A 55,914-nucleotide genomic window follows, 5' to 3' on the forward strand; every position below is an offset into this window, starting at 1 on the left:
AGCAGGGGGCAGAGCGGGGGGAACAGCAGCCTACGGCCATTGACGGCAGCTCTGATGGAAGCCATCCCCGCTCCGCCTGCACACCCGGAGCCAACACCAGCTCCGGCCGCACCTCTGAAGGTAGGGCCTGATGTCGTCGATCGAGAAGCGGCTTCGCGACGGCAACACCACGTGGGTCGCGAGGTGGCGTGATCCGTCGAGAAAGCAGCGGAAGCGCTCGTTCCCGCGCAAACTCGACGCTCAGCGCTTCCTCGCGACGGTGGAGGCCGATCTCGTCCGGGGCAACTACGTCGACCCGAACGACAAGACGGTCTTCCGGGACTACGCGGAATCGTGGCGGCTGGCGCAGGTCCACCGCCCGACCACTCAGGCGCACGTGGAGACCAACCTTCGCCGGAACGTCTACCCGTACTTCGGTGACCGCCGGCTCGCCTCGATCCGCCCGAGTGAGGTGCAGGCGTGGGTGAGCCGGCTGTCCTCGGAGCCCGGTGCACTCTCCGCCTCCACGGTGCAGGTCGTGCACGGGATCGTCGCGTCGATCTACAAGGCGGCGATCCGCGACCGGCTGGTCTCGTCCTCGCCGTGCGAGGGGACGCGGTTGCCCAAGAAGCTCCCGCGCGAGGTCGTCCCGCTGGCGACGGAGACGGTGGAGGCGCTGATCTCGGCCGCTCCCCCGCGTCTGCGGGCCCTTGTCGTCCTCGGGGCCGGAACGGGGATGCGGCAGGGCGAGTGCTTCGGGCTCGCGCTCGACCGGATCGACTTCTTGCGCCGGACGCTACGGGTGGACCAACAGCTCGTGCTCATGCCCGGGAAGGCCACGTTCCTCGCGCCGCCGAAGACGTCGGCGTCGCATCGGACGATCCCGCTCCCCCAGGTCGTCGTCGAGGAGCTGGCCGAGCACGTGCGTCGGTTCCCGTCATCGCACCCGGACGGGCTGATCTTCACCGTCGCGAACGGGAGCGGACTGCGCAGAACGGCGTTCTCCCGCGTGTGGCGCCCGATGGTGTCCGTGGCCGGCGCTCCGGCTGGGACCGGCTTCCACGATCTCCGGCACTACTTCGCGTCGCTGCTGATCCGCCACGGCGAGTCGGTGAAGACCGTGCAGAGCCGGCTGGGTCACGCGACGGCGGCCGAGACCCTGGACACCTACTCGCACCTGTGGCCGGATTCGGACGACCGCACACGCGAGGCCGTCGATTCCGTATTGAAGTCGCCGAGCCAGACGCGCGTGTGCAACCAACTGAATGCTAGTCGATCTTCTCGACACCGAACTCGCTGAAACGTGGAACGGCCGTATCGCCTGCCACCTCAACGAAGGCGAAGGCTCCTATTCCCTGCTCTCCCGGACCGAGTAGCAGCTCCTTTTCGAGATAGTCCAGTCGAGTGTCGTTGATAAGCAGAACGAGGGAAATTCCCGAGGGGGTGTCTCTGCACTCTGCAGTCATCGTATTCTCTTGGTAGGCATCGAACCCAGGGACTTGCGATGGTTCTGTCCCGCCCGTAGGCGTCTTAATATAAGCGGCACCGGTGTGCGTGACGCTGAATTCGTATCGTTCATCCTGACTTGTACCGCGACACCACAGACTCCAACCTCCTTGGCCACGTAGAAGTTGCGAGGTTGCGGTTACACGTACATTCGTAGCAGTGGGAGCCCCGACTGGGCGCGACCAGATGGCATACCCCTCCCTTGGAAGCATAAGATACCCCGACGAGTCATATCGTGCCTCGTTGGTGGAAAGGCCAGATAGAGTCCACACTGGCCCATCGCGCTCAGAAAAGTCGTCCGAAATCAGGACAGTCGGCGCTCCGAGGGAGCTGGCAGCGAACGACGCCACTAAGAGCGCGACACCTAGCACGATCGCGACAGCACTCCACCTTGACCCTCGGAGCAACTTGATCCAAGCAACTCGTTGAACGAACCGCCTACGCGAAAGCATGTAGACGCCAGCAGCTAGAAAAGCTACTCCAAAGGTCTGCCATAGGTCGAGATCGAGTGGACCGAGGAGCTGAAGAACATTGGCCGCAATGCCGATCAAGACTACTGAAACAAGATCAACTCGATCTGGTTTTTCAACCCCGCCAACTCTGATCGGAACTGTGGGATCGGAGTTACCAGGGAATCCGCTATCACCTGATCCAGTTGACTCTGATGCGTCTCCAGGCTGAAGTGGACCGGAACCGTCTCCGTTCAACTTGGCAACTTCCAGTGTCTAGTAGTCTCGGCCGTAAAGCCGATGAAGAAGAGTAAGGGTGCGCATTCCCGGGTGAAGACTTCTTGGTCACGTGGGTGTCCGCTTGATCGTCGCAAGCCATGGCGAACTCGTTACACGCGAGGCGGGAGATGTGTGCGCTTGGCCTGCCGTGTGCCCCTGGTGTGCCCCGGGACGGGCGCCGAGGACGGGTCCGGGTAGGAACATGCAGGTCACAGGGTGTGGGGCGGACGAGTCGGCCTGTAAGCCGGATCCTGTGCCCACGTCCCTCGCGGGAGCGTGGGTGGCGACCATCCATCTCGGCCCGCCGTTGCCGGCGGGCTCCAGCGGTCTACCCGCAGGTCTCGGGCGGGCAGCCCTCGGACGACCTGCGCGGTGCTCCGCGAGCGGGGCACCTTCTTGACCTTGCTCCGGGTGGGGTTTACCGAGCCGTCCTGGTCGCCCAGGACGCTGGTGGTCTCTTACACCACCGTTTCACCCTCACCACCGGGCGAACCCGATGGCGGTCTGTTCTCTGTGGCACTGTCCCGCGGGTCACCCCGGGTTGCTGTTGGCAACCACCCTGCCCTGTGGAGTCCGGACTTTCCTCGACGGGGATCACCCGCCGCGGTCGCCCGGCCGACTCGTCCGCAGGACCAGGCTACGACACACACCTCGTATGCTGTCGGCGGTGTACGAAGGACGGCCCCTCGGGGCCACGGAAGGGGACTCCGCATGACGCCGCCGGCCACGCCGCAGCGCATCGAGCGGCCGGTGCCGCTGCGCGAGAGCGCCTACAACGCGATCCTCGACATGATCGTCACACGCGCGCTGCAGCCCGGGCAGCACCTGGGTGAGGCCGAGCTGGCCTCGACCCTCGGTGTGTCCCGCCAGCCCGTCCGCGAAGCCCTGCAGTGGCTGAAGAACGACGGCTGGGTCGAGCTGCGCCCTGGCTTCGGGGCGTTCGTGCACAACCCGACCGAACGCGAGGCCGAGCAGCTCCTCGACGTGCGCGCCCTCCTCGAGACCGAGGCGGCACGCCTCGCCGCGCTCCACGCCGACGAGGACGACGTGAAGCAGCTGCGCAAGCTCCACCGGGTGGGCGTCGGCGCGGTCGAGGGCGGCGACCGCGCCGAGATGGTCGAGGCCAACGCGAGCTTCCACGCCGCGGTCGCGCGCGCGTCGCGCAACGACGTGCTCGTCGAGCTCGCCGCGCAGGTCGACCGCCGGGTCCGCTGGTACTACACGCCGGTCGCCCAGCAGCGCGGCGAGCAGTCGTGGAGGGAGCACGCGGAACTCATCGAGGCGATCGTCGCCGGCGACGCCGACCGCGCGGCGGCGGTGATGCGCGCCCACACCGAGGAGACCCGCCGGTCCTACCTCGCGGCGGCCGAGGACGACGCGCTCGCCGCGGACGGCGCCGCTGCGGGGCGCTGAGCCCCCGGGATCGTGTGCGGGAGCCCGGGCCGCGTCAGCGTGCGCACCGCCAGCGCGGCGACCACCGAGACGGGCACGGCCAGCGCGAACGTCGCGCCGAACCCCCAGTGCGCGACGACGCTCGCCGCGACGCCGACGCCGAGCAGCCCGCCGACGGCCTTGGCGCTGTAGACGACGGCGTGCACGTCGACGGCGTTGCGGTACCCGAAGAACTCGCGCGTCAGGCCCGCGAACAGCGGGTAGAACGCGCCGCCGCCTGCGCCGGCCAGCGCCGCGCCCGCGATCAGCAGCGACACCGACGTCGAGGCGGCCGCTGCGGCGAGCACGGCCTGCGCGATCGCCTGCACGACGAGCACCGCGCTGATCGTCCGCGCGGCGCCGACGCGGTCGGCGACGGTGACCGCCACCGAGCGGCCGACCCCCGCGAGCACGACGAGCGCGCCGGCCGCGAGCACGGTCACGCCTTGACCGGCACCGATGTCGAGGGCGAGGACGACCAGGAACGCCGCGTCGAGCAGCGACACCGCGACCGCGGCGGCCAGGACGAGCCCGATCAGGGGCAGCACGCGCGTCCGCACGGCCTGGCGCGTGGTGAACGCCCGCGCCGCGGCCGGGTTCTCCAGGCGGACGGGCGAGCGGCGCAGCGCCCAGCGCCGCGGGTCGACGTGGGCCGGCCACCAGTCCGCCGGCGGGTCCGCGAGGAGCAGCCCGGCGCCGACGACGAGCACGAGTACCACGACGCCGGCCCCGACCAGCGCGGACGACAGCCCCGCGGGCGAGACGGTCAGCAGGGTCGCCGCGACCACGGGCAGCGACCCGAGGGCGAAGGCGCCCGTGACGACGCTGACCTGCCGGGCGGCGCGCTCCGGGTACCAGGCGGCGGCGACCGAGCTGCACGTCGCGTAGACGATCCCGGCGCCACTGCCGGCGAGCACCGCGTAGCCGACGACGGCGAGCAGGGCGCCCGCCGTCCCGAGCGCGACCAGCCCGAGCGCGCACAGGACACCGCCGACCGCCATCAGCGCCTGCGGCCGGATCGCACGGCGCCCACGCAGGGCCGCGACCGGGAACCCGATGCCGCCCTGGAACACCGTCCACGCGGCGAGGAGCCAGAACACCTCCTCGAGCCCCCAGCCCCGGGCCGCCATGAGGGTCGGCGCGACGGCGCCGAAGGCGTACTGCATGACGCCGACGGCCGCCATGGCGAGGGCCGCGGCGCCCAGCACGGAGGACCGCGGCCGCCCGAGGATCTGGCGGGGATCCTCCCCGACGCGGTAGCGGCGACCGTCGCAGTCGCGCACCTCGGTCCCGGCCGACTCGTTCATGGCGGCTCCTTCCATACTGTATACGAAGACTCTCAAACTGGTGACCTGGGACACAACCCCCACTCGTCCTGAGAGACCGCGGCCGGCGGGCTAGCGTCTCCGGGGTGTCAGGGTGGGAGGTCCTCCTCCTGGGGGTGCTGGGCCTGCTCGCCGGGGCCGTCAACGCCGTCGCGGGTGGCGGGTCCCTGATCGTGTTCCCGGCGCTGCTCGCCGTGGGGATGCCGCCGTTACCGGCGAACGTCACGAACTCGGTGTCGCAGTGGCCCGGCTACGCGGGCTCCGTCGTCAGCGCCCGGGACGATCTGCGCGAGCAGCACCGGCGGCTGGTCACCACCTCGATCGTCGCCGCCGCGGGTGCGGCGATCGGCTGCACGCTGCTGCTGGTCCTGCCGCAGTCGGTGTTCGACGCGGTCGTACCCGTGCTCGTCCTGCTGGCGAGCCTCACGCTGGGCGCGCAGCCGTGGATCAAGGTGTGGACCGGCCGGTCCGAGCGCACCACCGACAACCCCCGCGTGCTCATCCCGGCGATCTTCCTGGCGGCGCTCTACGGCGGCTACTTCGGCGGGGCGCTGGGCGTGGTGCTCATCGCCGTGCTCTCCCTGCTCGCCCACGACACCCTGCGGCGGCTCAACGCGCTGAAGGTCCTGCTCTCGCTGGTGACGAGCACGGTGACGGTGGCGCTGTTCGCGTTCCTCGCCCCGGTCGACTGGCTCGCCGTGCTCCTGCTCGCGCCGACCACGCTGGTCGGCGGCTTCCTCGGCATGGCGGTCGCCAAGACGATGCCCGACGGGGTGCTGCGCTGGAGCGTGGTGGTGCTGGGCGTCGCGGTGGCGATCTACCTCTTCGTGACGTGACCGTCCTCGCCGTCGGCCTGCTCGCCGCCGTCCTCACCGTCGCGGTCACCCGCCCGCGCGGGCTGCCCGAGGCGTCAGTCGCCGTACCCGCCGCGGCCGTGGTGCTGCTGGCCGGACTGATCGCCCCCGGCCGCGCCGGGGAGGAGGTCGTCGAGCTCGGGCCGACGGTCGGCTTCCTCGCCGCCGTGCTGGTTCTCGCCCACCTCGCCGACGCCGAGGGCGTGTTCCGCTGGGCCGGCGGCCACCTCGCCGCACACTCCCGGGGCCGGTCACGCCGCCTGTTCGCGCTGGTCGTGCTCGCCGCGACGCTGACGACCGCGGTCCTGAGCCTCGACGCGACCGTGGTGCTGCTGACCCCGGTCGTGCTCGACACCGCCCGGCGCCTCGGCGCGCGCCCGGCGCCGCACGCGTTCGCCTGCGCGCACCTGGCGAACAGCGGCTCGCTGCTGCTGCCCGTCGCGAACCTCACCAACCTGCTGGCGCTGCAGGCCAGCGGGCTGACGTTCCTCGGCTTCGCGGGGCTGATGCTGCTGCCGCAGCTCGCCGTGCTCCTCGTCGAGTACGCCGGGCTGCGGCTGACGTTCCGCCGCGACCTCGCCGAGCCCGCCGACCCGCGCGGGCCGGACGAGGAGGTGCCGGTCCCCCGGGTCGCGCTCGCCGTCCTGGCCGCGACGCTCCTCGGTTTCGCGGTGTCGTCCCCACTGGGGGTCGAGCCGGTGTGGGTCGCGGTGGCGGGCGCGCTGGTCCTGGCCACGAGGACGGTCGCCGCCGGTCGGACACGCCTCCGCGACGTCGTGCGCGCCGCGGCGCCGCTGTTCTGCCTGTTCGTCCTGGCCCTCGGCGTCGTCGTCGCGGCGGTGACCGACCGGGGCCTCGGCGCGCTCGTCGCCGACCTGCTCCCGGCCGGTACCTCGTTCGCGTCGCTGCTCGGGTCGGCGGCGGTCGCGGCCGTGCTCGCGAACGTCGTCAACAACCTCCCCGCGACGCTGATCCTGCTGGCCGCGCTCGGGCCGACGCCGGCGGTCGGCGCCGTGCTCGCCGTGCTGATCGGCGTGAACGTCGCGCCGAACCTCACCCCGGTCGGCTCGCTCGCGACGCTGCTCTGGCGCCGCGTGCTCGCCGCCCGCGGCGTGCCCGCCCCGCTGGGGACGTTCACGGTCGCGGGGCTCGCGACGGTCCCGCTCGGCGTGGTCGCGGGAACCGCCGCGTTGTGGATCACGCTCACCGTGACGGGCTGACCTCCAGGGGCGGCGCGGCGATCGTCCGCCAGTACGGCTCCGACCCCGGGGGGTACGGCCGGTACCAGGACGAGCGGTCGCTCCCCGGCAGCCGCGAGCGGGTGAATCCTGGGTCCATGACCACATCGGAGCTGACCGACCGCCTCGCCCTCGCGGACGACCTCGTCCTGACGCGCATGGGGTACGGCACCATGCAACTCGCCGGGCCGGGCGTCATGGGGCCGCCCCGTGACCGCGACGAGGCCGTCGCCGTGCTGCGCGAGGCCGTCGACCGCGGCGTCACGCACATCGACACGAGCGACTACTACGGCCCGTTCATCGTCAACGAGATCCTCCGCGAGGCCCTGCACCCCTACCCCGCCGACCTGCGGATCGTCACCAAGGTCGGGTGCCGGCGGGGCGAGGACGGGTCGTGGAACCTCGACACGTCGCCCGACGAGCTGGTCCGCGAGGTGCACGAGAACCTCGAGCGGCTCGGCCTCGAGGCGATCGACGTCGTCAACCTGCGCGTATCCGACGACCACTCGGAGTCCCTCACCGAGGCCTTCCGCACGCTCGCCGACCTGCGCGAGCACGGGCTGATCCGCCACCTCGGGGTCAGCAACGTCTCCCCCGAGCAGCTCGCCGAGGCCCGGGAGATCGCGCCGGTGGTGTGCGTGCAGAACCACTACAACCTCGTGCACCGCGCCGACGACGACCTCGTCGACCACTGCGCCGCCGAAGGCATCGCGTACACCTCGTTCTTCCCGCTGGGCGGCTTCTCGCCGCTGCAGTCGGACACGCTCGCGCGCGTCGCCGAGCGCGTCGGGGCGACGCCGCAGCGGACCGCGCTGGCGTGGCTGCTGCAGCGCTCGCCGACGATGCTGCTCATCCCCGGCACGTCCTCGCGGGCGCACCTGCGGGAGAACCTGGCCGCCGCGGATCTCACCCTGCCGGCGGACGCGGTCGCGGAGCTCGACAGCATCGCGTGACGGCGGCCTCGTGCTCGGCGCGTGATGTCCGTCGACGTGGAGACGCGGGCCGGAAGCGGGCGCCCGAGGCGACGCAGGCCGGCGTCACGGGCGTCATCGGGCACCTGTCGGTGCGTCGGGACGGGTCGTCGTCCGGAGAAGGGCGGGGTCCGGCCCCTCCGGGTGGGGCGTGGCCGGCGGCGCTGGAGCGGCGTCCAGCTCCCGGAACGCCGGGGCGAGCAGCGCGAGCACCGCCGCCACGCCCACGAGCGCGGCGAGCACGAGCCCGGCGACGGGCAGCCCGGCGCCGGCGGCGACGGCCGCGAGCGGGGCGTTGGTGAGCGCCGGGGCGGCGAGCGTGACCGTGTTCTGCGCCCCGAGCACCCGACCGCGCATGGCGTCCGGGGTGGCCTCGACGATGATCACGCCGAGCAGGGCGGACGCCGGAGCGAAGGTGAGGCCGACCAGCACGGCACCGCCGAGCACGACCCACGGCGAGGCCATGCTGCCGACCGCGCCGAAGCCCACGAGCGTGCCGAGCATCCCGACGACGAACCACGTCCGCCGCGCCAGCCGCTCGGCGACGGCGGCGTAGACCGCGGAGCCGGCGATGCTGCCGCCCGCGATCGCCGAGAGCGTCAGACCGGTGAGGCTCGCGAGGCCCTCGCCCGTGAAGTAGGCGGGCATCAGCGTGCTCTGCAGCGCGCCGAGGACGGCGGCGAGCACGGACGTGAGCAGCGTGGCGCCGAGCACGAGGCGCCGGTGGGCGAGGAAGCGCCAGGCGTCGACCAGATCGGTCACGGCGCGGCCGAGCGATCCGCCGGGCGCCGAGCCCCGCTCCCGCGCCGGGGCGACACCGGCGCGCGGGTCGATGACCAGCGCGGTCAGCGCGGCGAGCAGGCTCGTCGCGGCGGTGGCCAGCATCACGACCGGCGAGAGCCCGACGAGGGCGACGAGCAGCCCGCCGAGCCCGGGGCCCGCGAGGATGAGGACGTTGCCGACCGTCTCGCGGGTCGCGACGAGCTTGTCGAGTGATCCCGGGCCGCCGCGGCCGAGGCGGGCGAGCGCCGGCAGCAGCGTCTCGCGCGCCGTCATGCCGGGCACGCGGATCACCGCCCCGATCACGCCGAGCAGTAGGAACCAGCTCACGTCGAGCCCGAACGACGGCGTCGACCACGGGCAGCGCGGCGACCGCCGCGGCGGCGAGCAGGTCGCAGGCGATGGAGACCCGGCGCCGGTCGATCCGGTCGACGAGCAGCCCGGACACCAGTCCGGCCACCGCGGAGGCCGTCGTCGTCGCGGTCGCGAGGACGCCGGCGGCGAGGACGTCGCCGGTCCGGGCGAGAACGATCAGCGGCAGCACGACCGACGCGATGCCCTGGCCGAGCAGCGACAGCCCGTACGAGACGAAGAAGATCGCGCTGCGGGCCCGGGTCCGGTCGCCGGCCATCTCGTTCCCTCCCTCGAGCGGTGACGAGGGACAGGACGCACCCGGCCGTCGGGGCACACTCAAGGAACCGGGGCGTGATCCGGAGCACGCTTGACCATGACGCAGCGGCACGGTTTCCACTGAGGTGGACGCCCACGCGACCAGGAGGACCGACCGATGGGGTGGAGCACCCGCCAGCTCGCCGAGCTCACCGGGACGACGCTGCGGGCCGTGCGGCACTACCACGAGGTGGGGCTGCTGGAGGAGCCCGAGCGGCGGGCCAACGGCTACAAGCAGTACGGCGTCGCGCACCTCGTGCGGGTGCTGCGGATCAAGCGGCTGACCGATCTCGGGTTCTCGCTGGCCCAGATCGAGGAGATGGGTGACGCCGACGACCATCCCGAGCAGGCGCTGCGCACGCTCGACGCCGAGCTCGCCGAGACGATCGAGCGGCTGCAGCGCGCGCGGGTCGAGCTCGGGCTGATCCTCACCCAGGCGGTGCCCACCGACCTGCCGCCCGAGCTCGCCGCGGCCGCGAAGAACGTCAAGCTCTCCGACGCCGACCGGTCCTTCTCGGTGGTCATGAGCCGAGTGCTCGGGTCGCGGGGCCTCGAGGCGTACGCGGAGCTGCTCCGGGACACACCCGAGGACCCGTCGTTCCAGGAGTTCGACGACCTGCCCGCCGACGCCGACGAAACCGCGCGCCAGGACCTCGCCGAGCGGATGGCCGAGCCCACCCGCGCGGTCCGCGCCGCCCACCCCGTGCCCGACATCGCGACCGACGGCCCGCTCGGCCGCAAGCGGGCCGGCGAGACCATCGGCACGGCGATGCGCGAGCTCTACTCCCCCGCACAGATCGACGTCCTGATCCGCCTGGAGGCCGAGATCACGAAGCTGGAGGAGTCGGAACCGGAGTCAGGCCAGGTATGACGTGTCGTTCACGAGGCGCACCGAGGCGCCCCCGTCGGGCCAGAACTCGACCACCGACAGGCACGCCAGGTCGAGGTGCAGCCGGTAGAGCATCTGCGGGCCCCCGTCGAGGGCCCGACGCAGGATCAGCTTGATCGGCGTGACGTGGCTGACGATCACGACGGTCTGGCCGGGGTGGCGGCGCAGCACGTCGTCGAGTGCGCCGTACACCCGGCCGGCGACGAGGTCGAAGCTCTCGCCCCGAGGCGGGCTGACCGCGCTGTCGCCGAGCCATGCGCGGTGGACCTCGGGGTCCTGCGCGGCGGCCTCGGAGAACGTCAGCCCTTCCCAGGTGCCGAAGTCGGTCTCGGTGAGGCGGTCGTCGACGGTGACGCCGAGGCCGAGGACGCCCGCGACCGGCTCGGCGGTCTGCCGCGCGCGCAGGAGTGGCGAGCTGATCACCGTGCGGATGTGGCTGTCGGCGGCGACGTGCCGGGCGGCCAGCGCCGTCGCCGCGGCGGCCGCCTGCTCGAGGCCCTCGCGGGTGAGCTCGGGGTCGCCGCGCCCGGAGTAGCGGCGCTCCACCGACAGCGGGCTCTGCCCGTGACGCAGCAGCAGGACCCGGGTCGGCGAGATGTCGCCGCGCCCCGTCCACGAGCCCGCCGTGCTCATCGGCTCTTCTCCGTGCGCACCACGATCGCCCCGCACTGCTCGCAGCGCACGACGTCGTCGGGGGCGGCCGCGGCGACGTCGCGCAGCTCGCTGCGGTCCATCTCCAGGCGACAGGCGCCGCACCGGTTGCCGACCAGCTCGCCCGCGCCCGTGCCCGACCGGGCGCGGAGCTGGTCGTAGAGGCCGACGAGGTCCGCGGGCAGATCCTTGGCGACCTCGGTCCGCTCGGCGCCGCGGCGCTCCTCGAGGACGTCGAGGTCGCCGAGCACGCCGTCGCGGCGCTCGACGGCGTCGGCGAGGGCCGACTCCGCGGCGTCGAGCTCGGACTGCTCGTGGGCGAGGTCGGTCTCGGCGGCGTCGAGGCGCTCCATGACCTCGAGCTGCTCGTCCTCGAGGACGCCGCGGCGGCGCGCGAGGGTGTCGAGCTCGTGGGAGAGGTCGGTCATCTGCTTGGCGGACACGCTGCCCGAGTCCATGAGCCCGCGGTCACGCTCCTCGCGGGTACGGACCTGCGTGACCTCCTGCTCGAGCTTGGCCACCTCCCGGCCGAGGTCGCTCACCGACGTCCGGGCGCGCACGACCGCGTCGCGGTGGCCCTGCACCGTCGTCTCGGCCTCCTCCACCGCCGCCTGCTCGGGCAGCGTGCGCCGGCGGTACTGGGCCCGGCCGAGCTCGGCGTCGAGGGCGGCCAGGTCGAGCAGGCGGCGCTGGGCGGTCGGGTCGGCCTTCATGCGTTCACGGCTCCTGACGGCTGGCCGACGGTCCACGCGTCGGTGCGGGTGGTCGACACGGTGATCTCGAGGTCGGGGGCGGCCCGGGCGAGCACGGCCGCGGCCTGCGCGCACCAGGGGTGCTCGGAGGCCCAGTGGGCCACGTCGACCAGGGCGGGGGCACCGGGCTCGGCGAGGTGGTCGGTGGCGGGGTGGTGGCGCAGGTCGGCGGTGACGTAGACGTCGACCCCGGCGGCGCGGACGAGGTGCAGCATCGAGTCGCCGGCCCCGCCGGAGAGGGCGACCCTCTCGACGGTCCGCGTGGGGTCGCCCGCCGACCGCACGCCCCAGGCGGTGGCGGGGAGGGCGTCGGCGACCCTCTCCGTGAACCTTGCGAGGGTCTCCGGTGCGGGCAGCGCGCCGACGCGGCCGATCCCGACCGTCTCGTCGTCCTCCGGGGCCAGCGGGCGCTCCACGGCGACGCCGAGCGCGTCGGCCAGCGCGTCGGAGACGCCGGGGTTCGCGGCGTCGGCGTTGGTGTGGGCGGTGAACAGGGCGACGCCGCCGCGGATGAGCCGGTGGATCGCGTCGCCCTTCGGCGCGGTGGTCGCGACGGCGTGCACGCCGCGCAGGAGCAGGGGGTGGTGGGTGAGGAGCAGGTCCGCGCTCTCCGTGATCGCTTCGTCGATCACCTCCGGCAGCGGGTCGACGGCGACCAGCACCCGGCGCACCGGCGCGGCCGGGTCGCCGACCGTCAGCCCCACCGCGTCCCAGTCCTGCGCCAGCGCCGGCGGGTACGCGGAGTCGAGCGCGGCGACGGCGTCGGCGACGGTGGTCATGGCCGTCCATTCTGCCCACCGCGGCGGTGGCGTCCCGGTGCGGGCGCGCGGGGGTTCCGCAGCGAACGCGCGGTTCGCTGCTTCTACGCGCACGAACTCCCCGTTCGCGGCGTCGCCGGGGCGCCCCTCGGCCGCGCCGCGGGCCGCACCGGGATCATGGCCGACGTGCACGTCGTCTTCATCTGTTCGGGAAACATCTGCCGGTCGCCGGTGGCGGAGAAGGTGTTCCGCGCGCGCCTGGCCGACGCCGGCCTGACCGACGCGGTGCAGGTCAGCAGCGCCGGTATCGGGCCGTGGCACGTCGGTGAGCCGATGGATCGCCGGGCGGCCGACACCCTGCGCGAGCGCGGTTACGACACCCGGCACACCGCGCGGCAGGTCGACCGTGAGCTGCTCGCCGCCGACCTGCTCGTGGCGGCGACCGAGGACCACGTGCGGGACCTCGTCGCCGGCGGCGTCGATCCCGAACGCGTCGTGCTGCTGCGCGCCTTCGACCCGGACGCGCCCGAGGGCGCCGAGGTGCCCGACCCGTACTACGGCGGCCCCGGCGGGTTCGACGAGGTGATGGACATGGTCGAGGCGGCGATGCCGGGGCTCGTGGCGCGGGTCGCGCCGTGACGTCCGTGGACGCGCTCCTGGCCGGGGGCGGTCGTGGGGTGCGGATGGCCACGCTCGACGACGGCACCGAGGTCGTCGTCAAGTCCGGGGAGCCGTCCGCCGTCGCCGCCGAGGCCGCCGGGCTGCGCTGGCTGGCGGAGCCCGACGTCGTCGGCGTGCCCGCGGTGCTCGGGGAGGCCGAGGGCGCGATGGTCTCGACTCGTGTGCCGGCCGGCCGGCCGGACGCGGCGTCCGCCGAGACGTTCGGCCGGGGGCTCGCCGCGCTGCACGCCGCCGGCGCCCCCGCGTTCGGGGCCCCACCGCCGGGCGGCCCGGTGCACGCGTGGATCGGCGAGGCGCGCATGGTCAACGAGGCCGGCGAGCACTGGCCGTCCTGGTACGCCGAGCACCGCGTCCTGCCCCACGCCCGGCGCGCCCTCGACGGCGGCGACCTCGCGCTCGTCGAGCGGGCCTGCGCGCGGTTCGAGGACGTCGCCGGACCGCCCGAGCCGCCCGCGCGCCTGCACGGCGACCTGTGGACCGGCAACGTGCTGTGGTCCGGCGGGCAGGGCTGGGTGATCGACCCCGCCGCGCACGGCGGGCACCGCGAGACCGATCTCGCGATGCTCGCGCTGTTCGGGACGCCGCAGCTGGAGACGATCCTCGCCGCCTACGACGAGGCCGCGCCGCTCGCCGAGGGTTGGCGCGACCGCGTCGGGCTGCACCAGCTCTTCCCCCTGCTCGTGCACGCCGAGCTGTTCGGTGGCGGGTACGGCAGGCAGGCTCTCGCGGTGTGCGAGCGGATAATCTGAGTCCGTGCGGTTCCTGCTGAAGCCCGGGTGGATCGCTCTGACGCTCGCCGTGGCCGCCTTCGCGTTCGCCTGCTACTACCTGCTCGCCCCGTGGCAGTTCCACCGCGGCGACGAGCGCTCCGGCGACAACGCCGCGCTCGTCCGGGCGGTGTCGACCGCGCCGGTGCCGCGCGCCGAGCTCGTCGCCCCCGGCGCGGCCCCCGGCGAGGACGTGGCGTGGCGGCAGGTCACCGTCACCGGCACGTACCGCCCGGAGGGGCAGGTGCTCGTGCGCCTGCGCAGCATCGAGGGGCATCCGGCCAGCGAGGTCATGACCCCGCTCGTCAGCACCACCGGCGAGACCGTGCTCGTCGACCGCGGCTACGTGCGCACCGACTCCCACGGCGCGTTGCCGACGATCCCGGCGCCGCCCGGCGGGGCGGTGACGGTGACCGGCTACCAGCGCCTCGACGAGGGCGCGCCCACCCGGCCCGCGGTCGTCGCCGACGGGCAGCGTCAGGTCTACTCCGCGGACGCCGCCACGGTCGCCGCGGCCGGCGGGGTGGCGACGAGCCCGGGGTACGTGCAGCTGCTGCCCGGCCAGCCCGGTGTGCTCACCCCCGTCCCGCTGCCTCCGCCCGACCCGAACCCCTCGTACTCCTACGCCTGGCAGTGGCTGATCTTCGGGTTGATGGCGATCGGGGCGTGGATCTACTTCGCGCGCCTGGAGTACCGGCGCGAGCGGGGGCTCGAACCGCGGCCGCGGGATCGCCAGGACCCCCGCGACGCCGCCGACGGGACGCACTGGGACGCGCAGGCACCGTCGCCGACCGAGGACGAGCTCGCGGACCGGTACGGGCGTCGCTGAGCGATCGTGTCGGCGTTCTGACACCGGACGTCAGCCGTCCGCCTCCGGCGCGGCACCTCCGTCGTGCTTCGTGCCGCAGGGTGCAGCACCCGTCACGGCGACGGCCAGGGCGGCCGCCGCGAGGCCGACGGCGCGGGAGAGGCGGACGGCGCGCGGGAGGTCGGCGACCTCGGGGGTGCGGCCGCCGCCGAGCACCGGGCGGTCCTGGACGCCGTAGGGGTAGACGGTCCGCCCGCCCAGGCGCAGGCCGAGCGCGCCCGCGAACGACGCCTCGACCGGGCCGGCGTTCGGGCTCGGGTGCGCGGGGGCGTCACGGCGCCACGCCCGCCAGGCGTCGCCCGGCCGCCCGCCGACCAGCGGCGCGCACGCCGCCGTGACCAGCGCCGACACACGGGCCGGGACGACGCCGACGACGTCGTCGGCGCGCGCCGAGGCCCAGCCGAACCGCTCGTACCGCGCCGACCGGTGCCCGACCATCGCGTCGAGCGTGTTCACCGCCCGGTGCCCGAGCAGGCCGGGCACCCCGGCCACGGCGCCCCAGACCAGCGGGGCGACGACGGCGTCGGCGGTGTTCTCGGCGATCGACTCGAGCGCCGCGCGCGCCAGGCCGTCGGGGTCGAGCGCCGAGGGGTCGCGCCCGCAGAGGTGCGGCAGCCGCGCGCGGGCGGCGTCGAGGTCGCCGGCCTGGAGGGACGCCGCCATCGCCGTGCCCTCGGCCGCCAGGGACGTGCCGCCGAGGACCGTCCAGGTCGCGGCGGCGGTCAGCAGGGTGCGGGCCGCGGGGGTCCGGACACGCTCGGCGAGCACCCCCACGCCCACGGCCCCGCCGACGAGCACCGCGGCGTACGCCACCCCCGGACCGCGCCGGTCGGCCCACCAGCGCCGCTCGAGCGCACCCGCCACGGCGCCGAACGCGGCGACGGGGTGACCGCGGCGCGGATCGCCGAGCACCGCGTCGGCGAGCACCCCGAGCGCGAGCCCGGAGGCCCGCGCGAGCGGCACCTTCGGCGGCCGCGGGGCCCTGTCGATCATGCGAACCGAGCCTCTCGCCGCGTGACGCCGGTGCCGGCGTTCCGGCGAAGGGCGCCCCGCACCCGTCTACGCGAGCGGAGGGGCCCTTCGGTCGGAACCTCACTCACCACGTGATGATCTCACCCCGGCCGTGACAGGGTGCTCGCCGTGGCTTTCAGCGACGAGCTCTGGGACGCGGGCTCCGGGATCTACGACCGGGTCCGCGCGCACCCGTTCCTCACCGGCCTGTCCGACGGCACGCTGCCGCACGCGGCGTTCCGGCACTTCGTCGTGCAGGACTCCCACTACCTGCGCGGGTACGCGCGGGCGTTGGCGGTGCTCGCCGCGCGGGCGCCCACAGAAGCGGACACGGTGATGTTCAGCCAACACGCCGCCGGCGCGATCGCGGCCGAGCAGGACATGCACGCCGAGCTCGCCGACGCGCTCGGGACGTCGAGCGACGGCGACGTGCCCGTCGCACCGACCACCACCGCCTACACGAGCTATCTGCTCGCGACGTGCCACGGCGGGTCGTTCGCCGAGGGGCTCGGCGCGGTCCTGCCGTGCTACTGGATCTACGCGCGGGTCGGCGAGGCGCTGCTCGAGGGCTCCTCCCCCGACCCGCTCTACGCCCGCTGGATCGCCATGTACGGCGGCGACGAGTTCCAGGCGGTCGTCGACGCGGTGCTGGCCCTGACCGACCGCGTCGGGCCGACCCTCGGCGACGTCGAGCGCGAGCGCGTCCGGGAGCACTACGTGACCACGTGCCGCTACGAGTGGATGTTCTGGGACGCCGCGTGGCGGCAGGAGGAGTGGCCGGTCTAGTCGACGCGGCACCGCAGCACGAACCGCGTCTCGACGACGTGCGGCGCCGTCCCCGGCGCGCGGCCCGGTGCGCTCGGGACGAGGGCACCCTGCGGGCCCGCGAGCGGGACCAGCTCCCAGCCCTGCCGCCCCAGCCGGTTGAGCTGCTCGGCGTACACGCGCGCCCAGGCCACGCGGTAGGGCCGGTACTTCTCGAGGATCAGCCCGTCCGACGGGCCGATGGCGTAGATCTCCCACTCGGCGATCTCCCACTCGGCGATCTCCCACTCGGCGATCTCCCACTCGGCGATCTGCCACTCGGCGATCTGCCACTCGGCGATCTGCCACTCGGCGCCCGCGTCGCCCGCCGCATCCTCGGACAGTCCGACCGCCGAGATCTCCAGCGTCGCGTACTCCCAGGCGCCGGCCACCCGCCGACCCTCACGGCGGGTCGGGACGCCGGGCACCCACGCGCCGGGGCACCCGAGCGCGATGACGGCGATGCCGGCCCCGATCAGGACCAGGCCGCCGAGGAGGAGAGCGGGGCCGCCCGAGGAACTACGTTACGTGGTCGTCACGGCCCGGACGGTCGGCTGATCGGGGCAATCGGCATCGCGCGGTGTCGGTGACGATCGCGCCGCGGGGTCGTAAGGTGTGCCGATCTCGTCTGGGAGGGCACATGGAGTTCGCTGTCCGGTACGTCAACGGCCCCTTGCAGGGCGTCGGGTCGATCACGCAGCCCGACAGCGCCGGCGAGGAGCCGCCGCTGCTCCAGCGCATCCCGCTGCCCAGCGGTGAGCACGGCCTGCGGCGCACGGTCTCCGACATGGCCGGCGGCGGACAGACCGCCATCTACGAGCGCACCGGGTACAACCAGCCCGCCGGCGAGTGGGAGTTCACGCTGGTCCGCGTGGAGTAGGTCCGGCCGCCCGGAGGTCGTGGCGGACCGGGGTCATGGTCCAGAATCGGGGCGTGACCACGGAACCCGACACCACGACCGGTGTGCTGCGTCCCGCCGCGCCGCAGGACGCGGAGAGGGTCGCGGCGATCTTCGCCGGCTACGTCCTGCAGTCGATCGCGACCTTCGTCGAGGAGCCCCCCACCGACGAGTACTGGCGTGATCGCATCACCGCCGCGGGGGCGAGGCTGCCGTTCCTCGTGGCCGAGGTGGACGGCGAAGTCGAGGGCTTCGCCTACGTCACGGCGTTCCGCCCCCACGCCGCCTACCGCTACACGGTCGAGGACTCGATCTACATCGCGCCGGAGGCCGCCGGGCGCGGGCTGGGCTCCCGCCTGCTGGCGGGTCTGCTCGACGCGCTGCGCGGCACCGAGATCCGCCAGGTCGTCGCCGTGATCGCCGCCCTCGCCGGATCCCGCCACGACACGCCGTCGATCGTGCTGCACCGCCGCCTGGGGTTCGTCGAGGTCGGACGGATGCCGTCGGTGGGCTACAAGAACGGGCAGTGGGCCGACACCGTGCTCATGCAGGCCGACCTCCGACCCGACGGCTGACCACCCGGAACGACGGCGGGCCGCCCCGCAGGACGCGGGACGGCCCGGGCGTGAGCTCCGGGGTCTCAGGCCTCGACGGCCGCGGGCGCCGGCCGGCTGACCCAATGGCGCTGCGCGTGCCGGGCGAGGGCACCGGCCACACCGAGGCCCGCTCCCGCACTCACGATCATGCCGATGAACACTGCCGCCATGACGGCTCCTCCTCACCACCTGCACGCGCCGCGTCCGGCGACCGGGTCCGGATGACCCGACCGGTGCGCGAGCGCTTGCGAACCGCGGGCGCTACCTGCACCCACAAGAACAGACGCGTCGGCCCCTCAGTGTGTTCCGCCGGGCCGTGACCTCATCGCATGACCCCACTCACAACAACCAGCCGCGTTCATCCTGTATCCCACGTTCGTATTCAGTAATGTCCGACGGGCAAGGCGAAGTATGCGGGCGTTAACGACTTCCGGGTCGTTTCCGTCAAATCGGACGAACCGCGATCCCGTCGGGGGCGAGGGGAGAACGACATGACGCAGACGGAAGCGGGTGACGGAGGCGGAGTGCCCGACGGCGTCACCGTCACCGACACCGGCACCATGAGGCGCGCCGTCGGCGCGGCGGCGGTCGGCAACATCACCGAGTGGTTCGACTTCGGGGTCTACGCCTACCTGGCGACCACCATCGAGGAGCAGTTCTTCCCGCCCGACAACCAGACGCTCGCCCAGATCGGCGTCTTCGCCGGCTTCGCGGTGTCGTTCCTGGTCAGGCCGCTCGGCGGGCTCTTCTTCGGCCCGCTCGGCGACCGGATCGGCCGGACGAAGGTCCTGTCGATCACGGTCATCATGATGGCCGTCGGGACGTTCCTGCTCGGCTTCATCCCGCCGTACTCGGCGATCGGCCTCTGGGCACCGATCCTTCTCGTGCTCTGCCGCGTCGTGCAGGGCTTCTCCACCGGAGGCGAGTACGCGGGCGCGATGACGTTCATCGCCGAGTACTCCCCCGACCGCCGGCGCGGTTTCTTCGGCAGTTTCCTCGAATGCGGGACGTTCATCGGCTACGCGCTCGGCGCGACGGTCGCGACCATCATCCCGTTGGTCTCCACCGAGGAGTTCGCGTCCACCTGGGCGTGGCGCATCCCGTTCTTCATCGCCCTGCCCCTGGGCATCGTCGGCGTCTACCTTCGCGTCAAGCTCGAGGAGACCCCGGCATTCCAGACATTGCTCTCGGAATCCGAGGAGCGCGAAGGCAACCAGGCCACGGCCGGCATCAAGAAGCTGTTCGTGGACTACTGGCCCGCCATGCTCGCCGCGGGCGGTCTCGTGGTCGCCTGGAACGTGCCGAACTACATGCTGACCAGCTACATGCCGACCTACCTCGAGGACAACGTCACCCTCGTCGGCGGCACCGCCATCGACTCGACGACGTCGCAGTGGCTGCAGATCATCGTGCTCTGGGCGGCGGTCCTCGCCATCCCGTTCCTGGGCCGGCTGTCCGACCGCGTGGGCCGCAAGCCGATGCTGTGGACCGGCGCGATCAGCACGATCGTGCTCGCCGCGCCGATGATCCTCCTGCTCAGCAGCGGGTCGGTGGCGCTGGTCGGCCTCGGTCTCGCCGTGATGGCACTGCTGCTCATCCTGTTCTCGTCGACCTGCCCCTCGACGCTGCCGGCGCTGTTCCCGACCGAGATCCGCTACGGCGGCCTCTCGATCTCGTTCAACATCTTCGTGTCGGCGTTCGCCGGGACGACGTCGCTGATCATGACGGCGCTCGTGCCCACCACCGGGTGGGGCGGATGGCCCGCGGTCTACCTGATCCTCGCCGGGCTGGCGGGCGTCGCGGTGCTGCTGAAGCTCCGCGAGACGGCCGGCAGGCCCCTCCCGGGCTCGCATCCCGCGGTCTCGACCGAGCAGGAGGCTCGCGAGCTCGTCGCCTCGCGTCGCTGAGCCACGACGGTGGGTCGCCGGGTGTCGGGTCCCCCTGATCGCGGGCACGATGCTCCCGTGACTTCGTCCGCGTCAGGGTCGCCAGAGGCCGCACCCGGCCCCACCGTCTTCGTCCTGTTCGGCGCCACCGGCGATCTCGCCAAGCGCCTGGTGCTGCCGTCGTTCTTCCGGCTGGCGCAGGAGAAGCTGCTGCCCGACGAGTGGCGCCTGATCGGCAACGGTCGCCACCACAAGAGCGACGACGAGTTCCGCGACGACGTGCACGCGGTGCTCGAGGAGTTCGGGGGCACGAGGCCCGCCGACGGTCCGTGGGACGAGTTCTCGGCCCGGCTGCGCTTCGCCGGCGGCGGGTTCACCGCCGACGACCCCGGCGAGCTGCTGGACCGGGTGGCCGAGGCCCGCGGCGAGATCGGGGAGGACGCGCAGCTCGTCCACTACCTGGGCCTGCCGCCGTCGACGTTCGGCGAGTACACGCGTGCCCTCGGGGCGCAGGGCCTGGCCGAGGGCTCGCGCGTGGTGTACGAGAAGCCCTTCGGTACGTCGCTCCAGAGCTTCCGCGAGCTCGACCGGGTCGTGCACGAGGTCCTCGACGAGTCGCAGGTCTTCCGCATCGACCACTTCCTCGGCAAGGAGGCCACCCAGGAGCTCCGGGCCCTGCGCTTCGCCAACGGGCTCTTCGGCAGCTCCTGGGATCGCCACCACGTCGCCGCCGTGGAGATCGACGTTCCGGAGACCCTCGACGTCGCCGACCGCGCCTCGTTCTACGACGCGACGGGTGCGGTGCTCGACATGCTCGTGACGCACCTGTTCCAGGTGGCCGCCGAGGTGGCGATGGACCCGCCGGCGACGTTCCGCGCCGACGACGTCGCCGCCGCGCGTGACGAGGCGGTCCGGCACTTCCGCCCGCTGCGGCGCGACGAGGTGGTCCGCGGGCAGTTCGAGGGCTACCACGACCTCGACCACATCGGCGACGACTCCACCACCGAGACCTTCGTGGCCGCGCGGCTGTGGATCGACACCGACCGCTGGCGCGGCGTGCCGTTCCTGCTGCGCACCGGCAAGCGGATGGCCGAGAGCCACCAGAAGGTGAACCTGATCTTCCGGGACCCGGGGAACGGCCCGGTCGACGAGCGCGACCTGCCGATCCGCGGCAACGTGCTGTGCTTCGACCTCGCCGGTGACGGCGCGCTCGCCCTGTCGATGAACGTCAAGACGCCCGGGGCGTCGTCCGAGCTCGGTACCGCGTGGACCCAGATCCCGCTCGACACGCTCTCCGGTGGCGACCCGCTGCCGCCGTACGTGCGGCTGATCCACGACGTGCTCACCGGCGACCGCGCGCTGTTCACCCGCCCCGACGGCCTCGAGGACGTCTGGATCGCCGCGGCCGAGGTGCTCGACGACCACAGCGCGCCCGAGCCCTACGCGCCGGGCTCCTGGGGCCCGGAATCGGCCCTCCGCCTCGCCGACCCCGTCGGCTGGGTCCTCCCCGGCTGACCCATGTGAATACTTTCCGGGCCCATAGCACCGGAAAGTGCTCACATGGGTCAGGGGCGGACCTGGAGCAGGAGGTCCGGGATGATCGCAAGTAGCCGGCGAAAGGGGCCGCCTGGGCGCACAGCAGCGTCAGGGCCAGCGCCATGGCCGAGGCCAGCAGGAACAGGGCGACCGTGGCACGACGCAGACGGTCGGCCGGCACGAGCGCCGTGGCCGCCAGGGTCACGACGGCGACCAGGACCAGCGCGCCGAGCCGAGGTCACACCCGTGAAGACTATGTGAGCGGAATTCCCGGCCATAGCCGGGAACTCCGCTCATGGGTCAGTGCTGCGCGCCCGGCTCGCCCGCGTACTCGGGCCCGGCGGCGGGACGGTTGCCCGGGTCGTCGCCGGAGGCGCCCTGGATCGCGCGCCACACCGTCTCCGGGGTCAGCGGCATGTCGACGTGCCGCACCCCGAGGTGCGAGAGCGCGTCGACGACCGCGTTGTGCACCGCAGGCGTCGAGCCGATCGTCCCCGACTCGCCGATGCCCTTGGCGCCCAGCGGGTTCAGCGGGGTCGGCGTCTCGGTGTTGGTGGCCTCGTAGGTGATGAGGTCCGCCGCCGACGGGATGATGTACGACGTCAGGTTGCCCGCGGTGGGATTGCCGTCCTCGTCGTAGGTGACGTGCTCGAACAGGGCCTGCGCGATGCCCTGCGCGATGCCGCCGTGCTGCTGCCCGGTGACGAGCATCGGGTTGAGGATGCGCCCGCAGTCGTCGACGGCGATGTGGCGGCGCAGCTTGACCATGCCGGTGTCGAGGTCGACGTCCACGACCGAGATGTGCGAGCCGAACGGGAAGCTCGACTGGCCCTGGGTGAAGTCGAGCTCCTCGAGCAGCGGCTTGCCGCCGACGCCCATGTCGTAGCCCGAGCCGTCCTCGGACGCCGTCGCCACCTGCGCCCAGCTGACCTGGGTATCGGCGATGCCCTTGACCCCGAATCCGCCGTCGACGTGCTCGATGTCGTCGGGCGAGGCCTCCAGCATGTGCGCGGCGATCTCGCGCGCCCGCGACACCAGCTGCTCGGACGCGGTCCAGATCGCGCTGCCGCCGGTCTGCAGCGAGCGCGAGCCCGCCGTGCCGCTGCCGCTGCGCACGAGCGCCGTGTCGGACTGGACGAGCCGGACCTTCTCCATCGGCACGCCGAGGACCTGGGACGCCAGGTGGGTGAACGCGGTCTCGTGGCCCTGGCCATGGGCGCTGGTGCCGGCCATGACCGTGAACGTGCCGTCCGGGTGGGCCTGCGCGGAGCCGAACTCGACGTCGAGGCCCAGCGGGGCGGTGACCTCGACGTAGGACGCGACCCCGATGCCCATCGCGATCCGGCTGCCCTCGGCGCGCTGGCGCTCCTGCTCGGCGAGCAGGGCGTCGTAGCCCGCCGCCTCCTTGGCCGCGTCGAGCGCCTTGGCGTGCTCGGCGTTGTCGTACTGAGCCCCGGTGATGCTGGTCATCGGGAACTTGTCGGGCGTGAGGAAGTTCTTCCGCCGCATCTCCAGCGGGTCGACACCGATCTCGTCGGCGGCGATGTCGATGATCCGCTCGAGCATCTGCGTCGCCTCGGGCCGTCCGGCGCCGCGATACGCCCCGGTCTGCGTCGTGTTGGTGGCGACGGCCTTCCAGGTGAAGTCGATGGCCGGGATGTCGTAGACGCCCTGGGCCATGAGCTGGGTGAGGCTGGGCAGGATCGTGCCGAGCACCGGGTAGGCCCCGGCGTCGCCGATCGCGGTGGCGCGCAGGCCGACGATCGTCCCGTCCTTCGTGACGCCCATCTCGACGTACTGGACCTGGGCGCGCCCGTGGACCATCGAGAGCATGTTCTCGGAGCGGGTCTCGGTCCAGCGGACCGGTCGGCCGATCGTCCGCGCGGCGGCGCCGACGATCCCCCACTCCTGGTAGGCGTGCATCTTCGGGCCGAAGCCGCCGCCGACGCGCGGGGCGATGACGTGGACCTTGTCGCCCTCGAGCCCGAGGTCGCCCGCCATGGCGTCGCGCGCCCCGTGCGGGCCCTGGGACGAGAGATACATCTTGATCTTGCCCTCGTCGCCGGGGATCGCCACGCAGGCGTTCGGCTCCATCGGCACGCCGGCGAGCCTCTGGTTGTAGAAGGTGTGCTGCACGACCACGTCGGCCGAGTCGAAGATGCCCTCGACGGGGCCGGTGCCATCGCCCGCGACCAGGTTGGACCCGTGGTCCTCGAACAGGAGCGGGGCGCCGTCGGCGAGCGCGGCCTCGATGTCGGTCACCGCGGGCAGCGGCTCGATGTCGGCGAAGACCGTCTCGGAGGCGTCGAGGGCCTGGCCGGCGGTCTCGGCGATCACGACCGCGACGACGTCGCCGACGAATCGCACCTTGCCGCGCGCGAGCGCGGGGCGTGTCATCGCGTCGGGCACGACGCCGGGCAGGCCGGGGCGGTCGTTGACGTCGAGCTCACCATCGACGTACACCGCGACGACCCCCGGCATCGAGCGCGCCTCGGAGGCGTCGACGCTCGTGATCGTGCCGTGGGCGATGGGCGAGCGGACGAAGACCGCGTGGAGGGCACCCTCCACCGGCAGGTCTCCGGTGTAGTCCTCGGCGCCCCGGATCAGGCCCTTGTCCTCGGTGCGCTTGACCGAGTTGCCGAAGATCGACGTGGAACGGGTGGGGGTGATGGTCCTCGCGGGGGTCCTCCAGTGGTGCCCGTGCCGAGGAAATCAGAAGATCAGACGGACGCCCGCGCGTCGAGTCGGCATTCGGCCCACTGGAAGGACGCAACCGGTCAGTGGGACGACCACGACCCGTCGGCCGCCGCCACCCCGGCGCGGTGCCTGCGGGACGCGATCGAGCCGCGGGGACTCCCACGTCGCCGACCTCGCCCAGCGCCCGCTCGTCGACGCCCTGGGCACCCGCTCGGAGGCGGTCGTGGCCCGTGGCTGGTTCCCACCCGACCCCGACAAGCGCGCCGCGGGCTAGCTCACGGGCACCTCCTTCTCGATCTCCTCCAGCCAGATCGTCGCCGAGGAGTCCGAGGGCGCGCGCCAGTCGCCGCGCGGCGAGAGCGACCCGCCGGCGACGACCTTGGGCCCGTTCGGCATCGCCGAGCGCTTGAACTGCGCGAACCCGAAGAACCGCTGGGCGAAGACCTGCAGCCAGCGCCGGACCTCGGCGAGGTCGTAGGCGGTGCGGTCGTCCTCGGGGTAGCCGGGCGGCCAGGCGCCCGCGTCGGCGTCGTGCCACGCGTGCCAGGACAGGAACGCGATCCGCGACGGCCGGAACCCGTGGCGCAGCACGTAGTAGAGGGTGAAGTCCTGCAGGTCGTACGGCCCGATCTTCTGCTCGCTCGACTGGATCTCCTCGTCGGAGTCGGCCGGCACGAGCTCGGGGCTGATCTCGGTGTCGAGGACGTCGGCCAGCACGGTCGCGACGTCGTCGTCGAACTGCTGCGAGCTGATCACCCAGCGGATGAGGTGCTGGATCAGGGTCTTCGGGACGCCGGTGTTCACCGTGTAGTGCGACATCTGGTCGCCGACGCCGTAGGTCGACCAGCCCAGCGCCGCCTCGGAGAGGTCGCCGGTGCCCAGCACGATGCCGCCGCGCTGGTTGGCGGCGCGGAAGAGGTAGTCGGTGCGCAGGCCGGCCTGGACGTTCTCGAACGTGACGTCGTACTGCGGCTCGCCCTGGGAGAACGGGTGCCCGAGGTTCGCCAGCATCAGCCGGGCGGTCTCGGTGATGTCGATCGTCTCGAAGGTGCACCCCAGCGCCTCGGCGAGGCGCTGCGCGTTCGACTTGGTCCGCTCGCCGGTGGCGAAGCCGGGCAGGGTGAACGCGAGGATGTCGGAGCGCGGGCGCCCGGCCCGGTCCATCGCCCGGGCCGCGACGATCAGTGCGTGGGTGGAGTCGAGCCCGCCGGAGACGCCGATGACGACCTTCGGCCCGCCGATCGCCCGCAGGCGCTGCTCGAGCCCGGCGACCTGGATGTTGTAGGCCTCGTAGCAGTCCTGCTCGAGGCGGGCGGGATCCGACGGCACGAACGGGAAGCGCTCGACCTCGCGGCGGAACCCGATGTCGCCGGTCGGCGGGGCGAGCGTGAACGCGATGGTGCGGAAGTCACGCACGTGGCGCCGGCGGTTGTCGTCGAACGTGCCCGTGCGCAGGCGCTCGGAGCGCAGCAGGCGCAGGTCGACGTCGGCGACGGCGTGGCGCTCGCCGGACGGGAAGCGCTCGGTCTCGGCGAGCAGGACGCCGTTCTCGTGGATGCTCGTCTGGCCGTCCCACGAGACCTCGGTGGTCGACTCCCCTTCGCCCGCGGCGGCGTAGACATAGGCGGCCGAGCAGCGGGCGGACGCCGAGCGCGCGAGGAGCTGGCGGTCGTCGGCGCGCCCGACCGTGATCGGGCTGCCCGAGAGGTTCGCCAGTACCGTCGCCCCGGCCAACGCCGCCTCGGCGCTCGGCGGGATCGGGACGAACATGTCCTCGCAGACCTCGACGTGCAGGACGAGGCCGTCGACGTCCTCGGCCGCGAACAGCAGGTCGGCGCCGAAGGGCACGTCGGCGCCGAGCAGGCGGATCGTGCCCTCCTCCCCCGCGCCGGCCGCGGCCTGGCGGGGCTCGTAGAACTCGCGGTAGTTGGGCAGGTAGCTCTTCGGGACGACGCCCAGCACGCGCCCGCGGTGCACGACGACCGCGCAGTTGTAGAGCCGGTGCCGGTGGCGCAGCGGCGCGCCGACCACCAGCACCGGGGTCAGGTCCCCCGACGCGGCGACCACGTCGGCGAGGGCGTCGACGACGGCGTCGAGAAGCGTGTCCTGCATCAGCAGGTCCTCGATCGAGTAGCCGGACAGCGTCAGCTCGGGGAAGACGACGAGGCCTGCCCCGTCCTCGTGGCACGCGCGGGCGACGGCCAGCAGCGAGGCCCCGTTGGCCGCCGGCTCGGCGATCGTCGTGCGCAGCGTCGCGGCCGCCACGCGCACGAAGCCCTGGTGGTACACCGACGTGAAGGGCGGGGTGGGCATCTGCGGGTTCCTCCGGACTCCGACGACGCGGGCGAGCGTAGATCGCCCGCCCGGTCGCCGCCCGAGGGTCACACGGTGCTCGAGGGCGGCTCCTCGGTCGACGTGCTCACCGTCGCGGGACGGGTCTCCTCCTCGGGCACCAGCGCCCAGGCGGCCAGGTAGGCGATCAGACCCACGAGGTGCCCGAACACGGCCAGGAGTACCGCGACGACCCGGACGAGGGTGACGTCGAGGCCGGTGCGGGCAGCGATGCCACCGCACACGCCGGCGATCCAGCGGTCGCCGACGGCGCGCCGGAAGCCGAACGACAGGCCCGAGGACGCAGAAGCGTGGGGAGTGGGTGTGCTCTCCGGTGTGCTCTCCGGTGTGGTCATGGCGTCCAGCCTGCCGACGGGCCGGCCCGGCGCCCTCCGGGTCGGCCCCCGGTTCGACCCTGGTCCGCACCCCGAGATCCGAGGGGCCGCGGGACGCCCGGGACTCCTGTGACGGAACGTCACCTTTCGCCTCGTCGCCTCGACATAGTCATTCCTTCGGACTAGTGATCACACCCTGTGATGACTTAATGTGATCGGCACCACGGGCCTTCCCGTGGAACCACCACGACGTGCGGGGGCTCCGGCGATCCCGCGGAAAGGGGTCGACCGTGCGGACGACCTATCGGGTTCTCGCCTGGATCCTCGCCGTCGAGGTGGTCGTCCAGGCGGCGGCGATCGCGTGGGCCCTGTTCGGCCTGTCCGCCTGGATCGAGAGCGGCGGGGTGCTCGACGCGGCCGCCATGCAGGCCGAGCCCCAGTTCGACGGGGTCGTCGGGTTCATGGTGCACGGGCTGAACGGCACGATCATCGTGCCGGCCGTGGCCCTGCTCCTGCTCGTCGTGTCGTTCTTCGCGAAGCTGACCCGGGGCGTGGCGTACGCGGCCGCGCTGTTCCTCATGGTCGTGGCCCAGGTCCTGCTCGGGATGTTCGCGCACGCGCTGCCGTCGTTGGGCATGCTCCACGGCGCGCTCGCGCTGGCCATCCTCGTCGCCGCCGTGTTCTCGGCGCGCCTGACGCCCGCGACGCCGCGGGCCGTCGAGCAACCCACCGCCGCGACCGTCTGAGCGGCGGGCCGAACCCGTGCTGCGGGCGCGGCGGCGGACCTGGCCCCGATTCGGGACCGGTGTGCGACGCCGGACCCTGGTCTCCGTCGTCGCCGCGCTCGTGGTGGTCGTGCCGATCGCCTGGATGTGGGTCGACAGCCTCGCGCCCGCGACGTACTCGGTCGAGGACATGGGCACACCGGAGTACGGCGGCGGCCCGGTCGGGATGGACCACTCCGCGGACATGGCCGGGATGGCCATGGGCCCCTCGGTCGACCAACTCCGCGAGCCCCCGGGCCCCGCGGACGTCGACGTCACCGTCGTCGCGCGGGCGGGCCGCGTGACGCTCCCGTCGGGCCGTGTGATCGACGGCTTCACGCTCAACGGCACGACACCCGGCCCCGAGATCCGGGCGGTGCAGGGCCAGATGGTGCAGGTGCGCCTCGTCAACGAGAACGTCGTCGACGGCGTGACCCTGCACTGGCACGGCTACGACGTCCCCGCCGGCGACGACGGCGTGGCCGGCGTGACCCAGGACGCCGTCGGCGTCGGCGGGTCCTTCGTCTACCGGTTCCGCGCCGACCAGGCCGGCACGTTCTGGTACCACTCCCACCAGGTCGCCGACCCGCAGGTCAAGGGCGGGCTGTTCGGCGCCCTCGTCGTCACGCCCCGCGCGGGGCTGGGCGCCACGGCCGACACCACGGTGCTGACCCACATGTACGCGGGCCGCCGCACGGTCAACGGCCTCGAGGGCGACGTCCCGGCCGCCGGCGCCCCCGGGCAGCGGGTCCGTGTCCGCGTGGTCAACACCGATAACGGGCCGGTCCAGGTCTGGGTCGGCGGGGCGCCCTACCGCCTCGCCGCGATCGACGGCACCGAGGTCAACGGCCCCACGCCCTCGACCGACTCGCTCGCCGTCACCGCGGGTGGGCGCGCCGACCTGGAGGTCGACCTCCCCGCGGACGGCGCCGGCGTGCGCGTCGAGCTCGGTGGCGCGTCCGCCGTCACCTTCGGACGCCCGCTGCCCCCGACCCCGCGACCCGCCGCCGAGCTCGACCCGCTGCACTACGGCACGCCCGTGGCGCTGCCCTTCGACCCGGCCGCGGCGAACCGCACCGTCGACTACGCCATCGGGCGGCGCCTCGGGTTCCTCGACGGCACGCCCGGCCTGTGGTGGACCGTCAACGGCCGGATGTGGCCCGACGTGCCCATGTACGTCGTGCGCGAGCGCGACGTCGTCCGGATGCACATCGAGAACTCCAGCGGCGAACTGCACCCGATGCACCTGCACGGGCACCACGCGGTGGTGCTCGCCCGCGACGGCGTCCCGGCCACCGGCAGCCCGTGGTGGACCGACAGCGTCGACGTCCAGGACGGCCACAGCGTCGACGTCGCGTTCGTGGCCGACAACCCGGGGCTGTGGATGGACCACTGCCACAACCTCGCCCATCCGAGCGAGGGCCTCGTCGCCCACCTCATGTACGAGGGCGTGACGACGCCCTACCGCGTGGGTGGTGACCCCCACAACGTCCCGGAGTGACGGCACCCTCCGAGCGTGGGGATACTCGCGGGTAACCGATGCGGTCCGATCCCCGGGGACCGCCGGAGGTGACCACCATGCCCGCCCCGACCGCTCCCCCCGCTCCCGCCGCTCCCTGGCTGCTCTCCCACGCGACCGCGTGCGCGGAGGCCGTGGCGACCGCGCTGGAGCTGCTCGACGACGACGAGGTCGAGACGGTGCCCGACGAGGCCGACGACGGGTTCACCCTCCGGGTGCACGCCGACCCGCCACGCACCGTGCGCGCCCTGCACTGGTCGGCCGTGGACGGGTGGGAGGTCACGACGGACCCCGCCCTGCGCCGTGCGCCGCGGTGGCGCCCGCTCGCCGTGGACGCCGACGCCGAGCCGGTGGTCCTCTGCGAGGTGCTGCGCGGCTGACGCGCCCCGTCCGGCCGGAACCGGCCCGGGGCCGCGCCGGTGCGGGCCCCTCGTCCGCACCGGCGGTCCCGTCCTCGGAACGTACCGGGCGGTCCGGTCGTCGTGAAGGTCGACACCGCTCGACACGGGCCCGCGCCACCCGGTCGTACGCACAATGACGTACAGCGCTCACGCGATGTCCGGCCGTAACCTCGGTGATCGACGTCTTCGGCCCCGGGGACGCACGGGAGGCGACATGCGCGACCGTACGGCGGATCGGCTCGTCCAGGAGCCGCGCATCAGGCGCATCGTGCGTCACCGTCCGCGGAGCGACGCGGAGCCGGACCCTCGATGGCGCCCGGTGGGGCCACCGCCCGAGGAGCGTGGCGTGCCCGGGCCACGGGGGCCCGTGCGGGACGAGCGCCCGAAGGACTGACGACCGTCAGCGGTCGTGGCCGCGAGCCCGACCGCGGGGACGGTCGTCGTCGTCCCGGTCGCCGTCGCTGTTCGCGCGGGCCTGCGCCCGCCAGCGCTCGAAGAAGCGTTCCCACTGCGCGTCCCGGCGCTGGGCAGCCGCATCGCGTGAGTGCCGGGCCGTCGTCGACCGCGTGGACGACGCGACCTCCTCGACGTCGTCCGCGGTGGCCGTGCGCGTGCTGCGCGTGACCGAGGAGGTCGGCGGGCCGGACGGGATCACCGGCGGCGCGGCGACCGGGACGGGCATCGGCGCGGGCGGCGCGGCGGTGTCCGGGGTCGCGACCGGTGTCGGGTCCGACGTACCGGTCGCCGCGGCCACGATCCCGGCGGCACCGAGCACCCCGACGAGTCCGGCACCCACGGCCGCCACCCGGCGCGGTGGGCGCCCGAAGCGGGCGGCGCGCCGGCCGGACCCCGTGCCGACCGGGGTGACGGCCCGGGTCGCGGGTCGCGCCGGGAGTGCGGCACCGGCAGCGGCAGCGGCACCGGGCCCGCGCCCCGGGACCAGGAGCGGGCCGGTGCGGGCCTCGTCGGCGTGCGGGTCGGGCGTGGGCGGTCCCGCCGCGAGAAGGTCGGACCGCACGGCGGCGGTCGCGCCGCTCGCGGGGGACGGGGCGCTGTCGGGTGCCTCGTGGCCCGCGAGCATCCGGGCGGCGCGCGCCGTGTCGGGGCGACGAGCGGGGTCGTGATCGAGCAGCGCCCGCAGCACCGGCGTCAGGTCGCCCGCGCGCCGAGCCGGGGCGACGACCCCGGTGGCGACGCGCGAGAGCACCTCGAGCGCGTTGCCGCCGTCGCCCGCGGGCGGGGCGCCCTCCAGAGCGGCGTAGAGCGTGGCGCCGAGCGAGAAGACGTCGGCGGCCGCGGTGGCCGGGCCGCCGCGGGCGAGCTCGGGCGCCATGAAGTGGGGGGTGCCGGCGACGAGCTGGTCGGCGGTGCCGGGCTCGGCGTCGACGACGGCGATGCCGAAGTCGGTGACCGTCACCGCGTCGCCGGCGCCGATCATGACGTTGGCGGGCTTGACGTCGCGGTGGACGATCCCGCGCTCGTGCATCGCGGCGAGGCCCTCGGCGATCTGGGCGCCGATGCCGGCGACGCGCGCCGGGGGCAGGGGGCCCTCGCGGTCGAGGAGGTCGGCGAGCGACGGGGCCGCGACGTACTCCATGACGAGGCAGACCTCGCCGTCGAGGTCGGTCATGTCGAAGATCGCGGCCAGGCGCGGGTGGTGCAGGCGGGCGGCGACGCGGCCCTCGCGGTGGGCGCGATCGCGCACCTGGCGGGCGCGCTGGGCGTCGAGCGCGCGGGCGCCGTGCAGGCGCTTGATGGCGACGTCACGGTCGAGCAGCTCGTCGTGGGCCCGCCAGACCGAGCCCGAGCCGCCGCGTCCCACCGGCGCGATGAGGAGGTAGCGCCCCGACACCAGGCGACCGGGCTCGATGGTGGCCCGTGCGTCGCCGAGGGCGCTCGGCACCGAGATCGGCGTCGACATGCCCCTCCCTTCTGCTCCGTGACCACCTATCGCGGGCCGTGACCATTCCGTTACCGAAATCGGCGCCGAATCGTCCGTCCACCCGATCAGGTGACACGCATCCTCGCCCGCACCCCGGAGCGCCCCGCACCCGACCCGCCTGTCGCGGGGTGTGACGGGGCCCATCCCCCGCTCCGTGCCCAGCGACACAGCGACGACGGGCCCCCTCCCCCATTGATACCGGTACCGTCGGTACTCAGTACTTTAGGTACCGAACGATCCCGACCCCGATGCTGGAGGACCCCTCGTGGCCATCTCGGACATCAAGGAGTTCACGCACCTGAGCGAGGCCGACGTCGCGGCCATCGGACGTGAGTTCGACGCGATCCGCCGCGACGTCGAGGCGTCGCGCGGCGAGGACGACGCCGCCTACATCCGGGGCGTCATCACCTGGCAGCGCCGGCTCGAGTTCGGCGGGCGGGTCGCGCTCGTCGGCAGCGTCCTGCCGCCGCTGTGGCTCGCCGGCACCGCCGCCCTGGCCGCCTCCAAGATCCTCGAGAACATGGAGATCGGCCACAACGTCATGCACGGCCAGTGGGACTGGATGAACGACCCGGAGATCCACTCCGCGACCTGGGAGTGGGACAACGTCTGCCCGGCCGATCAGTGGAAGCACTCCCACAACTACCTGCACCACACGTACACGAACGTGATCGGCAAGGACAAGGACGTCGGGTACGAGATCCTCCGCGTCCGCTCCGACCAGCCGTGGCACCCCTACTACCTGGGCCAGCCGCTCTACAACGCGCTGCTGATGTTCCTGTTCCAGTGGGGCGTCGCGCTGCACGACCTCGACATCGAGGGCGCGGCGAAGGTGAACGCCGATCCCGAGGAGATGAGGGCGAAGCTGCGCCAGATCGGGCGCAAAGCCGGCAAGCAGGCGCTCAAGGACTACGTGTTCTTCCCGGCGCTGTCCGGCCCGTTCTTCCCGGCGACCATCGCGGCGAACGCGACGGCGAACCTCATCCGCAACGTCTGGTCCTACGCGATCATCTTCTGCGGTCACTTCCCGGACGGGGCCGAGGTGTTCACCGCCGACGAGCTCGACGGCGAGACGTGGGGCGAGTGGTACCTGCGCCAGCTGCTGGGCTCGGCGAACTTCACCGGCGGGCGGCTCATGCACCTCATGAGCGGCAACCTCGGGTACCAGATCGAGCACCACCTCTTCCCCGACCTGCCGTCGAACCGCTACCCGGAGATCGCGGAGAAGGTGCGCGACATCTGCGCGCGCTGGGACCTGCCCTACACGACGGGCCCGTTCCCCCGGCAGTTCTGGCAGTCGACGCGCTCGATCTGGAAGCTCTCGCTGCCGGTGGCGGGCGAGCTCAAGCGCTTCGTGGACCGCCTGGTCGGCCGCGAGGAGCCGGCGCCCGCCGACGTCCCGGCCCCCCGCGCGGCGGAGCAGACGACGCCGACCCGCGCCGAGGACCCGGTGGCGGCCTGACCCATGTGAGCACTTTCCGGGGCTATAGGCCCGGAAAGTGCTCACATAGCCTGTCAGGCCGCCGGGTCGACGACGAGGAAGTCGTCGGGGAGCGGGCGGCCGTCGAGGTGGGCGTCGAGCATCTCGCGCACACCCTCGGCGATGCGGTCCTGCGCCTCGAGCGTCATGCCCGAGCAGTGGATGGTCATGGCCTCGGAGCCCTCGGGCAGCGAGCGCCACGGGTGGTCGGCCGGCGCCGGCTGCGGATACCAGGTGTCACCGGCGTAGCCCGCGAGGTGCCCGGCCTCGATCGCCTCGACCAGGGCGTCCCGGTCGACGATCGCACCGCGTGCGGTGTTGACGAGCCACGACCCCGGCTTCATCGCCTTGATGCGCTCCGGGCCGAACAGCGCCTGGCTGCCCTCCATCAGCGGTAGCGCCAGGCAGATCACGTCGCTGCGCTCGACGAGGGTGTCGAGCCGCGCGTATCGCACGCCCAGCGAGGCCTCCTCGCCGGCCGAGCGCCGGTGGTTGGCGTAGTAGAGCATCTCGACGTCGAAGCCCTTGAGCCGCAGCGCGGTGCGGGCCCCGATCGCGCCGAGGCCGACGATCCCCACGGTCTTGCCCTCGAGATCGTGCGACCGCGCCACGACCTTGGCGACGTCCCAGCCCCCGTCGGCGTGCTCCCCTGTCTTGCGGGCCTCGGTGTGGGCCGGCAGGAAGTTGCGCACGAGCGCCAGGATCTGGAGCACGTTGTGCTCCGCGACGCTGACGACGTTGGAGCCGGTGACCTCGGCGACCGTGATGCCGGCCTGTTGCGCGGCCTCCGGGTCGGTGTGGTCGGACCCGATGCCCGCGGTGATGACCAGCTTCAGGTTCTGCGCGTTCTTGATCCGGGTCTCGTCCAGGTACACCGGCCAGAACGGCGTCGTGATCAGCACCTCGGCGTCGGCGAGCTCGGCCTCCAGACCGTCGCCGGTGTCGGTCGTGGTCACCAGCTCGTGACCGCGCGCGGCGAGATACTCAGGCAGGCCCAGCGCCTGGTCGGCGCTGGCCGGGACCGCGTTCGCGGCGGCATCCGAGGGCGGGTAGGACACGTAGACGACCTTCATGCGGTCGGCTACCCGCGTGTGGGCTGCGCCCATGTGAGGAGAAACCGGTGTCATAGCACCGGTTTCTGCTCACATGGGCGCAGCCCACCTCAGCCGGGGTGCGTCTCGCCGCCGGTCGGGGCGAGCACCTCGCCGCTGTAGTACGACGACAGCCGGTCAGCCGCGAAGAACACGTACGACGGCGCGATCTCGTCGGGCGTCGCGGGCCGGCCGATGGGCGCCTGCGCGCCGAACGAGTCGACCTTCTCCGCGGGCATGGTCGCCGGGATCAGCGGCGTCCACACCGGCCCCGGGGCGACGCAGTTGACCCGGATGCCGCGCGGCAACAGCTGTTGGGCCAGCGACATGGTCAGCGCGTGCACCGCGCCCTTGGCCGCGGAGTAGTCGAGCAGCGCCTTGTTGCCGCGCAGGCCGTTCACCGACCCGGTGTTGATGATCGCGGAGCCCGCACCGAGGTGGGGCAGGGCATCCTTGGTGATCCAGAAGACACTGGACACGTTGGTCGCGAAGGTGCGGTCCCACTGCTCGTCGGAGAGCTCCTCGGGCCCGCTGACCGGCGTCTGGGTCGCGGCGTTGTTGACGAGCAGGTCCAGCCCGCCGAGCTCGCCGACCGCACGCTCCACCATGCGAGCGCAGTGGTCGCGGTCGGCGATGTCGCCGGGGAGCAGGACGCAGCGGCGGCCGCGGGACTCCACCAGCTTCCGCGTGTGCGTGGCGTCCCCGTCCTCCGTGCCCTCGGAGAGATAGCTGATGGCGACGTCGGCGCCCTCCTCGGCGAACGCGACGGCGACGGCGCGCCCGATGCCGGAGTCGCCACCGGTGATCAGCGCCTTGCGACCGCCGAGCAGGTCACGGCCGACGTAGCCGGTCATCTCGTCGTTCGGCTCGGGATCCATGGCCCCGGTGCGGCCGGGCCAGTTCTGCTCCTGGGGAGGAGGCTGTTCGGTCATGCCCGAGGCCTTGACGGCCCGGCCCGGGGACGAAACGTGACGCGCCCGGGCCGGTCCGCGTCAGCGCAACGACCGGATCCGGTCCAGGACCGTCTTGCGGTTCGTCGTGCGCCGCTCGTAGGCGTCGACCTCGCCGAGGTCGGTCGCCGAGAGGCCGTCGAGGTTCGCGACGACGTCGCCTCCTTGTCGGCGCGCAGCGACTCCTCACCGCCTTCGCCGGCTCGACTCACCCCCCAAACAGGCGAACGGGACACCGCAAGGAAACCGGGTTTCACTCAGCGAAAGTGCGCGTGTGACGGGCATCGCAACGACACCTACAGTGGTGGTCGCGGTAACAGCGGCGGGAGGTCCGATCATGCGCAAGCCACGTCACGTCCGTCTGACCGAGCCCCTGGTCCGTGCGAACGGCGAGCTGCGGCCGGCGACGTGGGACGAGGCGCTCGAACGAGCTGCCGCGGGCCTGCGCGGCGTGTCACCCGACGCGTACGGGATGTTCAGCTGTTCGAAGGCCACCAACGAGATGAACTACGCCGCGCAGAAGTTCTCGCGGGTGGTGATGGGCAGCAACAACGTCGACAGCTGCAACCGCACTTGACACGCTCCCAGCGTCGTCGGTCTGACGACGGTGTTCGGTGCCGGCGGCGGCACCTCCGCCTACGTGGAGGCGGAACACGCCGACCTGCTCGTGCTGTGGGGCTCCAACGCGCGTGAGACCCACCCGATCTTCTTCCACCACGTGCTGCAGGGCCTGCGCAACGGCGCCCGGATGTACTCGGTCGACCCGCGCCACACCTCGACCGCCCACTGGGCCGACGCCTGGCTGGGACTCGACGTCGGCACGGACATCGCGCTGGCCAACGCCATCGGCCGCGAGATCATCCACGCGGGCCTGGTGAACCACGCGTTCGTCGACCGCGCCACCTCCGGGTTCGACGACTACGCCGCCACGGTCGAGCCCTACACCCTCGAGCGCGGCGAGGAGATCACCGGCGTCCCGGCCGCGACGATCCGCGAGCTCGCGCACGCCTACGCGCGGGCCGACCGCGCCCAGATCTGCTGGACGCTGGGCATCACCGAGCACCACAACGCCGCCGACTACGTGTTCGCGCTGATCAACCTCGCGCTGCTCACCGGGCACGTCGGGCGCTACGGCTCGGGGCTGGTACCGCTGCGCGGCCAGAACAACGTGCAGGGCGGCGGCGACATGGGCTCGATCCCCGCCAAGCTGCCCGGCGGCTACGACCTCGGCGACGACGAGGCCCGCCACCGCTTCGAGACGGCCTGGTCGACGCCCGAGCACCCGGTGACCCTCAAGGCCGAACCGGGCATGCACCTCTCACAGATGTTCGAGGCGATGGAGCGCGGCGAGCTGCGCGCGCTCTACTGCATCGGGGAGAACCCCGCCGAGTCCGAGGCGAACGCGACCCACGCGCGCCACATGCTCGAGGGCCTCGACTGCCTGATCGTGCAGGACATCTTCCGCACGGCCACCGCCGAGCTCGCCGACGTCGTGTTCCCGGCGACGGCCGACTGGTGCGAGTACGAGGGCACGGTCACGAACTCCGAGCGGCGCGTCCAGCGCGTCCGCAAGGCGATCGACCCGCCGGGGCAGGCCCGGCCGGACACCCACATCATCTACGCCCTGGCCACCGCGCTCGGGCACGACTGGGGCGAGCCCACGGCCGAGGAGGTCTGGGACGAGCTGCGCTCGGTGTCGCTCAACTGGCACGCCGGCATGAGCTACGCCCGGCTCGACGAGCTCGGCGGCATCCAGTGGCCGTGCCCGTCGCTGGACCATCCCGGCACGCCGCTGATGCACGCCCGGCTGTGGGCCGACACCGCCGAGGAGCGGGGCCGTCCCGCGCCGTTCACGCCCGTCGAGCACGTCGCGCCCGTCGACGCCCTCGACGACGAGTTCCCGATCCGCCTGACCACGGTGCGGGTGCTCGACGCCTACAACTCCGGCGTGCAGACCGGGGGCTACTCCTCGCCGCTGCGCCGCCGCGAGTCGCTGCGCATCGACGCCCGGGACGCCGAGCGCCTCGGCATCGCCGACGGCGAGCGCGTGCGGGTGGTCTCGCGGCGCGGGTCGGTCGAGGCGCCGATCGCCGTGGACCCGTCGCTGCGCCCGGGCCTCGCGTCCTTCACGCCGCACTTCACCGAGGAGGTCGACGTCAACGTCCTGACCAACGACGCCTGGGACCCGAAGTCGGGGACCTCGGAGTTCAAGGCGACCGCGGTCCGGGTGGAGAAGATCGCGGAGGCGGGGCGCAGCGCAGCCGGACACATCGACGAGGCGAGCCGCCCGCTGCCGGTGGCAGGAAGCTGACGGATGGATCTGCACCTCTCGCAGGCCGAGCCCAGCGCGCTCGAGCGGGACACGATCGACGCGGCGTTCGGCCGCCTGGTCGCCCCGTCGACCTGGGACGACCGCCCGACGCGCTCCCACCACGCGGGGCACGACGCCCGGGCGCGGCGGCACCTGCTGCTGCCCGTGCTGCACGCGGTCCACGACGCCGTCGGCTGGATCTCCGAGGGCGCGCTCAACCACGTCGCGCGGACGCTGTCGGTGCCCCCGGCGGAGATCTACGGGGTGGCGACGTTCTACGCGATGTTCTCGGTCGAGCCGCAGGCGCCGCGGGTGGTGCACGTCTGCGACGACGTGGCGTGCGGTCCGCACGGCGGCGAGGAGATCGCGACGGCGCTGACCGACGCGCTCGGCCCGCAGGGCGGTCACCACGACGGGGGCGAGCAGGCGTGCTGGGTGCGCAGCCCCTGCCTCGGCCTGTGCGAGCGGGCGCCCGCGGTGATGCACCAGCGCGCCGGCGAGCCCGACCTCAGCCAGGCCCCCGCCACCCCGGACGCGGTGCTCGCCGTCGCGCGCACCGACCACCCGACCGCATCGGAGGACGCCGACAGGACCTTCGCCGACACGCGGGTCAGCGCGCCGCAGACCGGGCGGGGCGGTCACCTCCCCGACGGTTCCCCCCTGCGCCTCCTGCGCCGCGTCGGCGTCGTCGACCCGGAGAGCCTCGACGACTACCGCGCCCACGGCGGCTACTCGGCGCTGCGCCGCGCGGTCTCGCTCGGCCCGACGCGGGTGATCACCGAGCTCGAGGACTCCTCGCTCACCGGCCGCGGCGGCGCCGCCTTCCCCACCGGCGTGAAGTGGAAGGGCGTCGCGGGCGCTCCCGAGCGCCCGCACTACCTCGTGTGCAACGCCGACGAGTCCGAGCCCGGCACGTTCAAGGACCGCGTGCTCATGGAGAGCGACCCGTTCGGGCTGGTCGAGGCCATGACGATCGCCGGCTACGTCACCGGCGCCCGCACCGGCTACCTCTACATCCGCGGCGAGTACCCGCTGGCCACGCGCCGGCTGCAGGCCGCGATCGAGGCCGCCCGCGCCCGGGGCTACCTCGGCGAGGACGTCATGGGCGGTGTCGACGGTGGCGGCTTCGCCTTCGACATCGAGCTGCGCCGCGGCGCCGGCGCCTACATCTGCGGCGAGGAGACCGCGCTGCTCGAATCGATCGAGGGCTTCCGCGGCGAGCCGCGCAACAAGCCGCCGTTCCCGAGCGTCGTCGGCCTGTTCGGCAAGCCGACCGCGATCAACAACGTGGAGACGCTCTACAACGTCCTCGGCGTGCTGGACATCGGCGGCCAGGCGTTCGCCGAGATCGGGGGCGGGCGCTCGACGGGCACCAAACTGTTCTGCCTGTCCGGCGCCGTGGGCGCGCCGGGGGTCTACGAGGTCGGCTTCGGCACGACGCTGCGCGCCCTGCTCGACCTCGCCGGCGGCGTGCGCGGCGAGCTGCGCACGGTGCTGCTCGGCGGGGCCGCGGGCGGGTTCGTCATGGAGGAGAACCTCGACGTCCCGTTGACCCTCGAGGGCACGCGCGACATCGGCGCGACCGTCGGCTCCGGCGTCGTCCTCGTGTTCGACCAGCACGCGGACCTCACCGGCACGCTGCGACGGATCGCGGCGTTCTTCCGCGACGAGTCGTGCGGGCAGTGCGTGCCGTGCCGCGTCGGGACGGTGCGCCAGGAGGAGGCGCTGGCCCGCCTCGAGCGCCTCTCGGACTCGGCCCCGATCGGCTCGCGCGAGACCGAGATCGCCCTGCTCGACGACCTCGCGCGCGTCATGCGCGACGCCTCGATCTGCGGGCTCGGTCAGACCGCGCCCGCCGCGGTGACCTCCGCCCTGCAGCTCGGCCTGCTGGACAGGCCCCGACAGGGGGAGCACGCCGACAGGGGATCGCGCCGAAACGGCCAGCACGCCGATACGGGGAAGGTGCCCTCGCCATGACCACCACCGGCAAGGGACCGGCCGGGCCGGGCGGGGGCTCCGCCGCCCCCGCCGACGAGCCGGTCGACGGACCCACCGAGGCGGCGGGCGGCGCTTCGGTCACGACAGCCGTCGGCACCGTCACCGAGGAGACCGGCCCGCCCCCGGGCGAGCGCACCGACGGCGACACGCAGGTCCCGTCGCCGGTGGGGCCGACGGTGATCGACCCCGCGGCCGCCGCCCGCGGTACCGAGGAGCGTCTGAGCAGCGGCCCGGTGATGCTCGGCCCGATCCGCCGACGGGTCACGCTGAGCCTCGACGGCCGCGAGGTCCGCGTGCCCGAGGGCTCGACGATCCTCGACGCGCTGCACGACGAGGGCACCCGGGAGCAGGCCGACACCCCGACGTTGTGCTGGGCGCCGAACATGGACCCGATCAACGCGTGCCGGGTCTGCGTGGTGGAGGTCGAGGGCTCGCGCACGCTCGTCCCGTCCTGCGCGCGGAAGTGCGAGGACGGGATGGAGGTCAAGACCGACACCGAGAAGGTCCGCCACAGCCGTCGCATGGTGCTCGAGCTGCTGACCTCGTCGGTGGACATGGACCGCGCGAGCGCCGACGTCCAGCGCTGGATCCGCGAGTACGGCGTGGACGCCGCGCGCTACGGCCCGCCCGCGCCACCGGCCGCGGCGGGCGAGCGCGACCGCCGCCACGCGGGACACCACCACGCCCCGGACGGGGCCACGGCGGCCACGGTCGCGCAGCCCGTCAAGATCGACAACGATCTCTACGTGCGGGACTACTCGCGCTGCATCATGTGCTACAAGTGCGTCAACGCCTGCGGCACGGACGCGCAGTTCACCTTCGCGATCGCCGCGGCCGGGCGCGGGTTCGACGCCCGCATCGCCACCGAGTTCGACGCCCCGCTGCCCGACTCGGCGTGCGTCTACTGCGGCAACTGCATCGGCGTCTGCCCCACCGGCGCGCTGGTGTCGCGCCGCGAGCACGACCTGCGCGAGGCCGACGACTGGCACCCCGAGGACGAGACCGTGACGACGACGATCTGCTCGTTCTGCGGGGTCGGGTGCAACCTCGAGCTGCACGTCCAGCAGAACGAGATCGTCAATGTGACGAGCCCGGCCGACCACTCCGTGACCCACGGGCACCTGTGCATCAAGGGGCGTTTCGGGTTCCAGCACGTGCAGAACTACTGATCGCCTGACCCGGCCGGCAGCATCACCGACCGCGAACGGCCGAACACGCCCCGCCATCGGACGCCAACGCCGTGGCGGACCTTCTGAATCGGGCACCCGCCTGATGAGGTGTGCGCAACCGGGCGCTCCGACCTCGACGAAGGGAGTCCGCCGTGGCGAACAGGCAGGACAAGCGGGACCGGACCGACGAGGTGGTGGCGGGCCTGCACCAGCTGGTCGAGGCCGGGAAGATCGAGGACGTCGAGGCGGTGCTGACCACCCTCGTCGAGAGCGAGCCCGCCGAGGAGCCCACCGTCGAGGAGCGCGAGACCCGCTCGTACGCCGAGGGTATGCGCGACGGGCTGGCGCTGGCCCGGCGGGCCCAGGGCTGACCCCCAGCCGGCGGTCCAACCCGGGGACGCCGATCACCTCACCGAGGAGCCACCCATGACGGCTGCGGCCGCGTTCGATCCCGTGGCCGACGGCGGCCCGGCACCCCCGCGGCCGTCCGCGGTCCCGGACACGCCGGCGGGACCACTGTCCGCGTCGGACCGTCTCCGGGCGATCGCCGTGACCGCGGTCGACCGGCTCGCCGCGGCCGCCGCGGCGAGGGTCGACGAGATGGCCGACCGGCTCGGGGACATGGCGGCCGACGCCGTGAAGGGCAACCTGCCCGGAGGGGTCGGGGGCAACGCGGCTCTGAACGCCGGGCTCGCGGCCCTGCAGGGTAAGAACCCGGTGTGGGCGGGCATCAAGGGCGCGGTCGGGGCGATGAGCACGACGACCAAGGTGCTGCTCGCGCTCCTGCTGATCCTGCTCGCCGTGCTGTCGCCGGTGCTGGTGCTGGTGCTCGCCCTGGTCCTGCTGATCGCCGCGATCGTCGGCGCGGTCAAGGGCTGAGCCCCGCCGCGGCGGGAGGGCCCGCCCCGGGTGTGAGGGTCTTCACTGGTGCACCCCGAACGGGTTTGCCACGATGACGGCGATGTCCCAGTCCTCGACGCTCCGTGCGCGCCGCCACGTCGACCTGCGTCGGCAGGCGAGCGCGCTGTGTGGATCGCGCGGCTAGGGTCTCGTCCTCCCGCCGTGGCGGTGAGTGGTCCCGGCCGTGCGTGCCGCCCCGCTCACCACATCGCGTCCCGGGAGACCCCGCCATGCCTGCGCTGCGACCCCTGACGACCGCACTCCCCTCCGCCAGGGTTCCGGAGCCCGCCGGCCCGACACGGCGGCGGGGCACGAGCGCCTCGACGGTGCTGCGCTGCATCCTGACCGACGGGCCGGTGGCCCGGAGCACCATCGCCCGCCGGACCGGGCTCAGCGCCGCCGCCGTCACCCGCCTCTACCAGGACCTCGCCGCCCGTCGGTTGGTCCGCGAGCTGCCCGTGCGGGCACCGGCGCCCGGCCTCGGCCGACCGCACGAACCGGTGGACATCGACGACCGGCACCACGTCGCCGCGGGCTTGCACGTCGCCGTGCCGTGCAGCACGGTCTCGCTCACCGACCTGCGGGGGCGCGTGCTCGCCCGGGAGGTCCTGCCGCACCGGAGCGCCGACGCCACCGAGGTGCTGCGCCGGGCCGCGGATCGCCTGGCCACCTTGCTCGCGACGGCGGGCGCGGACCGTGAGCTGCTCGGTGTCGGGCTGGCCTGCGGCGGGCGGGTCGACCACGCCTCCGGTGACATCGTGTTCCACAACCAGCTCGGCTGGCGCGACGTCCCCGCCGCGCGGCTCGTCGCGGACCGGCTCGGGGTCCCGGTCGTCACCGAGAACCACGCCCACTCCCTCACCCGAGCCGAGCTGCTGTTCGGGGCGGCGCGCAACCGGGCCCGGCGCAGCGCCCTCACCCTGTTCGTCGGCAACATGGTCGACGCCGCCCTGTCCACCGCCGGTGCGGTGCATCACGGGCCCGGCTCGACCGCCGGCGAGATCGCGCACCTGCCGCTCGGGGACCCGGGGGTCCGGTGCGGCTGCGGGCGGAGCGGGTGCCTGCAGGCGACCATCTCGGACCGCGCGATGGGCGAACGGGCGGCGGCCGCCGGCATCGTGTCGCAGCCCTCGTTCGACGCCCTCGTCATGGCCGCGCAGGACGGCGACGCCGCGGCCGTCGCCCTGTTCCGGGAGCGGCTGCGCCGGGTCGGCCGGGCCGCCGCGATCCTGCTCGACCTCGTCAACCCGGACGTCCTCGTGGTGCACGAGGCCGGGATGGCCGTCGCACCGGGGATCGCCGCCCTGCTGCTGGCCGATCTCCACGACGAGGTGGCGCAGCGCTCGCACTCCTGCGCCGTGCCGGAGGACGTCGTGGTACCCGGGAGCTTCGGCCCGGACCTGCTCGCCATGGCCGGCGGCGCGACGGTGCTGGACTCCGTCTACGCCCAACCGCTGGATCTGCCCCCGGCCAGGTTCCCGCATTCCTCGTCGGCTTAATTACCGAGATTGCAAAATTGACACCATGATGGCCTCGACGCAGGATCGAGATGTGAGCATGACAGGTCGTCGCAAGAGCAGCACCGCATGTCGTTGCGGTCGCGGCTGTCGTCGCCACTGAACCGCCCGCTCACCCCTCAGCCCGTTCGGACCGGCGTCTCCGCAGGTCGAACGCCGTCGTCGAGCTGGGGATCCCGGTCGAGGACGCCGCCCGCCGAGAAATCCGGACGGGCCGTCGTCGCCCTGTAGTCGTGCCCGCGCCCCGATTTCCGGGGTTGCTTTCCGCTGCCATTCTCGACTTTTGTCAAGGGAGCATCATGACCACCACCGAAGTGCGGCCACCGGCGGCCACGCTCGAGGTCCGTCCGGTCGCCGGCCACATCGGGGCCGAGATCCACGGCGTCGACCTGCGGCAGGATCTCGACGACGTCACGGTCGCCGGCATCCGCGCCGCGCTGCTGCGTCACAAGGTCGTCTTCTTCCGGGACCAGCCCATCGACCACGACCAGCAGATCGCGTTCACCGCCCGCTTCGGGAAGGTGACCCCGGCGCATCCGTACCGCTACGACAACGGCGACGCCGGCCACACCCACCCGGAGATCCTCGCCGTCGACAGCCGCCTCTACGCGGCGCGTGCGGGGACCAAGCGCTACAGCTACGCCAACTTCTGGCACACCGACGTGGCGGCGCTCGTGAACCCGCCGGCGGCGACCGTGCTCCGCTCCGAGATCGTGCCGGAGTACGGCGGCGACACCACCTGGACGAACCTCGTCGCCGCCTACGAGGGGCTCCCGGAGTCGCTGCAACGCTTCCTCGAGGGGCTGCGCGCGGAGCACCGCTTCGGCGGCCGCGCCCCGCGCTGGGAGAGCGGCAGCGAGTCCGAGCGGCTGGTCACCGAGACCCCGATCGTCTCCGAGCACCCCGTGGTGCGGGTGCACCCGGAGACCGGGGAGCGGGCGCTGTTCGTCTCGCCCGGCTTCACGAGCCGCATCCTGGGCCTGAGCAGCACCCAGAGCGACCGCATCCTCGACCTGCTCTTCGAGGAGATCACCAACCCCGCCTACACGGTGCGGTTCTCCTGGCAGCCGGACAGCGTCGGGTTCTGGGACAACCGGGTCACCGCCCACCTGGCCCCGACCGACCTCGACCACCTCGACGTCACCCGGGTGCTCTACCGCACGACGATCGAGGGCGACGTCCCCGTGGGCGTCGACGGCCGGCCGTCGGTGTCGATCTCCGGTGCGGCGTTCCACGCGACGGGAGCGCAGGCGTGAGCGCCGCGGTGGGGACCGCGAGCGACGAGGCCCCGGGATCCATCCCGTCCCAGAGCCCGGTCGTCCGGCGGGTGGCCGGGCACATCGGGGCCGACGTCTCCGGGGTCGACCTGGCCCGCCCGCTCGGCGACGAGGCCGTCGCCGCGCTGACCGAGGCGCTGCACCGGTACAAGGTGCTGTTCTTCCGCGACCAGCAACTGGACCACGCAGCCCAGGTGGCCTTCGGGCGCCAGTTCGGCGAGCTCACCCATGCCCATCCCCACGAGGAGGCAGCGCCGGACGAGCAGCCCGAGATCCTGACCATCGACCCGAGGCGCTACGCCGTCAAGTACGGCGAGGACTTCCGCGCGGAGCAGCGCCGCCGCTACAGCTACTACTCGGGGTGGCACACCGATGTCACGGCGTCGGTGAACCCGCCCGCCGCCTCGATCCTGCGGGCGGAGGTGGTGCCCGAGTTCGGCGGCGACACGACCTGGACGAACCTCGTGGCCGCCTACGAAGGGCTCTCCGCGCCGGTCCGCGCGTTCGTGGACGGGCTGCGGGCCGTCCACCGCTTCGGCGGTGCGGAGGGCCCGACCGGCGACCGCTACCGCCGGCGGGTGGAGGACAACCTGCTGGTCGCCGAGCACCCGGTGGTCCGGGTACACCCGGTCACCGGCGAGCGAGGGCTGTTCGTCAACCCGGGCTTCACCAGCCACATCGTCGGGCTGGCGCCGCGGGAGTCGCGCGCGGTGCTCGACCTGCTCTACGCCGAGCTCGCCCGCCCCGAGTACACCGTTCGGTTCCGGTGGGAGCCCGGCAGCGTCGCGTTCTGGGACAACCGGGCCACCGCGCACCTGGCGCCGACCGACCTCGACCACCTCGAGGTCGAGCGGACCCTCCACCGCATCACGCTCGTCGGTGACGTCCCGGTCGGGCCGGACGACCGCGAGTCCGACCTGCTCGCCGGCAGGCCGTTCACCGCGGCCCCGACCGAGGTCGTCCTCGCGGACTGACGGTCCGGCCCGTCGTCCTCGGGTGGGCGTGCGTCCCGGCGCACGCCCACCCTCTCCGTCCCCACCCCGTCACCCGTCGAAGTAGGTTCACCGTGCCCACCCTCCTGCCCTCCCGCCGCCGACGTCCCTCGGCACCACGGGCCCGCCCCCGTCGGGCGCTCGCCGCGCTCGCCCTCGCCGCCCTGGTCCTCGTCGGTTGCGGCAGCACCGAGGCCGCTCCCGAGGGCGGCCCCGAGGTCCTGACCGTCCGCTACCAGGGCAGCCCGAACGCGGTCACGCTCGCCGAGCTGGCCCAGAACCTCGGCTACCTCGACCCGGTGCGCCTGGAGTGGGTCGGCAACACCACGAGCGGCCCCCAGGACATCCAGTCCGCCGCGACCGGCCAGGTCGACTTCGGCGGCGCGCACGGCGGCGCGGTCGCCAAGCTCATCAACTCCGGGGCGCCGGTCACCGCGGTGATCAACTACTACGGGGTCGACCAGCAGACCTTCAACGGTTACTACGTGCCCGAGGACAGCCCGATCCGCACCGCGCGCGACTTCATCGGCAAGAAGGTCGGCGTCAACACCGCCGGCGCGCACGCCGAGGCCGTGCTCGACACCTGGCTCGAGCAGAACGGTCTCACCCCGCCGGAGATCGAGCAGGTCGAGCTGGTGGTCGTCCCGCCGATCAGCACCGAGGAGAGCCTGCGCCGCGGCCAGATCGACGTCGGCTCGCTCGGCGGGGTGCTGCAGGACCGGGCCGTCGCCGTCGGCGGCTTGCGTCCGGTGTTCCGCGACCTCGACCTGCTGGGCGAGTCCAACAGCGGTCAGCTCGTGATCCGCAACGACTTCCTGGAGGACAACCCGAGGTCGACCGAGATCCTCGTGACCGGGATCGGCCGGGCGATCGAATGGACCAAGGCCACCCCGCGTGAGCAGGTGATCGCGAAGTACACCGAGATCATCCAGCAGCGGGGGCGCAACGAGAGCACCGAGAACCTGCGGTACTGGAAGAGCACCGGCGTCCCCGCGCGCGGTGGTGTGATCAGCGACGCCGACTTCGCGCAGTGGGCGCCGTGGCTGCGCGAGAGCGGCGCGATCCCCGGCGAGCTCGACATCCCGTCGCTCTACACCAACCGGTTCAACGGCTACCGCGACGGGCAGACCCCGGCCGGTGCCGGGGGCGGAGCGGCCGGATGAGCACCTCGATCAGCCTCCGCGGGGTGACCCGCACCTTCCCGACCCGTGACCGGGGAGAGTCCTTCACCGCGCTCGAGGGCGTGACGCTCGACGTCGCCGCCGGCGAGTTCGTCGTCCTCGTCGGGCCCAGCGGGTGCGGCAAGTCGACCCTGCTCGACCTGATCGCCGGCCTGAGCCCGGCCACCGACGGCGAGGTCCTCCTGGACGGCCGACCGGTGACGGGGCCAGGCCTGGACCGCGGGGTCGTGTTCCAGCAGTACGCCCTCTTCCCCTGGCGCACGGCCCTGGGCAACGTCGAGTTCACCCTCGAGGCCAAGGGGCTCGGCCGCCGCGAGCGGGGTCGTGTCGCCCGCGAGACGCTCGACCTGGTCGGGCTCCGCGGGTTCGAGCAGCGCTACCCGCACGAGCTCTCCGGCGGGATGAAGCAGCGGGTCGCGATCGCCCGCAGCCTGGCCTACGAGCCCGAGGTCCTGCTCATGGACGAGCCGTTCGCGGCACTCGACGCGCAGACCCGCGAGGGCCTGCAGGACGAGCTGCTGCGCATCTGGCGGCGCACCGGCACCACGGTCGTCTTCATCACCCACGGCATCGACGAGGCCGTGTACCTGGGCCAACGGGTGGCGATCATGACCTCCCGCCCGGGCCGGATCAAGGAGGACGTGGACATCGACCTCGACCGTCCCACCGACGGTGGCACCGACCTGCGCTCGGAGCCGGAGTTCGCCCGGTACCGGCGCCGGATCTGGGAGCTGCTGCACGACGAGGTGCGCGCCGCGAACCAGCTCGAGGAGGTGGCCCGGTGACCGTATCGACCACGAGCGTCGGCACCGTCCACGGTGCGGCGTCCCGCCCGGGGACCGCGACGGGCACCGCACCGCCGGGCCGGCCCGGCACGGCCGGCCGTCGACCGGTCCGGGCCGGACGGCTGGTGCGGGCGATCGCCACGCGCAGCGTCGCGATCCTGGCCTTCCTGGCCGTCTGGGAGACCGCGCCGCGGATCGGGCTGGTGGAGGACACCTGGCTGCCGCCGTTCAGCGAGGTGTTCGTCAGCATCGTCGAGCTGCTCGGCAACGGTGCACTGATCGAGCACGTCCTGATCAGCCTGCAGCGCTCGCTGACCGGCTTCCTCATCGCGATCGCCGTCGCGGTCCCGCTGGGCCTGCTGATCGCCTGGTACCGGCCGCTGGCCGACGTGCTCGACCCGCTGCTGGAGGTCTTCCGCAACACCGCGGCGCTGGCCCTGCTGCCGGTGTTCACCCTCATCCTGGGGATCGGCGAGCTGTCGAAGGTCTCGCTGATCGTGTTCGCCTGCGTCTGGCCGATCCTGCTGAACACGATCAGCGCGGTCCGCGACGTCGACCCGCTGCTGATCAAGTCGGCCCGCTCGATCGGGCTGTCGAGCCCGCGGCTGTTCCAGAAGGTGATCCTCCCGGCCGCGGTGCCCACCATCTTCACCGGGATTCGGCTGGCCGGCGCGGTGTCGATCCTGGTGCTGCTCGCCGCCGAGATGGTCGGGGCCAAGGCCGGGCTCGGCTACCTCATCAACACCTCGCAGGTGAACTTCGAGATCCCCGAGATGTACGCCGGCATCGTGGTCGTCTCGGCGATCGGCGTCGGCTTCAACTACGTGCTCGTGCGGATCGAGCGCCGCCTGTCCCGCTGGAGGAGCTGACATGACCCGGGAGCTGCACCTCAACGCCTTCATTCACCCGGCCGGACACCACGAGGCCGCGTGGCGGCACCCCTCGACCACCCCGGAGCGGGTGCTCGACGCCGACTACTACCACCGGATCGCGCGCACCGCGGAGGACGCGGCCTTCGACGCGATCTTCTTCGCCGACATCCCCGCCGTCACGCCCAACGTCGCGCACAACACCGTCGGCGGGCTGGACCCGATCACGCTGCTGGCCTCGATCGCGGCCGTGACCTCCCGGATCGGGCTGATCGCGACGGCGTCGACGACCTACTTCGACCCGTACAACCTGGCCCGGCTGTTCGCCTCGGTGGACCACCTGTCCAAGGGCCGGGCGGGGTGGAACATCGTCACCACCGCGCTGGACGTGGCCGCCGCGAACTACGGCCTCGAGGTGCATCCGGACCCGGCCGAGCGCTACGCCCGGGCGACCGAGTTCCTCGACGTCGTGACCAAGCTGTGGGACGGCTGGGAGGACGGCGCGGTCCTGCTCGACCGCGAGACAGGACGCTACGCCGACGTGGACCGGATCCACCCCGCCGACCACACCGGTCCGCGGTTCCGGGTCCGTGGGCCGCTGACCGTGCCGCGCTCGCCGCAGGGGCACCCGGTGCTGGTCCAGGCGGGTTCGTCGAACGACGGCCGTGCGTTCGCGGCTCGGTACGCCGAGGCCATCTTCACCGCGCACCAGCGACTCGTCGACGGCCAGGCCTTCTACCGCGACATCAAGGACCGGGCCGCCGGCTACGGCCGGGCCGGCACCGACGTGGCGATCCTGCCCGGGATCAGCCCGTTCATCGGCGACACCGAGGAGGCGGCGCACGCCCTGGAACGGGAGTTCGACGAGCTCACCGTGCCCGAGTACGGGCTGCGCCAGCTGGAGGGGCTCACCGGGGTCCGGCTCACCGAGTCCGCCCTGGACGGCCCGGTGCCCGACGAGCTGTTCGCCGGAGCCGGAGACGTCACCGACAACGCCCGCAGCCGGCTTCAGGTGATCGCCGGGATCGTCGAGCGGGAACGGCCGACCGTGCGCGGGCTGCTGCACCGGCTCGCGGGGGCCCGCGGGCACCGGGTGTTCACCGGCACCGCCGAGCAGGTCGCGGACACCATCGAGGAGTGGTACACCCACGGCGCCGCCGACGGGTTCAACGTGATGCCGCCGTTCTACCCGGGCGGCCTGGAGCTGTTCGCCGAGCGTGTGGTGCCGCTCCTGCGCGAGCGCGGTCTGTTCCGCACCGAGTACACCGGCACGACGTTGCGGGAGCACCTCGGGCTGCCTCGCCCGGTCAGCCGGTTCGAGGCGGTCGACGCCGTCGAGGCGGGTGCGGCCGTGACGGCCGTCGGCGTGTGAACGAGGGACCTGCGGAGGGCGACCGCAGCGGCGGGCCGTCGGGTGAGCACGGACGGGGTGCCACCCGGCGGTCTCGCCGGCCTCGATCGATCGCGGCGACCGCTGGTGCCGTCCACGCCCGTGGCCGGTGGCACCTCCCGCCACCTCGGGCTCGTGGCCGGGGACGGCGTGCGGCCGCCGGCTCACGTCCCCTCGGCCGCGGCCGTCGGCGTGGTGGCCCTGGCGGGCTCCGCGGGCGGCTCGGAGGCCTCGCCGGCCTGGTCGTCCGCGTGATGGGCGGGACGGGACGGTGGCCGCAGGCCCTCGTAGATCGCCGGCTGGATGTCCCAGGTGTGCCAGTAGCAGGCCCCGGGCAGGTCGATGTACTCGACGGTGACCTGGAAGTCCTCGCCGTCGAGGCCGTTCTTGCGCAGGAAGGTCATCTGGTCGTCGAGGTCGTCCCAGAAGCACGTGATGCGGGCGCCCGGCGACAGCGACGTCAGCCCGATGGTGAACAGCGGCAGGCCGGAGATCTCCACGCCGTCGGAGCTCTCGATGGAACGCGAGAACACGAAACTGATGTTCTTGGCGGGCCCCTGCCCGACGTTCTCGACCGCGAGGCTCAGGGCCCGTGTCGCGTGGTCGAACTCGTCGTGCACCGCGACCACGGGCCGTCCGCCGGCGAGGAACTCCTGTCGCACCTCGCGCACCGACTCCCGGGCCGCGCGGAGCTGGAACCAGATGACCACGATGAACGCGGCGTAGAGCAGCGGCGAGAGCGTCTGCGCGACGCTCGTGATCACCTGGAGCGCGGACACGGTGACCTCCTCACGGCACACGCTCGCGGGCCGTCCGGCGCACCGGACGACCCGCGGGGTGCGTCGACGATCCGCTCAGCGGATGCCGACGACCTCCTGGGCCAGGGCGGCGTGGCGCGTCTGGGCGGCGGAGACGACACCGGAGCGGTTCTTGTTCGCCTCTTCGTAGACGATGACCTTGTTGAGGTCCTCGACCTCGTCGAGCTTCTTGATCTGCGCGACGGCGTCGCCGACCCCGAGCCCGTCGTAGTCGCGGATCGGCAGCTCCGAGGCGTGCAGCGCGCCGAGGCGCGTGCGGGCCTCGTGCAGGACCTCCGCGGCGTCCGTCGCGCCCTCGCGGCGGCTGACCTGCTCGGCGCGGTCCAACGCGGCGTCACGGCCGGTGACGACGACGTCCCGGGCGTCCTCGCCGATGCGGACGACGCGGCCCGCGGTGTCGGTGACGACCTCGCGGACCTGATCACCGCGCTGCTGCAGGCGCGCCGCCCAGCGGCTGACCTGCTCGCGGGCGAAGGTCACGGGCAGACGCACGGCGCGGGTGGCGCCGCCGACGACCATCTGCACCGGCGTCGGCCGGAGCGCCGCCGGGCCGCCGAGGGCGTGCTCGGCCAGCACCGTGGTCAGCCACTCGATGGTCGCGCTGTGGGCCTGCTCGAGACGGTCGGCGAGCTTGCGCACGCTCGTGTCCTTGGCGGCCTCGGCGAGACCGCGCAGGTAGACGGCGCGGTCGCGCAGCTGGTGCTCGAGCGTCAGGTCGCCGAGCAGCGCCTCGTCCACCGGGCCGGCCTGCTCGACGGTGCCCTTGACGACAGCACCGACCCGCCCCACCAGCGGGGACACGACGTCGGCGACGCCGCCGAGACGCCTCAGCTCGCGGGTGATCTCGCCGGTGCGGCGTTCGGCGTTGCGCGCGTTCTCGGTGAGCTCCTTGCGCACGGCGTCGGTCCGCGCCTGCGCCACGCGGATACGGGCGACCTGGACCTCGGTCTGGGTCAGCTGCAGCAGCGAACGCAACTGGGCGATCATGTCGGCCTTCGTGCTCACACTTCTCCTCGTCGTCGGGTCGGGGGCGACGGGCGATGTGCCCGGCGCTCGCGGAGAGTCGTCGGCTACCCGGGGGTCGGCGGCGACTATTCGTGCCGCGGACGGATCGGTCCGTGCGCTGCGACGGCGACGGTTCTCGCGACGGGGTCGATCGGGCACCCCCGTCGTCATGACACAGCCGACGAACCGCCACGGGGAACCGCCGAACCCCGATCGGGCCGGCACCGCCCGGCACCACGACCAGCAGGGCCGCGGCACGGGTCCGTACGCGCCGCCCGGCCGGGACGAGCAGGGCGAGCCGGTCCCGTCCGTGCCCCACGAGGGGCTGCTCGGCCGGATCGGCACGGCGATCGTCGCGGGTGAGGCGGTGGTTCTGGCCGCCGTGGGGGTCGCCGGCCTCGTCACGAGCTGGGGCGCGGGCTTCACCGAGCAGGTGCCGGACACGGTGCTCGCGTTGCGCCTCAATCCCGCACACAGCGTCCTGCTGCTGGTCACCGCCCTGCTCGGGGCGCTGTGCCTGACGAGCCGGACCCGCCTGCGGTTCTTCGCGGGCGCGCAGGCCGTCGTCTACCTGCTGCTGTTCGTCTTCGGCTCGGCGTTCGCCGTGAACACCGGGAACGCGACGTTCCTCGCGCTGAACACCCCCGACCACGTCCTGCACGGGGTCCTGGCGGTGCTCGGCTTCGTGGTCGTGATGGTCGCGAGCGCACGGATCGTCGAGCCGCCGCCCGGCCCCCTGCCCTACCCGGGCTCCATCAGGCGCGAGGACGGGACGTACCCGGAGAAGGGCGCCACCCCGGGCTCCCACGGTTCGAGCTGAGCCTCACGACGGGACGGTGACGTCGATCGGGTGGGGCACCGCCGTCTCCTCAGCAGCCGGCGGGCGTACGGCGCGCACGACGACGAGCTCCTCGGTGCGCTGGTCCCGCGTCGCCAGACCGCGCCGGCAGAGCAGCTCGCTGCGGGCGGTGAGCACCGGACCGTAGGGGTGCTCGTGGCGGGCGACGACCGCGGCCGCGAGACCCCGTGCCCGCAGCCGCGCGACGGTGCGGGCCGGGTCGTTGAACGCCGAGTGCACGACGAGCAGCCGCCCGCCCTCGGTGAGCACGTGCGGCGCCTCGTCGCAGACCCGGTCGAGCACGGCCCGCCCGTCGCGGCCGCCGTCGAAGGCACGCGCGGTCCCGTGCGCGGGGAGGTCGTCGGTCGGCGCCGGGACGTAGGGCGGGTTGGACACGACGACGTCGAACCGCTCCCCCGCGACCGGCGCGGTGAGGTCGCCGCGGCGTACCCGCACCCGGCGGCCGTGTCGCCGGGCGTTGATCCGGGTGGAGAGCAGGGCACGGCGGGACAGGTCGACGGCGGTGACGTCGGTGCCCGGCACCCGCGCGGCCACGACCGACAGCGCCCCGGCGCCCGCGCCGAGCTCGAGGACGCGGCAGGACGTCCCGCCGCACCCGTGGTCGGCGAGCTCGGCACGCAGGACGTCGGCGAGCAGCCAGGTGTCGCGTTGCACGGGATAGACACCGGGGATACGGAACACGCGATGGTGCGGCTCCGGTCCCGGGGCGGGGGTGTCGGGGCGCGGCTGCGGCGCGACGGTCGTCATGGGCTCCTCGGCTGGCTCGGCTGGCTCGGCTCGTGATGACGAGTCGGGTCGCGGGCGCCGGCCGCGCTGGTCTCGACCTCGGCGTCGACCCGGGGCAGGCGTTACCCGTCCGTCGTCCCTCGTGAGCTCGCTGCACCGGGTCGCGGATCTCACGTGCGGGATCGGGCGGGAGCGGCGACCCGATCGGGTACCACCACCGCCGACCACCGCCGATCTCGTCGGCCCGCATCCGTCCCCGAGCCAGTGAAGGAGTGCCTCCGTGCCCGCCCTGCCCCACGCCCGCGGTCCGGTCTCGGCCGCCGTGCTCGACGTGCTCGCCGGGCGCGCCGGGTCCGCCGACCTGCCGACGCACCCCGACGCGAACCCCTGGGGCGACGACCTCCAGCTCGCCCTCTACTGCTGCTACGAGCTGCACTACCGCTCGTTCGACGGCGTGGCCGACGACCTCGAGTGGGATCCGGACCTGCTGCGCCTGCGGCGACACCTCGAGGACCGGTTCCTCGACGCGGTCCACGCGGAGGTCGCCGGCGGCGACGACGTCGCGGCGGCCGTCGACGGGCTGCTCGTCGAGCCGACCGACGGGGCCGGGCCGTCGCACCACCTCGCCCGGGACGGCGAGCGCTGGCAGCTCGACGAGTACATCGCGCACCGCTCGATCTACCACCTCAAGGAGGCCGACCCCCAGGCGTGGGTGATCCCGCGCCTCGACGGGGTGCACGGGCGCGCCAAGGCCTCGCTGATGACCGTCGAGCACGACGAGTTCGGCGCGGGCCGCGCCGACCGCGTCCACGCGCGGATGTACACCGAGATGATGGCCGGGCTCGGGCTCGACACCGACTACGGCGCCTACCTCGACGTGGCCCCCGCGGCGACGCTCGCGACGGTCAACGTCATGTCGCTGTTCGGCCTGCACCGCCGGTGGCGCGGGGCGTCGGTGGGCCAGTTCGCGCTCATCGAGATCACGTCACCGCCCGGATCGGCCCGCCTGGTCTCCGCGATCGAGCGGCTCGGGCTGCCCGACGAGGTCGCCGCGTTCTACGCCGAGCACGTCGAGGCCGACGCGGTGCACGAGCAGCTGGTGCGCCGCGAGCTCATCGCCGGGCTGCTCGAGCGCGAGCCGGAGCTCGCCGCCGACGTCGTCCTCGGCATCCAGGCCGCGACGCTGGTCGAGGACCGGATGGCCGACGAGCTGATGGCGGCCTGGTCGGCCGGTCAGTCGTCGCTGCTCTCGGACCCGGTGCCGTCGGCCGCCTGAGCTCCGGCCGGTCGCACCTTGCGCCGGTGGCTGGTGTCGCAGAACGGGTAGCGCTGGGTGCGCCGGCACGCGCACAGCGCCACCACCGGGCGCTCGCTGGTCACCGTCGTGCCGTCGGGCAGCTCCAGCTCCACCGGGCCCTCGACCAGGAACGGTCCGCCCTCGGTCATCGTGACGCGCGTGGGTCGCCGGGCTGCCATGGCGGCGGTCTACCCGCTCACCCCGAGCGGCGCACCACGAGCTTCGCGGGCAGGAGTCGGTGCCGAGGGTCCACCGAGTTCTCCTCGCGGCGCGCGCGGATCGCGCCGTCGAGCGCCTCCACCAGCGTGCGGCCGAGCTCGTACTTGTCGGTGTGCACGGTGGTCAGTGGCGGGTCGAGGTCGGCGGCGAGGGTGAGGTCGTCGTAGCCGACGACCGCGCAGTCGTCGGGGACGCGCCGGCCCCGCTCGCGCAGCGCGCGGATCGCGCCGACGGCCATGAGGTCGTTGAACGCGAAGAGCGCGGTGACCTCCGGGTGCTCGCCGAGCAATTGCGCGGCCGCGGCGGTGCCCCCGGTGATCGTCGGCGGGCCGGTGACGATCGGTGCCTCCGGTGCCGCCGCGGCGAACGCGTGGCGGCGGACGTGGTCGACACCGACGGCGCCGTCGAGCATCCCGAGGTGCCGGTGGCCCTGCCCGTGCAGGTGCTCGACGGCCAGGCGGGTGCCGGTGGCGAAGTCCGACGACACGCTCGCGACCGTCGGCGCGGGGGCGCGCCGGTCCGCGACGACCAGGGGCAGGCGCCGGTGGATCTCGACGAGCTCTTCGTCGCCGAGCGCCTCGAAGAACCCGATGACGCCCTCGGCGCCCCGGTCGAGGATCTCCCGCGCCGCCGCGGCCTCGCGCCCGGCGTGGGCGTCGGTGTTGTGCACGACCACCGAGAGCCCGTGCGCCGCGGCGGCGTCGAACACCCCGCGGGCGACCGCCGGGAAGAAGGGGTTGGCGATGTCGGAGAGGATCAGCCCGAGGGTGCCGGCCCGCTGGGTGCGCATGCCGCGGGCGAACACGCTGGGGCGGTAGTCGAGCTCCTCGATCGTCGCGAGCACGCGCCGCCGGGTCGCCGCGCTGATCTCGCCCTTGCCGTTCATCGCCCGCGACACGGTCTGTCGGGAGACGCCGGCCGCGCGCGCGACGTCGTCGATGGTCACGCGGACCGACGGCTCGGCCTCCATGGCACGCGACCCTAGTGCCGCTCGCCCGGGGCCCACGGCTCGCGACGCGCCCCGCCGGCGGGGTGCACCTCGCGGACCACGGGCTCGGGATGGCCGTCGTCGGCCGCCCGGCGGACGACCGCCTCGCCGATCTCCCCGGCCGCGCTCGCCGGCGCCAGGACGAGCGCGCTGCCGCCGAAGCCACCGCCCACCAGCCGCGCGCCGAGGGCCCCGTGCGTCAGGGAGGTCTCGACGACCGCGTCGAGTGCGGGCACCGAGACCTCGAAGTCGTCGCGCAGCGAGGCGTGGGACGCGGTCAGCTCGGGGCCGACGTCGGCGGGGCGTCCGGCGCGCAGCAGCTCGACCACCCGGTGCACGCGCGCCTCCTCGGTGACGACGTGGCGGGCGCGCTTCCGGATCGTCCCCTCGAGCCGCGCCACCATCGCCGGCGTCGCGTCCCGCAGCGCCGGCACGCCGAGCGCCTCGGCCGCGGCGACGCACGAGGCGCGGCGGTCGGCGTACCCGCCGTCGGCCAGGTCGTGGCGCACGCGAGTGTCGACGACG

Annotated in this window: 53 protein-coding genes and 1 other RNA gene (1 of these 54 only partly in view); 33 read left to right on the forward strand and 21 right to left on the reverse strand. The window is 73.3% G+C overall.

All coding sequences use genetic code 11. The features are described from left to right. Positions 1–130 precede the first annotated feature (130 nt). The gene (locus AC2A1K_RS22310) at positions 131–1,279 is read left to right on the forward strand and encodes a tyrosine-type recombinase/integrase (RefSeq protein WP_483898529.1); all 1,149 of its coding nucleotides are present in this window, start codon (positions 131–133) and stop codon (positions 1,277–1,279) included. Between the two features lie 1,158 nt (positions 1,280–2,437). Here the strand turns inward: AC2A1K_RS22310 and rnpB are convergent. Further along, positions 2,438–2,836: RNase P RNA component class A (gene rnpB, locus AC2A1K_RS22315), an RNA gene on the reverse strand. 88 nt (positions 2,837–2,924) lie between these two features. On the opposite strand from rnpB, the gene AC2A1K_RS22320 reads away from it, so the two are divergent. Further along, entirely contained in the window at positions 2,925–3,626 is a 702-nt protein-coding gene (locus AC2A1K_RS22320; protein WP_483898530.1) for a GntR family transcriptional regulator, read from the forward strand. Here AC2A1K_RS22320 and AC2A1K_RS22325 read toward each other — a convergent pair. Continuing rightward, a complete protein-coding gene (locus tag AC2A1K_RS22325) occupies positions 3,566–4,951 on the reverse strand; it encodes an MFS transporter (RefSeq protein ID WP_483898531.1) in 1,386 nt (461 codons plus the stop codon). The two genes, AC2A1K_RS22320 and AC2A1K_RS22325, sit on opposite strands and share 61 nt — an antisense overlap. Positions 4,952–5,055: 104 nt before the next feature. On the opposite strand from AC2A1K_RS22325, the gene AC2A1K_RS22330 reads away from it, so the two are divergent. The 3 genes from AC2A1K_RS22330 to AC2A1K_RS22340 all read left to right on the forward strand — a co-directional run bounded on the left by AC2A1K_RS22330 (position 5,056) and on the right by AC2A1K_RS22340 (position 8,014). After that, a complete protein-coding gene (locus tag AC2A1K_RS22330; protein ID WP_483898532.1) occupies positions 5,056–5,805 on the forward strand; it encodes a sulfite exporter TauE/SafE family protein in 750 nt (249 codons plus the stop codon). Continuing rightward, a complete protein-coding gene (locus tag AC2A1K_RS22335) occupies positions 5,802–7,043 on the forward strand; it encodes an ArsB/NhaD family transporter (protein WP_483898533.1) in 1,242 nt (413 codons plus the stop codon). The genes AC2A1K_RS22330 and AC2A1K_RS22335 overlap by 4 nt, the downstream gene beginning before the upstream one ends. Before the next feature lie 116 nt (positions 7,044–7,159). Next, the gene (locus tag AC2A1K_RS22340; RefSeq protein WP_483898534.1) at positions 7,160–8,014 is read left to right on the forward strand and encodes an oxidoreductase; all 855 of its coding nucleotides are present in this window, start codon (positions 7,160–7,162) and stop codon (positions 8,012–8,014) included. Positions 8,015–8,107: 93 nt separating this feature from the next. Here the strand turns inward: AC2A1K_RS22340 and AC2A1K_RS22345 are convergent, their stop codons facing one another. Beyond that, positions 8,108–9,142, reverse strand: coding sequence for an MFS transporter (locus AC2A1K_RS22345; protein WP_483898535.1), 1,035 nt, complete (start codon positions 9,140–9,142; stop codon positions 8,108–8,110). A 457-nt stretch (positions 9,143–9,599) separates the two neighbouring features. Between AC2A1K_RS22345 and AC2A1K_RS22350 the strand changes: the two genes are divergently transcribed. Beyond that, positions 9,600–10,352, forward strand: a complete 753-nt coding sequence (locus AC2A1K_RS22350) for a helix-turn-helix domain-containing protein (protein WP_483898536.1) — start codon at positions 9,600–9,602, stop codon at positions 10,350–10,352. Here the strand turns inward: AC2A1K_RS22350 and AC2A1K_RS22355 are convergent. Genes AC2A1K_RS22355 through AC2A1K_RS22365 form a run of 3 tightly spaced genes read right to left on the reverse strand, consistent with a single transcriptional unit; the run spans position 10,338 to position 12,552 of the window. Continuing rightward, positions 10,338–11,003: a histidine phosphatase family protein gene (locus AC2A1K_RS22355; protein ID WP_483898537.1), complete on the reverse strand. Its 666-nt coding sequence runs from the start codon at positions 11,001–11,003 to the stop codon at positions 10,338–10,340. The genes AC2A1K_RS22350 and AC2A1K_RS22355 overlap by 15 nt on opposite strands. Continuing rightward, positions 11,000–11,734 carry a zinc ribbon domain-containing protein gene (locus AC2A1K_RS22360; RefSeq protein ID WP_483898538.1) on the reverse strand — a complete coding sequence of 245 codons (735 nt, stop codon included), beginning with the start codon at positions 11,732–11,734 and terminating at the stop codon, positions 11,000–11,002. The genes AC2A1K_RS22355 and AC2A1K_RS22360 overlap by 4 nt, the downstream gene beginning before the upstream one ends. After that, entirely contained in the window at positions 11,731–12,552 is an 822-nt protein-coding gene (locus AC2A1K_RS22365; protein WP_483898539.1) for a Nif3-like dinuclear metal center hexameric protein, read from the reverse strand. Before AC2A1K_RS22365 ends, AC2A1K_RS22360 begins: the two co-directional genes overlap by 4 nt. A 156-nt stretch (positions 12,553–12,708) precedes the next feature. Between AC2A1K_RS22365 and AC2A1K_RS22370 the strand changes: the two genes are divergently transcribed. Genes AC2A1K_RS22370 through AC2A1K_RS22380 form a run of 3 tightly spaced genes read left to right on the forward strand, consistent with a single transcriptional unit; the run spans position 12,709 to position 14,808 of the window. Continuing rightward, entirely contained in the window at positions 12,709–13,170 is a 462-nt protein-coding gene (locus AC2A1K_RS22370) for a low molecular weight protein-tyrosine-phosphatase (protein WP_483898540.1), read from the forward strand. Positions 13,171–13,214: 44 nt separating this feature from the next. After that, positions 13,215–13,961 (forward strand): fructosamine kinase family protein, encoded by a 747-nt coding sequence (locus tag AC2A1K_RS22375; protein WP_483898632.1) that lies wholly within the window; start codon positions 13,215–13,217, stop codon positions 13,959–13,961. A gap of 4 nt (positions 13,962–13,965) precedes the next feature. Beyond that, positions 13,966–14,808 carry an SURF1 family cytochrome oxidase biogenesis protein gene (locus tag AC2A1K_RS22380; RefSeq protein WP_483898541.1) on the forward strand — a complete coding sequence of 281 codons (843 nt, stop codon included), beginning with the start codon at positions 13,966–13,968 and terminating at the stop codon, positions 14,806–14,808. A 30-nt stretch (positions 14,809–14,838) separates the two neighbouring features. On the opposite strand, the gene AC2A1K_RS22385 is transcribed toward AC2A1K_RS22380, so the two are convergent. Further along, the gene (locus AC2A1K_RS22385) at positions 14,839–15,840 is read right to left on the reverse strand and encodes a cobalamin biosynthesis protein (protein ID WP_483898542.1); all 1,002 of its coding nucleotides are present in this window, start codon (positions 15,838–15,840) and stop codon (positions 14,839–14,841) included. A gap of 147 nt (positions 15,841–15,987) precedes the next feature. On the opposite strand from AC2A1K_RS22385, the gene tenA reads away from it, so the two are divergent. Next, a complete protein-coding gene (tenA, locus tag AC2A1K_RS22390) occupies positions 15,988–16,644 on the forward strand; it encodes a thiaminase II (RefSeq protein ID WP_483898543.1) in 657 nt (218 codons plus the stop codon). Here the strand turns inward: tenA and AC2A1K_RS22395 are convergent. Next, positions 16,641–17,054, reverse strand: a complete 414-nt coding sequence (locus AC2A1K_RS22395) for a hypothetical protein (RefSeq protein ID WP_483898544.1) — start codon at positions 17,052–17,054, stop codon at positions 16,641–16,643. The genes tenA and AC2A1K_RS22395 overlap by 4 nt on opposite strands. 248 nt (positions 17,055–17,302) lie before the next feature. Between AC2A1K_RS22395 and AC2A1K_RS22400 the strand changes: the two genes are divergently transcribed. Together AC2A1K_RS22400 and AC2A1K_RS22405 are read left to right on the forward strand one after the other, a co-directional pair. Then, a complete protein-coding gene (locus AC2A1K_RS22400; protein ID WP_483898545.1) occupies positions 17,303–17,542 on the forward strand; it encodes a hypothetical protein in 240 nt (79 codons plus the stop codon). Positions 17,543–17,595: 53 nt separating this feature from the next. After that, positions 17,596–18,135, forward strand: coding sequence for an N-acetyltransferase family protein (locus AC2A1K_RS22405; RefSeq protein ID WP_483898546.1), 540 nt, complete (start codon positions 17,596–17,598; stop codon positions 18,133–18,135). A 65-nt stretch (positions 18,136–18,200) separates the two neighbouring features. Here AC2A1K_RS22405 and AC2A1K_RS22410 read toward each other — a convergent pair whose 3' ends face one another. Continuing rightward, positions 18,201–18,326: a hypothetical protein gene (locus AC2A1K_RS22410; protein ID WP_483898547.1), complete on the reverse strand. Its 126-nt coding sequence runs from the start codon at positions 18,324–18,326 to the stop codon at positions 18,201–18,203. A gap of 321 nt (positions 18,327–18,647) precedes the next feature. Between AC2A1K_RS22410 and AC2A1K_RS22415 the strand changes: the two genes are divergently transcribed. Together AC2A1K_RS22415 and AC2A1K_RS22420 are read left to right on the forward strand one after the other, a co-directional pair. Next, positions 18,648–20,063 (forward strand): MFS transporter, encoded by a 1,416-nt coding sequence (locus tag AC2A1K_RS22415; protein WP_483898548.1) that lies wholly within the window; start codon positions 18,648–18,650, stop codon positions 20,061–20,063. A gap of 57 nt (positions 20,064–20,120) precedes the next feature. Continuing rightward, positions 20,121–21,557 carry a glucose-6-phosphate dehydrogenase gene (locus tag AC2A1K_RS22420; RefSeq protein ID WP_483898549.1) on the forward strand — a complete coding sequence of 479 codons (1,437 nt, stop codon included), beginning with the start codon at positions 20,121–20,123 and terminating at the stop codon, positions 21,555–21,557. Between the two features lie 321 nt (positions 21,558–21,878). Here AC2A1K_RS22420 and AC2A1K_RS22425 read toward each other — a convergent pair whose 3' ends face one another. The 3 genes from AC2A1K_RS22425 to AC2A1K_RS22435 all read right to left on the reverse strand — a co-directional run bounded on the left by AC2A1K_RS22425 (position 21,879) and on the right by AC2A1K_RS22435 (position 26,962). Then, a complete protein-coding gene (locus AC2A1K_RS22425; RefSeq protein ID WP_483898633.1) occupies positions 21,879–24,248 on the reverse strand; it encodes a xanthine dehydrogenase family protein molybdopterin-binding subunit in 2,370 nt (789 codons plus the stop codon). A 297-nt stretch (positions 24,249–24,545) separates the two neighbouring features. Further along, positions 24,546–26,588 (reverse strand): NAD(+) synthase, encoded by a 2,043-nt coding sequence (locus AC2A1K_RS22430; RefSeq protein WP_483898550.1) that lies wholly within the window; start codon positions 26,586–26,588, stop codon positions 24,546–24,548. A gap of 68 nt (positions 26,589–26,656) precedes the next feature. Then, entirely contained in the window at positions 26,657–26,962 is a 306-nt protein-coding gene (locus AC2A1K_RS22435) for a PspC domain-containing protein (protein ID WP_483898551.1), read from the reverse strand. 269 nt (positions 26,963–27,231) lie between these two features. On the opposite strand from AC2A1K_RS22435, the gene AC2A1K_RS22440 reads away from it, so the two are divergent. The 3 genes from AC2A1K_RS22440 (at position 27,232) to AC2A1K_RS22450 (ending at position 29,604) form a co-directional block, all read left to right on the forward strand. Then, positions 27,232–27,687: a hypothetical protein gene (locus tag AC2A1K_RS22440; protein ID WP_483898552.1), complete on the forward strand. Its 456-nt coding sequence runs from the start codon at positions 27,232–27,234 to the stop codon at positions 27,685–27,687. Between the two features lie 61 nt (positions 27,688–27,748). Further along, positions 27,749–29,206, forward strand: coding sequence for a multicopper oxidase family protein (locus AC2A1K_RS22445; protein WP_483898553.1), 1,458 nt, complete (start codon positions 27,749–27,751; stop codon positions 29,204–29,206). Positions 29,207–29,283: 77 nt separating this feature from the next. After that, the gene (locus AC2A1K_RS22450; RefSeq protein WP_483898554.1) at positions 29,284–29,604 is read left to right on the forward strand and encodes a hypothetical protein; all 321 of its coding nucleotides are present in this window, start codon (positions 29,284–29,286) and stop codon (positions 29,602–29,604) included. 421 nt (positions 29,605–30,025) lie between these two features. Here the strand turns inward: AC2A1K_RS22450 and AC2A1K_RS22455 are convergent, their stop codons facing one another. After that, positions 30,026–31,546: a serine/threonine-protein kinase gene (locus tag AC2A1K_RS22455; RefSeq protein ID WP_483898555.1), complete on the reverse strand. Its 1,521-nt coding sequence runs from the start codon at positions 31,544–31,546 to the stop codon at positions 30,026–30,028. A gap of 286 nt (positions 31,547–31,832) precedes the next feature. Between AC2A1K_RS22455 and AC2A1K_RS22460 the strand changes: the two genes are divergently transcribed. Next, entirely contained in the window at positions 31,833–33,029 is a 1,197-nt protein-coding gene (locus AC2A1K_RS22460; RefSeq protein WP_483898556.1) for a fatty acid desaturase family protein, read from the forward strand. Positions 33,030–33,082: 53 nt separating this feature from the next. Here the strand turns inward: AC2A1K_RS22460 and AC2A1K_RS22465 are convergent, their stop codons facing one another. Together AC2A1K_RS22465 and AC2A1K_RS22470 are read right to left on the reverse strand one after the other, a co-directional pair. Further along, positions 33,083–34,120 (reverse strand): NAD-dependent formate dehydrogenase, encoded by a 1,038-nt coding sequence (locus tag AC2A1K_RS22465; protein WP_483898557.1) that lies wholly within the window; start codon positions 34,118–34,120, stop codon positions 33,083–33,085. A gap of 89 nt (positions 34,121–34,209) precedes the next feature. Further along, the gene (locus AC2A1K_RS22470) at positions 34,210–35,070 is read right to left on the reverse strand and encodes an SDR family oxidoreductase (protein WP_483898558.1); all 861 of its coding nucleotides are present in this window, start codon (positions 35,068–35,070) and stop codon (positions 34,210–34,212) included. A gap of 352 nt (positions 35,071–35,422) precedes the next feature. On the opposite strand from AC2A1K_RS22470, the gene AC2A1K_RS22475 reads away from it, so the two are divergent. From AC2A1K_RS22475 to AC2A1K_RS22535, 13 genes are all read left to right on the forward strand, one after another. Next, entirely contained in the window at positions 35,423–37,399 is a 1,977-nt protein-coding gene (locus tag AC2A1K_RS22475; protein ID WP_483898634.1) for a molybdopterin oxidoreductase family protein, read from the forward strand. 3 nt (positions 37,400–37,402) lie between these two features. Further along, positions 37,403–39,376 (forward strand): NAD(P)H-dependent oxidoreductase subunit E, encoded by a 1,974-nt coding sequence (locus AC2A1K_RS22480; RefSeq protein WP_483898559.1) that lies wholly within the window; start codon positions 37,403–37,405, stop codon positions 39,374–39,376. After that, complete coding sequence (locus AC2A1K_RS22485; protein ID WP_483898560.1) at positions 39,373–40,566, forward strand: 2Fe-2S iron-sulfur cluster-binding protein; 1,194 nt, start codon at positions 39,373–39,375, stop codon at positions 40,564–40,566. Before AC2A1K_RS22480 ends, AC2A1K_RS22485 begins: the two co-directional genes overlap by 4 nt. Positions 40,567–40,718: 152 nt before the next feature. Beyond that, complete coding sequence (locus AC2A1K_RS22490) at positions 40,719–40,937, forward strand: hypothetical protein (protein WP_483898561.1); 219 nt, start codon at positions 40,719–40,721, stop codon at positions 40,935–40,937. 55 nt (positions 40,938–40,992) lie between these two features. Next, positions 40,993–41,445: a hypothetical protein gene (locus AC2A1K_RS22495; RefSeq protein WP_483898562.1), complete on the forward strand. Its 453-nt coding sequence runs from the start codon at positions 40,993–40,995 to the stop codon at positions 41,443–41,445. An 82-nt stretch (positions 41,446–41,527) separates the two neighbouring features. Beyond that, positions 41,528–41,611 carry a putative leader peptide gene (locus tag AC2A1K_RS22500; protein ID WP_483898635.1) on the forward strand — a complete coding sequence of 28 codons (84 nt, stop codon included), beginning with the start codon at positions 41,528–41,530 and terminating at the stop codon, positions 41,609–41,611. Between the two features lie 85 nt (positions 41,612–41,696). After that, complete coding sequence (locus tag AC2A1K_RS22505; protein WP_483898563.1) at positions 41,697–42,965, forward strand: ROK family protein; 1,269 nt, start codon at positions 41,697–41,699, stop codon at positions 42,963–42,965. Positions 42,966–43,282: 317 nt separating this feature from the next. Beyond that, the gene (locus tag AC2A1K_RS22510; protein WP_483898564.1) at positions 43,283–44,239 is read left to right on the forward strand and encodes a TauD/TfdA dioxygenase family protein; all 957 of its coding nucleotides are present in this window, start codon (positions 43,283–43,285) and stop codon (positions 44,237–44,239) included. Beyond that, on the forward strand, positions 44,236–45,234 hold the full coding sequence (locus AC2A1K_RS22515) for a TauD/TfdA dioxygenase family protein (RefSeq protein ID WP_483898565.1): 999 nt from the start codon (positions 44,236–44,238) through the stop codon (positions 45,232–45,234). Before AC2A1K_RS22510 ends, AC2A1K_RS22515 begins: the two co-directional genes overlap by 4 nt. Before the next feature lie 92 nt (positions 45,235–45,326). Beyond that, positions 45,327–46,415: an ABC transporter substrate-binding protein gene (locus AC2A1K_RS22520; protein WP_483898566.1), complete on the forward strand. Its 1,089-nt coding sequence runs from the start codon at positions 45,327–45,329 to the stop codon at positions 46,413–46,415. Continuing rightward, entirely contained in the window at positions 46,412–47,218 is an 807-nt protein-coding gene (locus AC2A1K_RS22525) for an ABC transporter ATP-binding protein (RefSeq protein WP_483898567.1), read from the forward strand. Before AC2A1K_RS22520 ends, AC2A1K_RS22525 begins: the two co-directional genes overlap by 4 nt. Next, positions 47,215–48,087, forward strand: a complete 873-nt coding sequence (locus AC2A1K_RS22530) for an ABC transporter permease (protein WP_483898568.1) — start codon at positions 47,215–47,217, stop codon at positions 48,085–48,087. Before AC2A1K_RS22525 ends, AC2A1K_RS22530 begins: the two co-directional genes overlap by 4 nt. Before the next feature lies 1 nt (position 48,088). Then, positions 48,089–49,459, forward strand: a complete 1,371-nt coding sequence (locus tag AC2A1K_RS22535; protein WP_483898569.1) for an LLM class flavin-dependent oxidoreductase — start codon at positions 48,089–48,091, stop codon at positions 49,457–49,459. A gap of 182 nt (positions 49,460–49,641) precedes the next feature. Here the strand turns inward: AC2A1K_RS22535 and AC2A1K_RS22540 are convergent, their stop codons facing one another. Together AC2A1K_RS22540 and AC2A1K_RS22545 are read right to left on the reverse strand one after the other, a co-directional pair. Then, positions 49,642–50,256, reverse strand: coding sequence for a hypothetical protein (locus AC2A1K_RS22540; RefSeq protein WP_483898570.1), 615 nt, complete (start codon positions 50,254–50,256; stop codon positions 49,642–49,644). 75 nt (positions 50,257–50,331) lie between these two features. After that, complete coding sequence (locus AC2A1K_RS22545) at positions 50,332–51,300, reverse strand: ferritin-like domain-containing protein (RefSeq protein WP_483898571.1); 969 nt, start codon at positions 51,298–51,300, stop codon at positions 50,332–50,334. A 169-nt stretch (positions 51,301–51,469) separates the two neighbouring features. Here AC2A1K_RS22545 and AC2A1K_RS22550 point away from each other — a divergent pair, with 169 nt between their 5' ends. Further along, on the forward strand, positions 51,470–52,120 hold the full coding sequence (locus tag AC2A1K_RS22550) for a DUF4383 domain-containing protein (protein ID WP_483898572.1): 651 nt from the start codon (positions 51,470–51,472) through the stop codon (positions 52,118–52,120). Positions 52,121–52,123: 3 nt separating this feature from the next. Here the strand turns inward: AC2A1K_RS22550 and AC2A1K_RS22555 are convergent, their stop codons facing one another. Beyond that, a complete protein-coding gene (locus tag AC2A1K_RS22555; protein ID WP_483898573.1) occupies positions 52,124–52,906 on the reverse strand; it encodes a HemK2/MTQ2 family protein methyltransferase in 783 nt (260 codons plus the stop codon). Between the two features lie 259 nt (positions 52,907–53,165). Here AC2A1K_RS22555 and AC2A1K_RS22560 point away from each other — a divergent pair, with 259 nt between their 5' ends. Then, positions 53,166–54,161, forward strand: coding sequence for an iron-containing redox enzyme family protein (locus AC2A1K_RS22560; RefSeq protein ID WP_483898574.1), 996 nt, complete (start codon positions 53,166–53,168; stop codon positions 54,159–54,161). On the opposite strand, the gene AC2A1K_RS22565 is transcribed toward AC2A1K_RS22560, so the two are convergent. The 3 genes in view from AC2A1K_RS22565 to galK are tightly spaced (at most 17 nt apart) and all read right to left on the reverse strand, a layout consistent with a single transcriptional unit that may run on beyond the window. Further along, positions 54,119–54,361, reverse strand: a complete 243-nt coding sequence (locus AC2A1K_RS22565; RefSeq protein ID WP_483898575.1) for a CDGSH iron-sulfur domain-containing protein — start codon at positions 54,359–54,361, stop codon at positions 54,119–54,121. The genes AC2A1K_RS22560 and AC2A1K_RS22565 overlap by 43 nt on opposite strands. A gap of 17 nt (positions 54,362–54,378) precedes the next feature. Next, a complete protein-coding gene (locus tag AC2A1K_RS22570) occupies positions 54,379–55,371 on the reverse strand; it encodes a LacI family DNA-binding transcriptional regulator (protein WP_483898576.1) in 993 nt (330 codons plus the stop codon). An 11-nt stretch (positions 55,372–55,382) separates the two neighbouring features. Next, positions 55,383–55,914 carry the end of a galactokinase gene (galK, locus tag AC2A1K_RS22575; protein ID WP_483898577.1) on the reverse strand. 617 nt of this gene lie beyond the right edge of the window, so only the last 532 of its 1,149 coding nucleotides appear in the window; the start codon falls outside the window, past its right edge — the gene reads right to left on this strand; it ends in the stop codon at positions 55,383–55,385.

Source organism: Actinomycetospora sp. 2LY8.5, from assembly GCF_057180585.1.

What these genes read in the sequence shown, in the direction of transcription:
- AC2A1K_RS22310 (WP_483898529.1), top strand. Translation starts at nt 131, where the DNA reads ATGTCGTCGATCGAGAAGCGGCTTCGCGACGGCAACACCACGTGGGTC.
- AC2A1K_RS22355 (WP_483898537.1), bottom strand. Translation starts at nt 11,003, where the DNA reads ATGAGCACGGCGGGCTCGTGGACGGGGCGCGGCGACATCTCGCCGACC.
- AC2A1K_RS22430 (WP_483898550.1), bottom strand. Translation starts at nt 26,588, where the DNA reads ATGCCCACCCCGCCCTTCACGTCGGTGTACCACCAGGGCTTCGTGCGC.
- AC2A1K_RS22525 (WP_483898567.1), top strand. Translation starts at nt 46,412, where the DNA reads ATGAGCACCTCGATCAGCCTCCGCGGGGTGACCCGCACCTTCCCGACC.
- AC2A1K_RS22375 (WP_483898632.1), top strand. Translation starts at nt 13,215, where the DNA reads ATGGCCACGCTCGACGACGGCACCGAGGTCGTCGTCAAGTCCGGGGAG.
- AC2A1K_RS22495 (WP_483898562.1), top strand. Translation starts at nt 40,993, where the DNA reads ATGACGGCTGCGGCCGCGTTCGATCCCGTGGCCGACGGCGGCCCGGCA.
- AC2A1K_RS22370 (WP_483898540.1), top strand. Translation starts at nt 12,709, where the DNA reads ATGGCCGACGTGCACGTCGTCTTCATCTGTTCGGGAAACATCTGCCGG.
- AC2A1K_RS22550 (WP_483898572.1), top strand. Translation starts at nt 51,470, where the DNA reads ATGACACAGCCGACGAACCGCCACGGGGAACCGCCGAACCCCGATCGG.
- AC2A1K_RS22400 (WP_483898545.1), top strand. Translation starts at nt 17,303, where the DNA reads ATGGAGTTCGCTGTCCGGTACGTCAACGGCCCCTTGCAGGGCGTCGGG.
- AC2A1K_RS22510 (WP_483898564.1), top strand. Translation starts at nt 43,283, where the DNA reads ATGACCACCACCGAAGTGCGGCCACCGGCGGCCACGCTCGAGGTCCGT.
- AC2A1K_RS22415 (WP_483898548.1), top strand. Translation starts at nt 18,648, where the DNA reads ATGACGCAGACGGAAGCGGGTGACGGAGGCGGAGTGCCCGACGGCGTC.
- AC2A1K_RS22505 (WP_483898563.1), top strand. Translation starts at nt 41,697, where the DNA reads ATGCCTGCGCTGCGACCCCTGACGACCGCACTCCCCTCCGCCAGGGTT.
- AC2A1K_RS22385 (WP_483898542.1), bottom strand. Translation starts at nt 15,840, where the DNA reads ATGATCGACAGGGCCCCGCGGCCGCCGAAGGTGCCGCTCGCGCGGGCC.
- AC2A1K_RS22470 (WP_483898558.1), bottom strand. Translation starts at nt 35,070, where the DNA reads ATGACCGAACAGCCTCCTCCCCAGGAGCAGAACTGGCCCGGCCGCACC.
- AC2A1K_RS22500 (WP_483898635.1), top strand. Translation starts at nt 41,528, where the DNA reads ATGTCCCAGTCCTCGACGCTCCGTGCGCGCCGCCACGTCGACCTGCGT.
- AC2A1K_RS22485 (WP_483898560.1), top strand. Translation starts at nt 39,373, where the DNA reads ATGACCACCACCGGCAAGGGACCGGCCGGGCCGGGCGGGGGCTCCGCC.
- AC2A1K_RS22360 (WP_483898538.1), bottom strand. Translation starts at nt 11,734, where the DNA reads ATGAAGGCCGACCCGACCGCCCAGCGCCGCCTGCTCGACCTGGCCGCC.
- AC2A1K_RS22450 (WP_483898554.1), top strand. Translation starts at nt 29,284, where the DNA reads ATGCCCGCCCCGACCGCTCCCCCCGCTCCCGCCGCTCCCTGGCTGCTC.
- AC2A1K_RS22480 (WP_483898559.1), top strand. Translation starts at nt 37,403, where the DNA reads ATGGATCTGCACCTCTCGCAGGCCGAGCCCAGCGCGCTCGAGCGGGAC.
- AC2A1K_RS22465 (WP_483898557.1), bottom strand. Translation starts at nt 34,120, where the DNA reads ATGAAGGTCGTCTACGTGTCCTACCCGCCCTCGGATGCCGCCGCGAAC.
- AC2A1K_RS22320 (WP_483898530.1), top strand. Translation starts at nt 2,925, where the DNA reads ATGACGCCGCCGGCCACGCCGCAGCGCATCGAGCGGCCGGTGCCGCTG.
- AC2A1K_RS22350 (WP_483898536.1), top strand. Translation starts at nt 9,600, where the DNA reads ATGGGGTGGAGCACCCGCCAGCTCGCCGAGCTCACCGGGACGACGCTG.
- AC2A1K_RS22365 (WP_483898539.1), bottom strand. Translation starts at nt 12,552, where the DNA reads ATGACCACCGTCGCCGACGCCGTCGCCGCGCTCGACTCCGCGTACCCG.
- AC2A1K_RS22455 (WP_483898555.1), bottom strand. Translation starts at nt 31,546, where the DNA reads ATGTCGACGCCGATCTCGGTGCCGAGCGCCCTCGGCGACGCACGGGCC.
- AC2A1K_RS22570 (WP_483898576.1), bottom strand. Translation starts at nt 55,371, where the DNA reads ATGGAGGCCGAGCCGTCGGTCCGCGTGACCATCGACGACGTCGCGCGC.
- AC2A1K_RS22325 (WP_483898531.1), bottom strand. Translation starts at nt 4,951, where the DNA reads ATGAACGAGTCGGCCGGGACCGAGGTGCGCGACTGCGACGGTCGCCGC.
- AC2A1K_RS22435 (WP_483898551.1), bottom strand. Translation starts at nt 26,962, where the DNA reads ATGACCACACCGGAGAGCACACCGGAGAGCACACCCACTCCCCACGCT.
- AC2A1K_RS22410 (WP_483898547.1), bottom strand. Translation starts at nt 18,326, where the DNA reads ATGGCGGCAGTGTTCATCGGCATGATCGTGAGTGCGGGAGCGGGCCTC.
- AC2A1K_RS22565 (WP_483898575.1), bottom strand. Translation starts at nt 54,361, where the DNA reads ATGGCAGCCCGGCGACCCACGCGCGTCACGATGACCGAGGGCGGACCG.
- AC2A1K_RS22555 (WP_483898573.1), bottom strand. Translation starts at nt 52,906, where the DNA reads ATGACGACCGTCGCGCCGCAGCCGCGCCCCGACACCCCCGCCCCGGGA.
- AC2A1K_RS22340 (WP_483898534.1), top strand. Translation starts at nt 7,160, where the DNA reads ATGACCACATCGGAGCTGACCGACCGCCTCGCCCTCGCGGACGACCTC.
- AC2A1K_RS22535 (WP_483898569.1), top strand. Translation starts at nt 48,089, where the DNA reads ATGACCCGGGAGCTGCACCTCAACGCCTTCATTCACCCGGCCGGACAC.